At 44.9% G+C, this 57,671-nt stretch carries 49 protein-coding genes and 10 pseudogenes (1 of these 59 running past the window's edge); 26 read left to right on the forward strand and 33 right to left on the reverse strand.

From position 1 onward, the window contains the following. Positions 1-89: 89 nt before the first annotated feature. On the reverse strand, positions 90-539 hold the full coding sequence (gene fcrX, locus BLO31_RS02565; protein WP_070962749.1) for a ferric iron uptake transcriptional regulator FcrX: 450 nt from the start codon (positions 537-539) through the stop codon (positions 90-92). Positions 540-739: 200 nt separating this feature from the next. On the opposite strand from fcrX, the gene BLO31_RS02570 reads away from it, so the two are divergent. Beyond that, a complete protein-coding gene (locus tag BLO31_RS02570) occupies positions 740-1,228 on the forward strand; it encodes a DUF4442 domain-containing protein (RefSeq protein ID WP_070962750.1) in 489 nt (162 codons plus the stop codon). A 27-nt stretch (positions 1,229-1,255) separates the two neighbouring features. On the opposite strand, the gene fldA is transcribed toward BLO31_RS02570, so the two are convergent. The 3 genes from fldA to BLO31_RS02585 all read right to left on the reverse strand — a co-directional run bounded on the left by fldA (position 1,256) and on the right by BLO31_RS02585 (position 2,949). Next, entirely contained in the window at positions 1,256-1,789 is a 534-nt protein-coding gene (gene fldA / locus BLO31_RS02575; RefSeq protein WP_070962751.1) for a flavodoxin FldA, read from the reverse strand. 50 nt (positions 1,790-1,839) lie between these two features. Further along, the gene (locus BLO31_RS02580) at positions 1,840-2,055 is read right to left on the reverse strand and encodes a DUF2788 domain-containing protein (RefSeq protein ID WP_070962752.1); all 216 of its coding nucleotides are present in this window, start codon (positions 2,053-2,055) and stop codon (positions 1,840-1,842) included. Positions 2,056-2,187: 132 nt separating this feature from the next. Next, entirely contained in the window at positions 2,188-2,949 is a 762-nt protein-coding gene (locus BLO31_RS02585) for an alpha/beta fold hydrolase (RefSeq protein ID WP_070962753.1), read from the reverse strand. A gap of 92 nt (positions 2,950-3,041) precedes the next feature. On the opposite strand from BLO31_RS02585, the pseudogene seqA reads away from it, so the two are divergent. Both seqA and pgm read left to right on the forward strand, forming a co-directional pair. Further along, a pseudogene (gene seqA, locus BLO31_RS02590) lies at positions 3,042-3,574 on the forward strand (replication initiation negative regulator SeqA). Positions 3,575-3,665: 91 nt separating this feature from the next. Continuing rightward, positions 3,666-5,312: a phosphoglucomutase (alpha-D-glucose-1,6-bisphosphate-dependent) gene (pgm, locus tag BLO31_RS02595; RefSeq protein ID WP_070962754.1), complete on the forward strand. Its 1,647-nt coding sequence runs from the start codon at positions 3,666-3,668 to the stop codon at positions 5,310-5,312. A gap of 85 nt (positions 5,313-5,397) precedes the next feature. Here the strand turns inward: pgm and BLO31_RS02600 are convergent, their stop codons facing one another. Further along, positions 5,398-6,159, reverse strand: a complete 762-nt coding sequence (locus BLO31_RS02600) for a DUF1853 family protein (RefSeq protein ID WP_070962755.1) — start codon at positions 6,157-6,159, stop codon at positions 5,398-5,400. 86 nt (positions 6,160-6,245) lie between these two features. On the opposite strand from BLO31_RS02600, the gene BLO31_RS02605 reads away from it, so the two are divergent. After that, positions 6,246-7,004, forward strand: coding sequence for a Nif3-like dinuclear metal center hexameric protein (locus BLO31_RS02605; protein ID WP_070962756.1), 759 nt, complete (start codon positions 6,246-6,248; stop codon positions 7,002-7,004). A gap of 61 nt (positions 7,005-7,065) precedes the next feature. On the opposite strand, the gene BLO31_RS02610 is transcribed toward BLO31_RS02605, so the two are convergent. Continuing rightward, complete coding sequence (locus BLO31_RS02610; RefSeq protein ID WP_070962757.1) at positions 7,066-8,355, reverse strand: citrate synthase; 1,290 nt, start codon at positions 8,353-8,355, stop codon at positions 7,066-7,068. 398 nt (positions 8,356-8,753) lie between these two features. Between BLO31_RS02610 and sdhC the strand changes: the two genes are divergently transcribed. From sdhC to sucD, 8 genes and pseudogenes are all read left to right on the forward strand, one after another. After that, positions 8,754-9,146 (forward strand): succinate dehydrogenase cytochrome b556 subunit, encoded by a 393-nt coding sequence (gene sdhC, locus BLO31_RS02615; RefSeq protein WP_070962758.1) that lies wholly within the window; start codon positions 8,754-8,756, stop codon positions 9,144-9,146. Then, positions 9,140-9,484, forward strand: coding sequence for a succinate dehydrogenase, hydrophobic membrane anchor protein (gene sdhD / locus BLO31_RS02620; RefSeq protein WP_070962759.1), 345 nt, complete (start codon positions 9,140-9,142; stop codon positions 9,482-9,484). The genes sdhC and sdhD overlap by 7 nt, the downstream gene beginning before the upstream one ends. Further along, on the forward strand, positions 9,485-11,251 hold the full coding sequence (gene sdhA, locus BLO31_RS02625) for a succinate dehydrogenase flavoprotein subunit (protein ID WP_070962760.1): 1,767 nt from the start codon (positions 9,485-9,487) through the stop codon (positions 11,249-11,251). Between the two features lie 14 nt (positions 11,252-11,265). Further along, positions 11,266-11,975: pseudogene (locus tag BLO31_RS02630) on the forward strand (succinate dehydrogenase iron-sulfur subunit). Between the two features lie 105 nt (positions 11,976-12,080). Further along, positions 12,081-14,890, forward strand: a pseudogene (gene sucA / locus BLO31_RS02635) (2-oxoglutarate dehydrogenase E1 component). A gap of 28 nt (positions 14,891-14,918) precedes the next feature. Further along, on the forward strand, positions 14,919-16,130 hold the full coding sequence (odhB, locus tag BLO31_RS02640) for a 2-oxoglutarate dehydrogenase complex dihydrolipoyllysine-residue succinyltransferase (protein WP_070962761.1): 1,212 nt from the start codon (positions 14,919-14,921) through the stop codon (positions 16,128-16,130). Positions 16,131-16,334: 204 nt separating this feature from the next. After that, a pseudogene (gene sucC / locus BLO31_RS02645) lies at positions 16,335-17,500 on the forward strand (ADP-forming succinate--CoA ligase subunit beta). Next, positions 17,500-18,372: a succinate--CoA ligase subunit alpha gene (sucD, locus tag BLO31_RS02650; RefSeq protein WP_070962762.1), complete on the forward strand. Its 873-nt coding sequence runs from the start codon at positions 17,500-17,502 to the stop codon at positions 18,370-18,372. Before sucC ends, sucD begins: the two are co-directional and overlap by 1 nt. Positions 18,373-18,424: 52 nt before the next feature. Here the strand turns inward: sucD and BLO31_RS02655 are convergent, their stop codons facing one another. Then, entirely contained in the window at positions 18,425-18,706 is a 282-nt protein-coding gene (locus tag BLO31_RS02655) for a hypothetical protein (RefSeq protein ID WP_070962763.1), read from the reverse strand. An 827-nt stretch (positions 18,707-19,533) separates the two neighbouring features. On the opposite strand from BLO31_RS02655, the gene BLO31_RS02660 reads away from it, so the two are divergent. Then, complete coding sequence (locus tag BLO31_RS02660; protein WP_070962764.1) at positions 19,534-20,013, forward strand: GNAT family N-acetyltransferase; 480 nt, start codon at positions 19,534-19,536, stop codon at positions 20,011-20,013. Positions 20,014-20,035: 22 nt separating this feature from the next. Here the strand turns inward: BLO31_RS02660 and BLO31_RS02665 are convergent, their stop codons facing one another. Then, on the reverse strand, positions 20,036-20,335 hold the full coding sequence (locus BLO31_RS02665) for a DUF3301 domain-containing protein (RefSeq protein WP_070962765.1): 300 nt from the start codon (positions 20,333-20,335) through the stop codon (positions 20,036-20,038). A gap of 4 nt (positions 20,336-20,339) precedes the next feature. Continuing rightward, entirely contained in the window at positions 20,340-21,377 is a 1,038-nt protein-coding gene (locus BLO31_RS02670; protein WP_070962766.1) for a DUF3549 family protein, read from the reverse strand. A 118-nt stretch (positions 21,378-21,495) separates the two neighbouring features. Here BLO31_RS02670 and BLO31_RS02675 point away from each other — a divergent pair, with 118 nt between their 5' ends. Together BLO31_RS02675 and truC are read left to right on the forward strand one after the other, a co-directional pair. Next, positions 21,496-21,801 (forward strand): YqcC family protein, encoded by a 306-nt coding sequence (locus BLO31_RS02675; protein ID WP_070962767.1) that lies wholly within the window; start codon positions 21,496-21,498, stop codon positions 21,799-21,801. Continuing rightward, positions 21,792-22,520 carry a tRNA pseudouridine(65) synthase TruC gene (gene truC, locus BLO31_RS02680; RefSeq protein ID WP_070962768.1) on the forward strand — a complete coding sequence of 243 codons (729 nt, stop codon included), beginning with the start codon at positions 21,792-21,794 and terminating at the stop codon, positions 22,518-22,520. The genes BLO31_RS02675 and truC overlap by 10 nt, the downstream gene beginning before the upstream one ends. Before the next feature lie 17 nt (positions 22,521-22,537). Here truC and BLO31_RS02685 read toward each other — a convergent pair whose 3' ends face one another. The 5 genes and pseudogenes from BLO31_RS02685 to xseB form a co-directional block, all read right to left on the reverse strand. Further along, a complete protein-coding gene (locus BLO31_RS02685) occupies positions 22,538-24,460 on the reverse strand; it encodes an acyltransferase family protein (RefSeq protein WP_070962769.1) in 1,923 nt (640 codons plus the stop codon). Between the two features lie 189 nt (positions 24,461-24,649). Further along, entirely contained in the window at positions 24,650-25,138 is a 489-nt protein-coding gene (locus BLO31_RS25100) for a transketolase C-terminal domain-containing protein (protein ID WP_425425259.1), read from the reverse strand. After that, positions 25,139-26,513: pseudogene (gene dxs / locus BLO31_RS02690) on the reverse strand (1-deoxy-D-xylulose-5-phosphate synthase); the annotation flags it as partial. It abuts the gene before it with no gap. Positions 26,514-26,533: 20 nt separating this feature from the next. Further along, positions 26,534-27,417 (reverse strand): annotated as a pseudogene (gene ispA, locus BLO31_RS02695) ((2E,6E)-farnesyl diphosphate synthase). Between the two features lie 18 nt (positions 27,418-27,435). Next, a complete protein-coding gene (gene xseB / locus BLO31_RS02700; protein ID WP_070962770.1) occupies positions 27,436-27,681 on the reverse strand; it encodes an exodeoxyribonuclease VII small subunit in 246 nt (81 codons plus the stop codon). 252 nt (positions 27,682-27,933) lie between these two features. On the opposite strand from xseB, the gene pomA reads away from it, so the two are divergent. The 7 genes and pseudogenes from pomA (at position 27,934) to rlmM (ending at position 34,645) form a co-directional block, all read left to right on the forward strand. Next, positions 27,934-28,698 carry a flagellar motor protein PomA gene (pomA, locus tag BLO31_RS02705; RefSeq protein ID WP_070962771.1) on the forward strand — a complete coding sequence of 255 codons (765 nt, stop codon included), beginning with the start codon at positions 27,934-27,936 and terminating at the stop codon, positions 28,696-28,698. 10 nt (positions 28,699-28,708) lie between these two features. Beyond that, complete coding sequence (locus BLO31_RS02710) at positions 28,709-29,656, forward strand: flagellar motor protein MotB (RefSeq protein WP_070962772.1); 948 nt, start codon at positions 28,709-28,711, stop codon at positions 29,654-29,656. 175 nt (positions 29,657-29,831) lie between these two features. After that, the gene (gene thiI / locus BLO31_RS02715; RefSeq protein WP_070962773.1) at positions 29,832-31,280 is read left to right on the forward strand and encodes a tRNA uracil 4-sulfurtransferase ThiI; all 1,449 of its coding nucleotides are present in this window, start codon (positions 29,832-29,834) and stop codon (positions 31,278-31,280) included. 368 nt (positions 31,281-31,648) lie between these two features. Then, positions 31,649-32,557 carry a transcriptional regulator GcvA gene (locus BLO31_RS02720; protein ID WP_070962774.1) on the forward strand — a complete coding sequence of 303 codons (909 nt, stop codon included), beginning with the start codon at positions 31,649-31,651 and terminating at the stop codon, positions 32,555-32,557. Continuing rightward, positions 32,550-33,170: an alpha/beta family hydrolase gene (locus BLO31_RS02725; protein WP_070962775.1), complete on the forward strand. Its 621-nt coding sequence runs from the start codon at positions 32,550-32,552 to the stop codon at positions 33,168-33,170. Before BLO31_RS02720 ends, BLO31_RS02725 begins: the two co-directional genes overlap by 8 nt. Continuing rightward, positions 33,160-33,558 (forward strand): DUF423 domain-containing protein, encoded by a 399-nt coding sequence (locus BLO31_RS02730; protein WP_070962776.1) that lies wholly within the window; start codon positions 33,160-33,162, stop codon positions 33,556-33,558. Before BLO31_RS02725 ends, BLO31_RS02730 begins: the two co-directional genes overlap by 11 nt. Continuing rightward, positions 33,555-34,645: pseudogene (gene rlmM, locus BLO31_RS02735) on the forward strand (23S rRNA (cytidine(2498)-2'-O)-methyltransferase RlmM). Before BLO31_RS02730 ends, rlmM begins: the two are co-directional and overlap by 4 nt. 56 nt (positions 34,646-34,701) lie before the next feature. Here the strand turns inward: rlmM and BLO31_RS02740 are convergent. The 6 genes and pseudogenes from BLO31_RS02740 to queF all read right to left on the reverse strand — a co-directional run bounded on the left by BLO31_RS02740 (position 34,702) and on the right by queF (position 42,656). After that, complete coding sequence (locus BLO31_RS02740; protein WP_070962777.1) at positions 34,702-35,424, reverse strand: lipoate--protein ligase family protein; 723 nt, start codon at positions 35,422-35,424, stop codon at positions 34,702-34,704. Positions 35,425-35,476: 52 nt separating this feature from the next. Further along, positions 35,477-36,244, reverse strand: coding sequence for a flap endonuclease Xni (gene xni / locus BLO31_RS02745; RefSeq protein WP_070962778.1), 768 nt, complete (start codon positions 36,242-36,244; stop codon positions 35,477-35,479). Between the two features lie 53 nt (positions 36,245-36,297). Beyond that, positions 36,298-37,662: a nucleotide 5'-monophosphate nucleosidase PpnN gene (gene ppnN, locus BLO31_RS02750; protein ID WP_070962779.1), complete on the reverse strand. Its 1,365-nt coding sequence runs from the start codon at positions 37,660-37,662 to the stop codon at positions 36,298-36,300. Between the two features lie 185 nt (positions 37,663-37,847). After that, positions 37,848-39,413 (reverse strand): GGDEF domain-containing protein, encoded by a 1,566-nt coding sequence (locus tag BLO31_RS02755; RefSeq protein ID WP_070962780.1) that lies wholly within the window; start codon positions 39,411-39,413, stop codon positions 37,848-37,850. 110 nt (positions 39,414-39,523) lie between these two features. After that, the gene (locus BLO31_RS02760) at positions 39,524-41,797 is read right to left on the reverse strand and encodes a tetratricopeptide repeat protein (protein WP_070962781.1); all 2,274 of its coding nucleotides are present in this window, start codon (positions 41,795-41,797) and stop codon (positions 39,524-39,526) included. A gap of 14 nt (positions 41,798-41,811) precedes the next feature. Then, positions 41,812-42,656, reverse strand: a pseudogene (gene queF, locus BLO31_RS02765) (NADPH-dependent 7-cyano-7-deazaguanine reductase QueF). Positions 42,657-42,763: 107 nt separating this feature from the next. Between queF and syd the strand changes: the two are divergent. Next, on the forward strand, positions 42,764-43,309 hold the full coding sequence (gene syd, locus BLO31_RS02770) for a SecY-interacting protein (protein ID WP_070962782.1): 546 nt from the start codon (positions 42,764-42,766) through the stop codon (positions 43,307-43,309). Positions 43,310-43,311: 2 nt separating this feature from the next. Next, entirely contained in the window at positions 43,312-44,088 is a 777-nt protein-coding gene (locus BLO31_RS02775) for a Zn-ribbon-containing protein (RefSeq protein ID WP_070962783.1), read from the forward strand. Between the two features lie 38 nt (positions 44,089-44,126). On the opposite strand, the gene BLO31_RS02780 is transcribed toward BLO31_RS02775, so the two are convergent. From BLO31_RS02780 to BLO31_RS02825, 10 genes and pseudogenes are all read right to left on the reverse strand, one after another. Beyond that, positions 44,127-44,327 carry a DUF2897 family protein gene (locus BLO31_RS02780; RefSeq protein WP_070962784.1) on the reverse strand — a complete coding sequence of 67 codons (201 nt, stop codon included), beginning with the start codon at positions 44,325-44,327 and terminating at the stop codon, positions 44,127-44,129. A 2-nt stretch (positions 44,328-44,329) separates the two neighbouring features. Continuing rightward, positions 44,330-45,006, reverse strand: a pseudogene (locus BLO31_RS02785) (M15 family metallopeptidase). 2 nt (positions 45,007-45,008) lie between these two features. After that, positions 45,009-46,142 carry a succinyl-diaminopimelate desuccinylase gene (dapE, locus tag BLO31_RS02790; protein ID WP_070962785.1) on the reverse strand — a complete coding sequence of 378 codons (1,134 nt, stop codon included), beginning with the start codon at positions 46,140-46,142 and terminating at the stop codon, positions 45,009-45,011. A gap of 16 nt (positions 46,143-46,158) precedes the next feature. Continuing rightward, on the reverse strand, positions 46,159-46,506 hold the full coding sequence (locus tag BLO31_RS02795) for an ArsC family reductase (RefSeq protein WP_070962786.1): 348 nt from the start codon (positions 46,504-46,506) through the stop codon (positions 46,159-46,161). A gap of 389 nt (positions 46,507-46,895) precedes the next feature. Beyond that, positions 46,896-48,155 carry an RND transporter family protein gene (locus BLO31_RS02800; RefSeq protein ID WP_070962787.1) on the reverse strand — a complete coding sequence of 420 codons (1,260 nt, stop codon included), beginning with the start codon at positions 48,153-48,155 and terminating at the stop codon, positions 46,896-46,898. Positions 48,156-48,325: 170 nt separating this feature from the next. Then, complete coding sequence (locus tag BLO31_RS02805; protein WP_070962788.1) at positions 48,326-49,285, reverse strand: helix-turn-helix domain-containing protein; 960 nt, start codon at positions 49,283-49,285, stop codon at positions 48,326-48,328. A 231-nt stretch (positions 49,286-49,516) separates the two neighbouring features. After that, the gene (locus tag BLO31_RS02810) at positions 49,517-51,262 is read right to left on the reverse strand and encodes an ABC transporter ATP-binding protein (RefSeq protein ID WP_070962789.1); all 1,746 of its coding nucleotides are present in this window, start codon (positions 51,260-51,262) and stop codon (positions 49,517-49,519) included. Further along, entirely contained in the window at positions 51,255-53,072 is a 1,818-nt protein-coding gene (locus tag BLO31_RS02815) for an ABC transporter ATP-binding protein (protein WP_175443163.1), read from the reverse strand. The genes BLO31_RS02810 and BLO31_RS02815 overlap by 8 nt, the downstream gene beginning before the upstream one ends. A gap of 97 nt (positions 53,073-53,169) precedes the next feature. Beyond that, positions 53,170-54,330: a TonB-dependent receptor gene (locus BLO31_RS02820; RefSeq protein WP_070962790.1), complete on the reverse strand. Its 1,161-nt coding sequence runs from the start codon at positions 54,328-54,330 to the stop codon at positions 53,170-53,172. Continuing rightward, positions 54,330-55,259: a TonB-dependent receptor gene (locus BLO31_RS02825; RefSeq protein WP_070962791.1), complete on the reverse strand. Its 930-nt coding sequence runs from the start codon at positions 55,257-55,259 to the stop codon at positions 54,330-54,332. The genes BLO31_RS02820 and BLO31_RS02825 overlap by 1 nt, the downstream gene beginning before the upstream one ends. A 499-nt stretch (positions 55,260-55,758) precedes the next feature. Between BLO31_RS02825 and BLO31_RS02830 the strand changes: the two genes are divergently transcribed. Next, a complete protein-coding gene (locus BLO31_RS02830) occupies positions 55,759-56,040 on the forward strand; it encodes a winged helix-turn-helix domain-containing protein (protein ID WP_070962792.1) in 282 nt (93 codons plus the stop codon). 41 nt (positions 56,041-56,081) lie between these two features. On the opposite strand, the gene BLO31_RS02835 is transcribed toward BLO31_RS02830, so the two are convergent. Together BLO31_RS02835 and BLO31_RS02840 are read right to left on the reverse strand one after the other, a co-directional pair. Further along, a complete protein-coding gene (locus tag BLO31_RS02835; RefSeq protein ID WP_070962793.1) occupies positions 56,082-56,417 on the reverse strand; it encodes a DUF4156 domain-containing protein in 336 nt (111 codons plus the stop codon). 2 nt (positions 56,418-56,419) lie between these two features. Next, entirely contained in the window at positions 56,420-56,758 is a 339-nt protein-coding gene (locus tag BLO31_RS02840) for a DUF2956 domain-containing protein (RefSeq protein ID WP_070962794.1), read from the reverse strand. Positions 56,759-56,842: 84 nt separating this feature from the next. On the opposite strand from BLO31_RS02840, the gene BLO31_RS02845 reads away from it, so the two are divergent. Continuing rightward, positions 56,843-57,460: a tetratricopeptide repeat protein gene (locus BLO31_RS02845; RefSeq protein ID WP_070962795.1), complete on the forward strand. Its 618-nt coding sequence runs from the start codon at positions 56,843-56,845 to the stop codon at positions 57,458-57,460. A gap of 63 nt (positions 57,461-57,523) precedes the next feature. On the opposite strand, the pseudogene nrfA reads toward BLO31_RS02845, so the two are convergent. Then, positions 57,524-57,671, reverse strand: a pseudogene (gene nrfA / locus BLO31_RS02850) (ammonia-forming nitrite reductase cytochrome c552 subunit) (it continues 1,282 nt past the right edge of the window).

Raw genomic sequence — 57,671 nt, forward strand, 5'->3', positions numbered from 1 at the left:
ATTTAGATGAGCAAAAGCCAGTCGATAGACTGGCTTTTTTATGTCTACTGCTTTTAAGCAAAAAAAACGCTCCAGTGAGGAGCGTTTACTTACTTTTTCTTTTTGTGCGCGTCAGCGTCATCTTTACACGAGCTATCGCTGCATTTTCCATACAGGTACAAGCTGTGATTAGTTAGAGTGACATTGTATTGCGCAGCAATCTCTTTCTGACGCTCTTCGATGACTTCATCGGAGAACTCAATCACTTCGCCACAATCTAGACACACGAGGTGGTCGTGGTGATGTTGTGTAGAAAGTTCAAAAACTGATTTGCCACCTTCAAAATGGTGACGGGTAACAATACCAGCATCATCGAACTGGTTTAGAACTCGATATACGGTAGCAAGACCGATCTCTTCGCCAAGATCTATCAGTTTCTTATACAATTCTTCAGCACTGATGTGCTGGCATTCTGGGTGCTGTAGTACTTCCAAAATCTTAAGGCGCGGTAGGGTAACCTTAAGACCAGCATCCTTTAACGCTTGGTTGTTATCTGACATAGATTTTCCTGTGATGATCTTCAGCTATTAACAGGGTGTAGTAGTTAAAGATTATAGGCTACTATTAGGTAACAATAAACCACGAAGTTCAAAGGGTTACTAGTCTTTTTTGCAAAAACTGTGTGATATCACTGTACTAGCACGTCTGACCAGTTACAATTGCTTAACATTATTCCTGAAATATTGATGAGCTGCGCAAAATGAACCCAACCATAGCTAAATTTTATAAACCGTCTTGGGTAAAATTTGCCCTTAACATTTGGCCGCCTTTCTGGGGAGCGGGAATTTGCATTGAATCTATAAGCGACGACTTTCGAGAAGTAAAAGTAAAACTCAAGCTTAGGTGGTGGAATAAAAATGCGAACCGAACTCAATATGGGGGGAGTATTTTCTCTCTTACCGATCCCGTTTACGCTCTTATGTTAATGGGAATTCTTGGCGAGGAATATTACGTTTGGGATAAACAAGCCAGCATTAACTTTATTAAACCCGGTCAAACGGACTTGTATGCAGACTTTATCATTTCCCAAGATCAACTGGATACTATACTGCGAGACACCGCCACCGGAGAGAAACACTTTCCAGAGTTTATGACCTATGTAAAAGACGAAGAGGGAAATATAGTTTCAGAGGTTCAGCGTAAACTTTATGTTAGAAAGAAACCAAAATACCGCGAACAGGTGGCGTAAAAAAACCTCCGTGAGGAGGCTTTTTCATTAATCTTCAAGTTCAGCTAAGCACATTTCTTCGTGTACTTGCTTACACCATTTTTCAACGCGCTCATCAGTTAACTCTGGCTGGCGGTCTTCATCGATACACAAACCGACAAATTTGCTGTCGTCATCTTCAACAAGCGCTTTAGATGCTTCGAATTCGTAGCCTTCTGTCGGAGTATAACCTAGGATAGTGCCGCCTTTCGCCTCTACGATATCGCGAACAGTACCCATCGCATCACAGAAGTACTCTGCGTAATCCTCTTGGTCACCACAACCAAAAATAGCAACAAGCTTGGTAGAAAAATCAATCTGCTCTAATTCAGGGAAAAAGTCATCCCAGTCACATTGAGCTTCACCGTAATACCAAGTAGGGATACCTAACAGAAGCAGATCAAAGTTATCAATGTCTTCTTTGCTGCTTTTTGCAATATCTTGTACGTGAACCAGTTGTTTACCTAGTTGTTTTTGAATCATCTTTGCAATAGCTTCAGTGTTACCTGTGTCGCTACCGAAGAAGATACCTACACTTGCCATAGATTGATTACCTTTAATATATCTTTAGACGGCGGATCGGGGCAGTTAACCTAACCCAGTGCTTCCCAACTCATTTGGATAATGCCTTTAGCGATAAATCCAGCGCAGCCTAGGAATAGAACCAGCCATACAATGCGACGTCCGAATGGAGGAACATTCCCTGCTTTTAATACATCTTTAATCGCCATACCGATCAAAAAGAAAATAGATGCAAACAGTAAATCAAGTCCGATTGACTCGAGAATGTTCATGTAGTCGTAAAGCATGGTATCCCTATATGCCAATTTGCTTGCGCGAACTATACCATTGTTAACTTAAGAAGTTAATGCATCTAGCTCAAAGTCTGTTACACGCAAATGGCTCTGTCTCAGTTAAATGTCGATTTTAAGTAGTAATGATTATAAAAACTTACGGATGGCCCTAATGACTTCTTGCGGCTTTTCTGCGTGTAGCCAATGGCCCGTATTTGCAATGATGTGGGCTTTGGCTTGACTAAACTGCTGCTGAACCAGTGACTGATGATCCGAAGTGAGATAGTCAGAGTCCCCACCTTTTAAGAAGAGTGTTGGCACTGCAGTGGGACATATGGGGTCCCATCCTAATATTTCATCATAATTGCTAATTAATGCTTCAACGTTAAAGCGCCAAGCCAATATGTCCTCTTCTTTAAACAGGGATTTACTCAAAAACTGTCTAACGCCATCTATTTCAATATGCTTGGCCATTAATTGCATCGCTTGCGAACGAGAAGTAGGCCTGCCTTCTAGTACTGCTTTTAAACCTGCGAAGACGTTGTCATGTCGGCGAACGTGGTAAGTGACAGGTGCCATATCCATAACAATTAATTTTGTGATGCGTTCTTGTAGAGTTTCTGCCACCTTCATGGCGACTTTGCCACCCATAGAGTGACCGATAATAACGCACTGTTTGATATTAAGATGGTTAATCAAAGTAATGACATCATCCGCTTGCTGATAATAAGTATGGCTGTCGGAATGAAAAGAGTGACCGTGGTTGCGAAGATCAATACTTAGCACTTGATGATCATTTCTAAAATCTCTGGCGAGTAGGCCAAGGTTATCTAAATTGCCAAAGAGGCCGTGCAACAAGACGATAGTATCGCCTTTCCCTTCGAGCTTGTAGTTGAGCAGTTGTGACATTTTATCTTATTCGTGACTGGTTTATCGTAGAGTATCAGATGAGAACTCGTTATAATCTCCAAGAGTTTAAACATAGAGATTGTGAAAAGCGAATGAAAACAATTGAGGTTGATGAGGATCTTTACCGTTACATTGCCAGCCAAACCCAGCACATCGGTGAGAGTGCTTCGGACATTCTAAGGCGTTTGCTCAATGTAGACGGCCAGCCGGTAGAGACGGTGGACGTACCGCAAACAAAAGGAATTGTTGTTGCAAAGAGGCCGTTAAAGACGTTCAAGTCGATAGCGTGAAAGAGATGCGTGCTTTATTAATTTCCGACGAGTTCGCTAGCCTTAAGAAAGCCATTGACCGATTTATGATGGTTTTATCCACTCTACACCGTATCGACTCAAGTAGTTTTTCGGAAGCAACGCAAGTGAAGGGTAGAAAGCGCGTTTACTTTGCGGACAATGAGCAAACACTACTGGAAAGTGGTAATACTACCAAACCAAAATCAATTCCTGGTTCACCTTTCTGGGTAATAACCAATAACAATACCAGTAGGAAACGCCAAATGGTGGATCAATTGATGGCGAGAATGAATTTCCCGCTTGATTTAATTGAAAAAGTCACCAACGCGATATAGTGAAATCTAATAGAAGCCTCATAATGCGAGAATCAAATCAAGTATTATGGGGCTTTTTCTTTTACCATAATAATTTAGAAAGGATGTCAAAATGGCTATGCACCCAAGAGCGGGACAGAAGGCCCTGCAAGAGGACCTTCACAATATACCCGCACTGGTTTCCAACTATTTCTTGCTGCAACCTCAAGCAACTAATCCAGACCACAAAGTGGCATTCGGAACTTCTGGCCATCGCGGTACGGCGGATAAATCGACTTTTAACGAGCATCACATTTTAGCTATCGCGCAAGCTATCGCCGAGGTAAGAGCGGATAAAGGTATCAAAGGTCCGCTGTATGTTGGTAAAGATACCCATGCTTTATCTGAGCCTGCTTTTGCTACTGTTATTGAAGTTCTCGTCGCAAATGGTGTGAAAGTGATTGTTCAAGAAGAAAATGGCTACACTCCAACACCGGGCATCTCACACGCGATTCTCACTTATAACCTTAAACACGATGATAAAGCGGATGGGATTGTCATCACGCCTTCTCATAACCCGCCTCAAGATGGCGGTATCAAGTACAACCCAACTCACGGTGGTCCTGCGGAAGGGGAGCTTACACAAGCAATCGAAGATAGAGCGAATGTCCTAATCGCAGAAGGTCTGCAAGGTGTAAAACGTCTTCCTATCGATCAAGCTAAGAGTAGTGAGTTGTTTGTAGAGTTGGACTTGGTGAAGCCATATATCGATGATCTAGTGAATGTCATTGATATGCAGGCGATCCAAAAAGCGGGATTAAAAATCGGTGTTGATCCACTCGGTGGAAGCGGTATTGACTACTGGCGCCAGATTGGCAAAGCCTACCAACTTGATCTGACCTTGGTAAGCGAAAGCATAGATCCATCGTTCCAGTTTATGTCTTTAGATAAAGATGGTGTGGTTCGTATGGATTGCTCGTCTCCTTATGCGATGGCTGGCTTACTAGAACTTAAAGACGAATACGACCTCGCATTTGGTAATGATCCTGACTACGACCGTCACGGCATTGTTACGCCAAAAGGCCTGATGAACCCGAATCACTTCCTAGCTGTTTGTATCGATTATCTCTATCGTCACCGCGAGGGGTGGGGTAAAGACGTTGCCGTAGGGAAAACACTGGTTTCTAGTGCGCTTATCGATCGCGTTGTGGCCGATCTTGGTCGCGAACTGTGTGAAGTTCCCGTGGGCTTTAAATGGTTTGTCGATGGGCTTTATAGCGGTAAGTTTGGCTTCGGCGGCGAAGAGAGTGCTGGTGCGTCTTTTCTTCGTAAAGATGGCACGCCTTGGTCTACTGATAAAGATGGCATATTGCTTTGTCTTCTGGCGGCAGAAATTACAGCCGTAACGGGAAAGAATCCTCAAGAGTACTATGAAGAGTTGGCCGCCAAGCACGGTGAATCGCAATACAACCGTATACAAGCCGTTGCAAACGGTCCGCAGAAGGACGTTCTTAAGAAGATGTCCGCTGAAATGGTAAAAGCGGATACATTGGCTGGAGATAAGATAACGGCCCGATTAACTCACGCTCCAGGTAATGGTGCTGCTATTGGCGGACTAAAAGTGACAACCGAAAATGGTTGGTTTGCGGCGCGTCCGTCAGGTACGGAAGAAATCTATAAGATTTACTGTGAAAGTTTCAAAGGTGAGGCTCACCTTAAGCAACTAGAGCAAGAAGCACAAGAGATTGTAAACCAAGTATTTGCCGAAGCAGGATTGTAAATTCTCTTAATGGAATAATAAGCGACCGAAAGGTCGCTTTTTTTTCGCTTAAGTTTTTGTTTTGATTTTGCTCTGTTCTACTTGGTTAGGCGTTGGTGTCGTTTGGCCACTGGTCATTAACGACGAACCAAAACTTTCCAGACTCTGATATGGCGTGACAAAACCGCCCCGTTGGTTTGTCAATTAGTTGGCTAGTCTCTTTGGAACCCGCCGCCCAATCGACTTTTTCTAATTGATAAAGGGGCTCATCGATCTGCGCCCATTGACGGTGATAACACCAAAACCCTGATATTTGCGAAGGATTAATTTGATAGCCTTTACAATGGGTAGGCAGGGGGGATTTATCGAACGGATTAACATAGAGACGACCTTGTAGTAGGAGTCTTTTTTCATCTGGAATATAGTCGGAAAATTGTTCAACAAAAGGCTTAGAGTCCGACATGTTAAGTTGGTGGTTTAACATGCGTTCTAGCTTCTTATCTAACTGGTCGTGAGCGTTTGGCCCGTACCAAGTTCCTTGGTGAAGCAAATAAAATTTAATGGCGACTTCCCAGTGCTCTAGCTTATTGGTTATTTTATCTTTAACGATCATATCGATGGCGCCGAGAGTTCTGCCACTGTCGTTGAGCTGAATTTCTTCCAGCTCAATAGAGTACCGCTTTGAGTTGAGAAGAACTTGATTCACTAAGTGCTGGTAGACAAAGCCCAATCTTGGGTTGCCATTGTAGCGAACTGAGCTTTCGAGCGCTGGAACGGGCAAGTGTGCAAAGTCGGTGATTGGATAAGTGGTTTCCAACAGCGCGGGAGAGTTGGCTATCCAATGGTAAAAACGCTGGAGTGAGTTCACTAACGGCCTCTTTTTGCATCGTAGTTTTCGACATTGTAACGTGAAATTGCTATAACCGATCTCGAAAATTAGGATTGGAAGTCATAATGAACATCATTGAATTAGAAAATCGACTAAATGAAAAGTTATCCCCTCATCTGATTAAAGATTACTGCCCAAACGGGCTTCAGGTGGAAGGGAAGTCGGAAGTGAAAAAAGTGGTTACTGGCGTGACGGCTTCGCAAGCATTAATCGAAAAAGCGATTGAGCTGAATGCCGATGCAATCTTGGTCCATCACGGCTATTTCTGGAAGGGTGAACCTGAGCCAATTCGCGGTATGAAAGGCAAGCGAATTCGAAGCTTGATTCAAAACGACATCAACCTAATTGCTTACCATCTCCCTCTTGATATCCACCCAGAGCTTGGTAACAACGCTGAGTTGGCAAGGCTGTTAGATATTCAAGTCGAGGGTGGATTAGAAGGCCACGAGCAGTCAGTGGCGATTTACGGGCGTCTGAAGCAGCCAGTGTCAGGCAAGGTGTTTGCTGAAACTATCGCTGCCGTTCTAAATCGCGAGCCGCTGCATATCACGCCTGACAATCAAGATAAGCCAATTGAAACTGTTGGTTGGTGTACGGGAGGCGGTCAAGACTTTATTGAACTCGCTGCTAACCGTGGCTTAGATGCGTTTATTTCTGGTGAAATTTCAGAGAGAACCACTTACACCGCGCGCGAGAGAGATATTCACTACTTTAGTGCTGGCCACCATGCGACTGAGCGTTACGGTATTAAAGCGCTTGGTGAATGGTTAGCCAATGAACACGGTTTAGACGTCACCTTTATCGATATTGATAATCCTGTGTAAACTCAGGTGTACTAGAAATAAAAAAGCGAGCATTAAGCTCGCTTTTTGTGTTTTAAACGGTTTACTCGCGCTCGTGAAGAGGCTCAAATTCGCGTTGAACTTGGCCAGTGTATAACTGACGAGGACGACCGATACGGTTTGCTGGGTCACTGTGCATCTCGTTCCAGTGTGCAATCCAACCGATAGTACGAGACATAGCGAAGATAACGGTAAACATAGAAACAGGAATACCAATCGCTTTAAGAATAATGCCCGAGTAGAAATCGACGTTCGGGTACAGCTTCTTCTCTACAAAGTACTCATCAGAAAGGGCAATGCGTTCAAGCTCCATAGCAACGTCTAGCAGAGGATCTTGAATGTTTAGCTCACTTAGTACTTCGTGACACGCTTCGCGCATTACAGTTGCACGTGGGTCGTAGTTTTTGTAAACGCGATGGCCAAAGCCCATTAGACGGAATGGGTCATCTTTGTCTTTCGCTTTTGCTACGTACTCAGGGATGTTGTCTACGCTGCCAATTTCTTCAAGCATACGCAAACAAGCTTCATTGGCACCACCGTGTGCAGGACCCCAAAGAGAAGCGATACCAGCAGCGATACACGCAAATGGGTTGGCTCCAGAAGAACCCGCCAGACGCACTGTAGACGTTGAAGCGTTTTGTTCGTGATCCGCGTGAAGAGTAAAGATCTTGTCCATTGCACGAGCAACAACAGGATTAACTTCGTAATCTTCACATGGGTTTGCGAACATCATGTGCAAGAAGTTCTCAGCGTAGCTAAGGTCATTTCTTGGGTAGATGAACGGTTGTCCGATTGAGTACTTGTAACACATCGCTGCCAGAGTCGGCATTTTTGAAAGCAGGCGGTAAGCTGCGATTTCGCGGTGTGTATCATTATTGATGTCTAGTGAATCGTGGTAGAAGGCTGCAAGAGCGCCAACCACACCACACATAACTGCCATTGGGTGTGCGTCTCGACGGAAGCCGTGGAAAAAGCTCGCGATCTGCTCGTGTACCATAGTATGGCGTGTGACAGTAACTTTAAATTTCTCGTATTGCTCACGTGTTGGGGCTTCACCGTAAAGAAGGATGTAGCATACTTCTAAATAGTCAGCGTTATTTGCTAACTGATCGATTGGGTAACCGCGGTGCAGAAGAACACCTTTACCACCATCGATGTAGGTGATTTGAGATTCACAAGATGCAGTGGCAAGAAAACCAGGGTCAAAAGTAAAGTATCCATTTGCTCCTAGTTTACGAACGTCGACTACCTGTGGGCCTAGTGTCCCGTCCATAATCGGCAGTTCGATTGGCGCTTGACCTTCAATGTGAAGGGTCGCTTTCTTATCCGCCATAACAATCTCCTTTGTTTATTATTTAATCCATCCAGGATGTTTTGTGTGCCAATTTTTTACGTGTGTTCGGTCACAAAGTCAATTCTTCTCCTCTGATGTGTGCACTTGTTATGATTTTTTAAACGTATAAAGTTAAAAATCTGTTCTGTGTAGCAAAAATTGTTACATCAATTGTATTAGAATGTTGCCAGTCGTATAGTGGCGCTGTAAAATTTGTAAGAAACCTTATAAATTCAAGGCTTGAAACAAATATTAAGTGTCGTTTTTTTGCCTTATTGTTAACAAATGTTTTACAATTAAAGGGTCGATATCTGGCTGTATATTGTTAAATAAATGTTAACTTTTGTAGGTTAGCAGCCAAATTTACATTCATAACTATAAATGCTCAATGGAGCTGAGTGAGCAAGCCCGTGAAAGATAGAAAGTCAAGACCTGTTAATTTAGATTTACAGACCATAAGCTTTCCGATCACTGCAATCGTATCCATCCTACACCGTGTATCGGGGGTGATTACGCTTGTTGGCGTCGGAATTTTGCTGTGGTTATTGTCCATTTCCTTGTCCTCTCCAGCAGGCTTTATACAAGCAGCCGACATCGTCGATAGCTTCTTGGTGAAGTTTGTTATGTGGGGCATCCTGACCGCTTTGGCCTATCACATCGTCCTTGGCATTCGCCACTTGATGATGGACTTAGGTCATTTTGAAGAGCTTGAGTCAGGTGCTTCGAGTGCAAAAGTTGCCATTGCGGTGACAGCAGTATTCTCTGTACTGGCGGGGGTAATGGTATGGTAAAGCATATTTCTTCATTCGGCCGTAATGGGGTGCATGATTTCTTGTTGATTCGTGCCACGGCCATCATCATGACCCTATACACTGTTTATTTGGTGAGCTTTTGTGCGTTCACTGACATCTCTTACGTATCTTGGACCCAGTTCTTCGGTGGCAACTTTACCAAAGTCTTTACTATGCTTGCCTTAGCATCTGTGCTTATCCATGCATGGATCGGTATGTGGCAGGTATTTACTGACTACATTAAGCCCACCTTGTTGCGCGGAACTCTTCAGTTAGCTGCTATTGCACTTCTGTTGGGTTACTTCTTCTCTGGTCTGTTTATTTTGTGGGGTGCGTAAGTGTCTATTCCAGTTCGCGAATTTGATGCCGTAGTAATCGGCGCAGGTGGTGCAGGCATGCGTGCCGCACTGCAAATTTCTGAGCAAGGCTTATCTTGTGCTTTGCTTTCAAAAGTTTTTCCTACCCGTTCTCATACGGTTTCTGCTCAAGGGGGTATTACCGTAGCCTTGGGCAATTCTCATAAAGATAATTGGCAATGGCACATGTACGATACGGTCAAAGGTTCTGATTATATCGGTGACCAAAACGCGATCGAATACATGTGTAAAAATGGTCCTGAGTCAGTGATTGAACTTGAAAAAATGGGTCTGCCATTTTCTCGTTTCGACAATGGCACCATTTACCAGCGTCCATTTGGCGGTCAGTCTAAAGAGTTTGGTGGCGAGCAAGCGGCGCGTACCGCAGCTGCGGCTGACCGTACAGGGCACGCTCTGCTTCACACCCTTTATCAGCAAAACGTAAAGTACAAAACCACAATTTTCTCAGAGTGGTATGCCCTCGATATGGTGAAAAACCAAGATGGTGCCATCATGGGTTGTACTGCAATTTGCATGGAAACGGGTGAAATCTGTTACTTCAAGTCTAAAGCAACCATTCTGGCAACTGGCGGTGCTGGTCGTATTTACGCTTCGACGACTAACGCACACATCAACACTGGTGATGGTGTTGGTATGGCACTGCGCGCTGGAGTACCAATGCAAGATATGGAGATGTGGCAGTTCCACCCAACGGGTATTGCTGGCGCGGGTGTTCTGGTAACAGAGGGCTGTCGTGGTGAAGGTGGTTACCTTCTAAACAAAGACGGCGAGCGCTTTATGGAGCGTTATGCACCAAATGCTAAAGACCTTGCGGGTCGCGATGTTGTTGCGCGTTCAATGATGATTGAAATTCGCGAAGGTCGCGGTTGTGACGGTCCGTGGGGCCCACATATCAAGCTGAAAATGGATCATCTTGGCAAAGAAGTATTGGAATCTCGACTACCGGGCATTTGTGAACTGTCACGAACGTTTGCGCACGTCGATCCAGTGAAAGAGCCGATCCCAGTGATTCCAACTTGTCACTATATGATGGGTGGGGTTCCAACTCAGGTTTCAGGTCAGGCTATCAAACAGCTTGCCGACGGCACGGATCAAGAAGTACAAGGCCTATACGCATGTGGTGAAATTGCCTCTGTATCGGTACACGGCGCAAACCGTTTAGGTGGCAACTCCCTTCTTGACCTTGTTGTGTTTGGCCGTGCAACAGGCTTGCACCTTGGCGAAACGCTAGCGGCTCAAGCTGAAGCACGCCCTGCGACAGAATCGGATATCGAAGCTTCTCTAGCTCGAACCATGCGCTGGGAAAACAGCACGGGTGGTGAAGACCCTGTCCAAATCCGTAAAGATCTTCAAAGCTGTATGCAAAACAGCTTCTCGGTGTTCCGTGAAGGTGATGCAATGGCCACTGGTCTAGAGGAACTCAAGGTTATCCGTGAACGTCTGAAAGATGCACACCTTGCAGATAAGTCTACAGAGTTCAACACTCAACGCATTGAGTGTTTGGAGCTTGATAACCTAATGGAAACCGCATTCTCGACAGCAGTAGCGGCAAATTACCGCACTGAAAGCCGTGGTGCTCACGCGCGATTCGACTTCCCAGATCGCGATGATGAGAACTGGCTATGTCACTCTATCTACAATCCGGAAACTGAACAGATGACCAAGCGCGATGTAAACATGACGCCTGTTCATCGTGAAGCTTTCCCACCGAAAGTACGTACATACTAAGGGAGGATAGAAAAATGAAACTTAACTTCTCTTTGTACCGCTACAATCCAGATGTAGATAAAAAGCCTTACATGAAAGACTACATCCTTGAGGTGGACGAAGGTTCAGATATGATGGTGCTCGATGCTCTTATTCTTTTGAAAGAGCAAGACCCTTCTATCGCGTTCCGTCGTTCTTGCCGCGAAGGTGTATGTGGTTCTGACGGTCTAAATATGAACGGCAAAAACGGTTTGGCGTGTATCACTCCTTTGTCTGCGCTGAAAGGCGACCAAATTGTGATACGTCCTCTTCCGGCTTGCCAGTTGTTCGTGACCTGATTGTTGACATGACTCAGTTCTACGACAACTACGCCAAGGTGAAACCGTTCTTAATCGACGATGATGCCCTACCTCCATCGCGTGAGAACCTGCAATCACCAGACGAGCGTGCTCATCTGGACGGTTTGTACGAATGTATCATGTGTGCATGTTGTACAACGTCTTGTCCTTCATTCTGGTGGAATCCAGATAAATTCATTGGTCCTGCAGGCCTTCTTGCTGCTTATCGCTGGCTGATTGACAGCCGAGATACGGCAACAGATGAACGTTTATCAGATTTAGACGATGCATTTAGCGTTTTTCGTTGCCATGGCATCATGAATTGTGTAAGTGTTTGTCCTAAGGGATTAAACCCGACGAAAGCCATTGGTCATATCAAGACTATGTTGGTAAATCGCTCGGTTTAACATTGAATAAAAATTGCCGGCGAATCCAATATGGGGGAGCCGGTTTCAAGCAAGAGCTCGGCATAAGACCGAAGCAAACGTGAAAACTACTGGTTAAGGGAAAATATGCACAACGGCGTGATGAAGGCATGGCTCGAGTCTTCACACTTGCTGGCGCCAATGCAACTTACGTAGAAGAACTCTACGAACTGTATCTAAGTGATCCCGATCTGGTAAGTGAGGAGTGGAAACGTGTATTTGATGAGTTGCCTAGGCACTCTGATACTGCGGCTGAACAACCGCATTCGCGCGTCCGCGACTACTTCCGACGACTCGCTCAAGAAACTAAGCATTACAATGTCCAAGTTAGTGATCCAGATGTCGATGCTAAGCAAGTAAAAGTTCTACAGCTAATCAACGCGTACCGCTTCCGCGGTCACGAAGCTGCCGAACTTGATCCTTTAGGATTATGGGTTCGTCCACCTGTGGCAGAACTCGACCCCGCATTCCACAATCTTACCGAAGATGATTTCGAAGAAACCTTCAACGTAGGTTCTCTGGCGGTTGGCCAAGAGACCATGCAACTGAAAGATATCTACACTGCTCTGAAGAAAACGTACTGTGGTTCAATCGGTGCTGAATACATGCACATGACGGACACAGAACAAAAACGTTGGATCCAGCAGCGCCTTGAATCTGTTAGCGGTACTCCATCATTCAACAAAGAAGAGAAGCGTGCTTTTCTAGAGGAGCTAACGGCTGCCGAAGGCCTTGAGCGTTACTTAGGGGCTAAATTCCCGGGCGCTAAGCGTTTCTCCCTAGAAGGTGGTGATGCACTAATCCCAATGACCAAAGAGCTTATTCGCCACGCGGGTGCGAGCGGTATGCGTGAAGTGGTGGTTGGAATGGCTCACCGTGGCCGACTGAACATGTTGGTTAACGTTCTGGGTAAAAAACCTCAAGATCTGTTTGACGAGTTTGCCGGAAAACACGATGAAACTTGGGGTACAGGCGATGTTAAGTATCACCAAGGTTTTTCTGCTGACTTCGCCACACCAGGTGGTGATGTTCACTTGGCATTGGCATTTAACCCGTCTCACCTAGAAATCGTTAATCCAGTGGTTATCGGTTCTGTACGTGCTCGCCAAGACCGACTTGGCGATGAAAATGGAGACAAGGTTCTACCAATTACCATTCACGGGGACTCTGCGATTGCAGGTCAAGGTGTGGTAGCAGAAACCTTTAACATGTCTCTTGCGCGTGGATTCTGTGTCGGTGGTACAGTTCGAATTGTTGTTAACAACCAAGTCGGATTTACTACCTCTAACCCGACCGATACCCGCTCTACAATGTACTGTACCGATATTGCTAAGATGGTACAGGCACCAATTTTCCACGTGAATGCTGACGATCCAGAAGCCGTGGCTTTTGTTACTCGTATTGCTTTGGATTATCGCAACGAGTTTAAACGCGATGTTGTTATTGATTTGGTGTGCTACCGCCGCCACGGTCACAACGAAGCTGATGAGCCAAATGCAACTCAGCCGTTGATGTATCAAAAGATCAAGAAACACCCAACACCGCGTAAGCTATACGCTGATGTACTAATTGACCGCAACGAGTGCGATATTGAACTGGCCACACAACTAGTCAATGAATATCGCGATGCGCTCGATCACGGTGAAGTGGTAGTTAAAGAGTGGCGTCCAATGGCTCTACATTCGGTCGATTGGTCCCCATACTTGGGCCATGATTGGGATACTGAATGGGATTCGACCTTTGATACCAAACGCTTGGTTGAATTGGGTCAGCGTCTCGGGCAATACCCAGATAGCCACAAGTTGCAAAGTCGAGTAAACAAACTCTATAACGACCGTGCCGCTATGATGACTGGCGAAAAAGCGGTTGATTGGGGTATGGCTGAAACCTTGGCATATGCGACTTTGCTAGATGACGGTAAACGCATTCGTATTTCTGGTCAGGATTCTGGACGTGGTACCTTCTTTCACCGTCACTCAGTACTGCACAATCAGACCGATGCGAGTACGTATATTCCATTGGCAAATATTCACGATAAGCAAGGTCCTTTTGAAGTCTTTGATTCAGTGTTGTCTGAAGAGGCGGTACTGGCGTTCGAATACGGTTACGCGACAGCTGAACCAAGTGGCTTAACGATCTGGGAAGCCCAGTTTGGTGATTTTGCCAACGGAGCACAGGTGGTTATTGACCAATTTATCTCGTCTGGTGAGCAAAAATGGGCGCGTTTATGTGGTCTGACTATGCTTTTACCACACGGTTATGAAGGTCAGGGGCCAGAGCACTCATCGGCTCGTTTAGAACGTTATCTACAGTTGTGTGCTGAGCAAAATATGCAGGTAGTCGTCCCGTCTACTCCAGCGCAGGTTTATCACATGATTCGCCGTCAGGTTGTGCGTCCGATGCGTCGCCCACTGATTGTGATGTCTCCTAAGTCATTGTTACGTCACCCGTTGTGTACGTCTACTTTAGAAGAGTTGTCGGAAGGTACGTTCCAGCCAGCGATTCCGGAAGTCGACAGCCTAGACCCAGCGAAAGTGAAACGCGTTGTGTTCTGTTCAGGTAAGGTTTACTTCGATCTGCTAGAGCAACGCCGCAACAATGAGCAAGAAGATGTGGCAATAGTGCGTATAGAGCAGTTGTACCCATTCCCGCTGGAAGAAGTCAAAGCCGCTATTGCGCAATACACTAATGTGGTTGATTTTGCTTGGTGTCAGGAAGAGCCCCAGAATCAGGGTGCTTGGTACAGCAGTCAACACAATTTCCGCGCAGCTATCCCTGCCGGTGCTGATCTTAAATATACAGGCCGCCCGGCCTCTGCTTCACCGGCAGTAGGTTACATGTCTGTACACTTGAAACAACAGAAAGCGTTAATTGAAGACGCTCTGACCCTAGATTAAGAACTAGAAGTAAAAGGAAGAAACAGATATGACAATTGAAATTCTGGTTCCAGATTTACCTGAATCCGTTGCGGACGCTACTGTCGCGACATGGCACAAGCAACCGGGCGACGCTGTAGAGCGCGACGAAGTTCTGGTTGATATTGAAACTGACAAAGTTGTATTGGAAGTCCCAGCGCCAGAAGCAGGTGTTTTGGAAGCAATCGTAGAGGAAGAAGGGGCGACCGTTCTTTCTAAGCAGCTTATTGCACGTCTAAAGCCTGGTGCTGTTGCTGGTGAGCCAACCAAAGATGCGCCTGCGGAAAGCGAAGCATCGCCAGATAAGCGCCACAAAGCGGCGCTTACTGAAGAAACGAATGATGCGTTAAGTCCAGCGGTTCGTCGCCTTCTAGGTGAACACGGCCTTGAAGCTTCACAAGTGAAAGGCACTGGTGTTGGTGGCCGTATCACGCGTGAAGATATTGAAGCTCACATCGCTAATGCGAAAGCTGAACCTAAAGCAGAAGCTCCGGCACCTGTTGCAGAAGCACCAGCGGCTGCGCGCAGCCAAAAACGCGTACCTATGACACGTCTGCGTAAAACCGTTGCTAATCGCCTGCTTGAAGCGAAGAACAACACGGCTATGTTGACGACCTTCAACGAAGTTAACATGAAGCCAATTATGGATCTTCGCAAGCAGTACAAAGACCAGTTCGAAGAGCGTCACGGTATTCGTCTAGGCTTTATGTCTTTCTACGTAAAAGCAGTGACAGAAGCACTAAAACGTTACCCTGAAGTCAACGCTTCTATTGATGGTGATGATATTGTTTACCACAACTACTTTGATATCAGCATGGCGGTATCTACGCCACGCGGTTTGGTGACTCCAGTACTTAAGGACTGCGATACACTAGGAATGGCTGATATCGAAAAAGGTATTAAAGAATTGGCCATTAAAGGTCGTGACGGCAAACTGACTGTTGACGAACTGATGGGCGGTAACTTCACTATCACTAACGGTGGTGTATTTGGTTCTTTGATGTCTACTCCAATCATCAACCCACCACAATCGGCCATTCTTGGAATGCACAAAATTCAAGAACGTCCAATGGCTGTGGATGGTAAGGTAGAAATTCTACCTATGATGTATCTTGCTCTTTCTTATGACCACCGTTTGATCGATGGTCGCGAGTCGGTAGGTTTCCTAGTGACAATTAAAGAGCTATTGGAAGATCCTGCTCGTCTATTGTTGGACGTTTAATAAGCACTTCCGAAGACGTCTGCACGGAAGTGTAGACGTCTATAAATTCAGAGGCTAGACTGGCTCAGCGTCTGGCCTTCATTTAGACTACTATTTTGCTAGTTTAATTTGAGAAGCACCCTACAGACGTATCGCTCGACACCTAGTGTCGTCGCTTTATGGAAATAATAAATCCCCAAAGGGATAAACATACGGAATAAAACAATGAATTTGCATGAATACCAAGCCAAACAGCTGTTTGCCGAATTCGGTTTGCCGGTGCCGGAAGGCTACGCATGTGATACACCTCAAGAGGCTTTCGAAGCCGCCGGTCGTATCAGCACTGAAAAGAAAGTTGTAAAATGTCAGGTTCACGCAGGTGGACGTGGTAAAGCGGGCGGTGTAGAACTACACGACACTAAAGACGGTGTTAAAGAGTTCGCTCAGAAGTGGTTAGGTAAGAATCTGGTAACTTACCAGACTGACGCAAATGGTCAGCCAGTTACTAAAATTCTCGTTGAAGAAGCTTCAAACATTGCTAACGAATTGTACCTAGGTGCGGTGGTAGATCGCGCAACGCGCAAAATCGTATTTATGGCTTCAACGGAAGGTGGTGTTGAAATCGAAAAGGTGGCAGAAGAGACACCTGAGCTTATCCATAAAGCAGCGATTGATCCACTCGTTGGTCCTCAGTCATACCAAGGCCGCGAGCTCGCGTTTAAGCTTGGTCTTGAAGGTGACCAAATCAAACAATTTGTTAAGATCTTTATGGGTCTTGGCAACATGTTCTCTCAGTATGACCTTGCTCTACTAGAAATTAACCCACTAGTCATTACTGGTGAAGGTAACCTTCTATGTCTTGATGGCAAGATCAACATCGATTCCAATGCTCTATACCGCCAGCCTAAGCTGCGCGAAATGCACGATCCATCTCAAGAAGATGAGCGTGAAGCACACGCTGCTCAGTGGGAGCTAAACTACGTTGCACTTGATGGAAACGTAGGCTGTATGGTTAACGGTGCGGGTCTAGCAATGGGTACGATGGACATTGTTAACTTGCACGGCGGCAAGCAGCTAACTTCCTCGATGTAGGTGGCGGCGCTACGAAAGAGCGCGTTGCTGAAGCATTTAAGATCATCCTATCGGACGACAATGTGAAAGCAGTACTGGTTAACATCTTTGGTGGTATCGTGCGTTGTGACATGATCGCTGAAGGTATCATCGGTGCGGTTAAAGAAGTTGGTGTAAACGTACCAGTGGTTGTACGTCTTGAAGGTACCAATGCTGACGTAGGTCGTGAAGTACTTGCTAATTCTGATGTTGATATCATTGCAGCTGAGTCATTAACTGACGCAGCTCAGAAAGTCGTTGCTGCTGCGGAGGGCAAATAATGTCTGTACTAATTAATAAAGACACCAAAGTAATTTGTCAGGGCTTCACTGGTGGACAGGGTACTTTCCACTCAGAGCAGGCGATTGCATACGGAACGCAAATGGTTGGTGGCGTATCACCGGGTAAAGGTGGTCAAACCCACCTTGGTCTTCCTGTATTTAACACGGTACGCGAAGCTGTTGAAGCAACTGGCGCAACGGCGACGGTTATCTACGTTCCAGCACCTTTCTGTAAAGATGCTATCCTGGAAGCCATTGACGCGGGTATCGAACTTATCGTAACCATCACTGAAGGTATCCCAACAACGGATATGATCGATGTAAAAGTCAAACTGGAAGAAACGGGCGCTCGTATGATCGGTCCAAACTGTCCAGGTCTAATCACTCCAGACGAGTGTAAGATCGGTATCATGCCGGGTCATATCCACAAGAAAGGTAAAGTAGGTATTGTATCTCGTTCTGGTACACTAACTTACGAAGCGGTTAAGCAAACCACTGACGAAGGGTTTGGACAATCAACGTGTGTTGGTATCGGTGGTGACCCAATTCCAGGTTCAAACTTTATCGATATCCTAAAACTGTTCCAAGATGATCCAGAGACAGAAGCCATTGTCATGATTGGTGAAATTGGTGGTACAGCGGAAGAAGAAGCAGCGGCGTTTATCAAAGAGAACGTGACTAAGCCTGTTGTCTCTTACATTGCTGGTGTTACTGCTCCTCCAGGCAAGCGTATGGGTCATGCTGGCGCGATTATCTCTGGTGGTAAAGGTACAGCAGAAGACAAGTTCGCAGCTCTAGAAGCGGCAGGTGTTAAAACAGTGAAAAGCCTAGCAGATATCGGTAAAGGTCTGCGCGAAGTAACGGGTTGGTAATAACACCATTTAAGTCAGCGAAAGGATGGCCATTGGCCATCCTTTTTTTGTTTCAAGACTTATTAAGTTGCCTTTCAAGCTGCTCTACGCGCAAGGTTAGGGCATCTATTTGCTTTTGTAGAGTTTCAACGGTTTGCTCCTCACTAGCTTGTGCTATTTCAACCCTCGGTACTTTTTTGGTGCTTTTCCAGCGCTTTAAAGACGCGATGATTGCTGGCATTGGGATAGGTGAACTCAATCGAGCTCTAACGAGTGCGACTGTTGGCTCTTTTCCTTGGTTTGTCAGCTCTTGGAACACGCGTTCTAGTTCTTGGGTGACATCCTGAGTAAGCATAATATGACTTCCAATGTTCAAAATTAAATAGAGATAAACTGAAAATAGCAAAAACGGGTGTGTGACGTAAGAGATCTCTCACATTTGATGTGAGAAAACGTGTAGCCTATAGGCAAAACCAATTTACTTTGTGGAGTTATCTTTCTGATTTTTAATAAAAAACTATTTTGTGTGTATTGCTTGCCTAAAACTGATTTATCGTACGCTGGTTGTGACATTAAAAAGATAGGAGTAGATTAAATCTGTCGGAAGGATACTGACACGGAACAGGAAAGCATCAAGGATGTGAAGTCAGGAAGACTGAGATAAACGGGATGTTTATCCAAAGGATTACAGGACAAGCTTGGACGGCTTTTTACCAACAGGACGTTTGGTAAACAAGGAGAGTATGGGAACCCCTTATGGACAGGCTGGATTTGTACAGGATGTACCAAGGACACCGCTCAGGGAACAAGTGAAGTGTGCTAACTGGGAAGGTTAGCAGTCAGGATGATGTGGACACCGCTAGGATAGCGATGGACGGGAAAGGCTGAAGGATTTGGCAACTGTTATGGACGATGCATGGAGCACGAATCTGTAGCTGGATTGCTGCGAGTAAGACCAGAGCCCCGGTACTAAGTATCGGGGCTTTTCTTATCCCGATATGTCTTGTGGTCCAAGTTTGAAGGTAAAGCTGGCGGCGTGTCTTCCTTGGCTCCGTGTAACAAATCTCATTAATAATTTCCTCTATACCTATAAAAATATACTTGGATCAATAACTCGATTGTTGGCTTAGTTTACTTTCTCGGCTTGTTTTATCTGCGATGGATTTATCGCAAGGACGTGATGTGACCATTGTTACTCAAAGAACCATATTGGTTCCTTACCATGACTCTTTACAGTCAGATTTTCTAATGCTCAACTGCTGCGTAAAAAACCGCGCAGAAATGAACGGGCCTCATACGGTGGCGTCTGCAAAACAGCTTTTTCAAAGAGTGTTGCACGACGTTGATCTTCATTGCATGGCGGTTCTCGATGGCCGAACGAGGGATTACATGGGGCATGTGTTTATTTGTAATCTCTCTACCGAGCCGGAGTTGGGCTATATCTTTGATAAAGCGTATTGGGGACAGGGATTTGCCAAAGAAGCTCTAAAGGCCTATTTCCCCAAAGCCGTGAAAGACCTAAAGTTGAATAAGGTCGTTGCTACGTCCAATACGCATCACCAAGCTTCTATACGCCTGTTGAAGGCCTTAGCGTTTGAGCAAGTAGGAGAAAGCTCTGACAGCTTTGGACCATTTTATAAGTTTCAATTCGATGTCGTTTAAAGGGTAGGCGACTTGTCTACCACTACATGCGATGTGGTGGAATATCAAACTGACCGGATACAAAGCCGTACATAATCAGTTCTCCTTGGTAGCAATCGTCGCCGAGTGAAGAAAACTCAAACTGATAGCGAGTATGCCAGCGCCACTTTCCGTCAGGCAGCCGAAAACGATGACCCTTTAAGGCCACGCTGACCAACTGTAACTCCAAATGTTCACACTTTCTTAAGATAGTGCGCTTGGCGATTTCAGATTGCCGTCTCTGCTGCCAAAAAAGCGCGCAGAAAAGCGTTAAACCGAGGATGGCAAACAAATCTCCGATCATGGTTTTATCCCTTGGCTGCTTTTTGCAAACCAATGAGAGCGCTGCTCAGTTCACTTGAAGCATCTGAGTGCAGTAAAGGCAGCAATACCATTCTAAGTTCAGGAAGCATAACCAAGTCCGCGAACAACTGATTGAAAAGAGTTTGATTACCTGTTTGAGCGAGTCGGATTAGAAATTGTTCCGCCAATTTAGGCTCTGCCAGTGTTGTCCAAACACGGCCGGCAATACCAATCAGTACCTCTTGGTGGCTCAACCTTGGGCTTTTCAGAATTTGGCTGACGAGGTGATGGCTGACACTTATTTCACTGCCGCCCAAGCTGCGAATTAAGGCGGACAGCAAAAAGAGATCTGGGTCTTTGCTGTCGACCTCCTGTTGCACTAATTCGGCGATACGGTGTGCCAGCTTTTCTGGTAGACGAGCGTGCTCTAGGCAACCTAAAAGTGCATATAGTGGTTCATTAGGCAAGTTTGTAATAGCTTTGCGAAGTAGAATACCGTTTTGATCAATGCTGAGTCTAGCGACAATATCACTGATCCCCTGCAAGCCAACAGTCTGCCAGTTTTGCCAACCTAAGCCACCTTGAAAGTAGTGTTGAGCGTGTTCGTAGTACTGGCTGGTGGGTAAATCCAATTGTGCTCGTATTTGACTGTTAAAGACCGCCAACTTATCTTCGGCAGGTTTGTAGGTATATGGATTGTTGGCTAGCTTTTGCTGAGTATCTTCATCCATGTCATCGCTCAGGCGAGTACCCATGGCTTCGATAACATACTTTAAAAATTGACCAATATCGGCTGGTTTTAACAGGCCTCTCTCATCAAGATCGAATTTTAGGAACCAGATCCAAGGTTGCTTCTCTTGGTTCCAGTAGGCGATCCCCATATGAGCCTTGCGTTGAACAGGGTAGGGATACGGCTTTTTCCCAGCTTCTATATCCGCAAATGATGCGGTAGAAATGGGTACAATTCTTCTACCTAAATCGACGATCTGAAAATCACAGCCGCTGTTTTTAAGAAGCTGAGTTAGGGTATGAATGGTGTCCATAAAGCGCGTATCCTGCAGGTTTGAATTTTTACAGAGCGAGGCGAGCACGTAGTTTTCGCCAATCTCGCTATATAAATGGTATCCTAGCGGCCAATTTCAAGGGGCAACGACCAGAATCATGACCAAACTAAGTGACTTGTTGAGAAAACTGTCTATTCAACTTCAAGAAAACGGATTATGGGAAAGCAAAGAACCCACTGAAGAGCAACTTAACAGTCCAGAACCTTTTTCCTTAGACCGCTTGTCTCCGGAGCAATGGTTACAGTGGATTTTTATTCCTAAGATGCAAGTATTAACGGAGGAAAAGGGCCAAATACCGAACGGTTTTTCTATCGCCCCATACTTTGAAGAATGCTGGAAAGAGTTACCGAATTTGAGTGATGTTATCGCCACGATAAAAGAGATAGATAAGTTATGTCAGTAGAGCTGGAAATCCTTTATCGAGACGACTATTTTGTTGCCGTCAATAAACCTGCAGGTATGCTAGTGCATCGAAGCTGGCTGGATAAGCATGAAACTCAGTTTGTTATGCAAACACTCCGAGACCAAATAGGGCAACACGTTTTCCCTCTTCACCGATTAGATCGCCCGACATCGGGAGTACTGCTTTTTGCCTTATCCTCAGAGGTAGCCTCAGAGGTAATGCCGATGTTTGCGGGTAAAACCATAAACAAAACCTACCATGCTATCGTCCGTGGTTGGATAGAAGAGGCTGGTCGACTGGATTACGCGTTAAAAGTTGAGTTGGACAAAGTCGCCGATAAGTTTGCCAGCGAAGACAAAGAGCCACAGGAAGCAGTGACAGATTATCGTCCTCTGGCAAAAGTAGAAGTGCCACATTCAACAGGCCGCTTTCCAACAAGCCGCTACTGCTTAATGGAGCTTAAGCCACTGACAGGTCGAAAACATCAACTACGGCGCCATATGGCGCATTTGAGGCACCCTATCGTCGGTGATACCACTCATGGTGATGGTAAACATAACCGTCTGTTCAGAGAGCATTACGATGCGAGAAGACTATTGCTGCACGCCAGCGAACTGACACTTGTTCACCCATATACTGAGCAACCTTTGACGATCAAAGCGGGCTTTGACGAGATTTGGCAAAGTTTGCTGACTGAGTTTGCCTGGCCAAACTCTTAAGGTATTTGGCACACTTTCTATTCTGCCAATATCTGCTTAAACGAAGGAATAAGGAACGAGGCTCCGAACTCACTCAGGTGATCATCGTCAAAAAACATGGGTCTGCCTTTATGGTCACCATAGCAATACAACTCATCGCAATACTTGTCTTGAACAGACACGATAGTGACGCCACATTGTTTTTGAAGGCTATTCATGATTTTTGAAAAAGCTTCATTTCTTTTGTTGTAGGTTGCTTTATCGATTTTGACCCTATAACTGGCGTTGCCTTTTATGTACTCTCTTGCCATCGTTTGAGGGACATTTAGGGCTAGCTCAGGAGTTTGCTCCAAAAGGTAAATAGGGTTTGTTTTTGAAAAACGGCACAAGGTATCGATAAAGGCTGTTGACATCGATTTTGTGTAAGCTTCGCCAAATTTCGCTTCAAGATTATTACTTGAGATAAGTTCTGTGACTCGATTAGAGCTCTTTTCGTTCACACCAAATAATAGAGCATTAAATCGATTTGAGATGATTACTGGGACATTAGGGTAGTTTTTTACCTCAGTTAGTGCAAACTCAATGAAGTCGCCACAAGAAGTATCTTTACTTCCACTTCTTATGTTGTATATCCCCTGAACTGTCCGGCATCCAGACATTGTCCAGTCCAGCACGGATGACTCCTTTGACAGGGATTTTTCAACACTTCGAACGATACCTTGAGCATGGCTATCGCCTAAGACAATCGCTTTAACTTCTCCCGAGCCGTACTTACACTGCGGGACTGTCCCCTCGCTGACATGGCACTCTTGTCTTCTGGGATTTATGTTTTCAGATTCATTTAAAATGGTTAAAACTTCTTCAGAGTAACGGCTGCTTTGGACATTGACGATTTTGGTCAACACTGTACTGATTACTAGGACTAAAACGGCAGCGATCAAGGGCTTAATGACTAATGCTTTTTTCCAGTTAAGTGTATTTTCCCATTTGATTGTTTCTACGTATTTATGGCTAGCAAAACCTAAAAGCAAGGAAATTAGCATTCCTAAAGCTACTGAACTTTGTACGTTCAAGTAATGAAAAAGAACGACCACTGGCCAGTGCCACAAATAGATAGAATACGACCAAAGTCCCACATACTGGGATAGTTGGTTGTTTGTCAAAAAGCTATCTTGCCTATTGGCGATGATCACTAAAAAGGTACCAGCGACAGGTAAAATGGCTAAATACCCTGGCCAAGGTGTATCGCTAGACACAACAAAATAGGCTGCCAATATTAATAGCAAACCTAAGGCTTCGGCGATTTGGCTTTTTCTTCGGTTGAAATTGAGTGGGTAGAGGTAAGCTATTCCCCCCATCATCATTTCCCAGGCTCTTGTTGGGAGAAGGTAGTAGGACTCATCGCTCCATTTGAATGTAGCGAAGGCACTGACCGAAAAAAGCAGTATCGTAAATGCGACAATCAGTTTTTTTGTCGTGTGAAGACCAAATAATCGACTTAGAGCAAGCAAAATGAGAGGGTACAATATGTAGAATTGCCACTCTACTGATAATGACCAAGTGTGTAGAAGCCACTTACTATAGGCAGATGTATCGAAATAACCAGACTCTTTTAAGTAGATTACGTTAGAGAAGAAACCGAGACTTCCAGTAATGTGTTTCCCGAGAATTTTGTAGTCTATCGGTGTTAAATAGAACCAACCAAATACGAGAAGGGCTAGACATAGAACGGCGAGTGCAGGGATTATTCGATTGGCTCTAGCTACGTAAAACTTGATCAGAGAAAGCTCATTATTTTCTAATCCCCTGACGATGATGGCTGTCATCAAATAGCCCGAAATGACGAAAAAAACGTCAACTCCAGCAAAACCTCCGGGAAGGACTTCGGGACTGAAGTGGAACAGAGCAACTGCAATCACAGCAATGGCTCTTAAACCATTAATATCATGCCTAAATTTCATAAATACACGCCAGAAAAGTTTGCTGGTATTGTAAAGTTTATTTTTGGTAAGACAAGATCTTAGTTAAGTCGAGAAACCGTGTTGCTAAAGGTGAGTCGCGATAGAAAAATTCTCATTGTGATCTGTCTAAAAAGAAACTTTTAGAAGGAAGGGGTCCCTCTGTAAAGAGGGACGTTGAATCTTGGTGTGTTACTTTGCTAAATAGCTCAGGATAGAGCGTTCAATGCCTGCGGCATCAAGCCCTAACTCTTGATGCATCTCATCTTGAGTGCCTTGAGCGATAAACTTGTCTGGTAGGCCAAGATTAAGCACTGGTTTGATCTGCTTAGTCTTCATAAGGTGTTCGATAACACCAGCACCTGCGCCACCTGCAATGGCATTTTCTTCCAGAGTGACTAGCGTATCGTGAGACGATGCAAGTTCAGCGAGCAACTCCGTATCGAGTGGTTTAACAAAGCGCATATCTGCTACCGTTGCGTTGAGCTTCTCTGCGGCTTCTAAAGCATTCGGCAGCAAGGTACCAAAGTTTAAAATAGCGACGTTTTCACCTTGGCGTAAAATGCGTCCTTTACCTATCGCGAGTTCGGTAAATGCCGATTCAATCTCAGTGCCCATACCACTGCCTCTCGGATATCGAACAGCACTAGGACCTTGGTGTTGGTGACCAGTATAGAGCATCTGACGACACTCATTCTCATCACTCGGCGCCATGATTACCATGTTTGGTATACAGCGCATAAAGCTGAGGTCAAAGGCGCTTGGTGAGTTTGACCATCTGCGCCCACAATTCCGGCACGGTCAATAGCGAACATAACAGGGAGGTCCATGATTGCTACGTCGTGAATAAGCTGGTCATAGCCACGCTGCAAGAAAGTGGAATAAATGGCGACGATAGGATGATCACCACTGATTGCCATTCCGGTCGCCAGTGTGACAGCGTGTTGCTCGGCGATTGCCACGTCAAAATATTGAGAGGGGTACTCTTTCGAGAAACGCACCATGCCAGAGCCTTCACGCATAGCTGGCGTAATCGCCATCAGTTTGGGATCTTGCGCTGCCATATCGCAAAGGAAGTCACCAAAAATTTTAGAAAACGTAGGCTTAGAGCTTGCGCTTTTTGGTAATGAACTGTGGTTTGGGTCGAACTTAGGTACGCCGTGATAGCCGATGGGGTCTTTTTCGGCAGGTTCATAACCTTTGCCTTTTTTGGTCATAATGTGCAAGAACTGCGGACCTTTCAGCTCGCGCATGTTCTTCAGTGTTTTGACCAGTTCGTTGACATCGTGACCGTCGATAGGGCCAATGTAGTTAAAGCCCAGCTCTTCAAACAGCGTTCCGGGAACCACCATGCCTTTTAAATGTTCTTCAGTACGGCGAACCAACTCTTTGATCGGCGGTACGCCAGAGAGCACTTTTTTTCCACCTTCGCGAATGGATGTATACAAGCTGCCAGACAGTACTTGGGCAAGGTGGTTGTTCAGCGCACCGACGTTTTCCGAAATGGACATTTCATTGTCGTTAAGTATGACAAGCATGTCAGGGTGAACATCACCAGCGTGGTTCATGGCTTCGAACGCCATTCCTGCAGTAATGGCGCCATCGCCAATTACACTGATAATTTTTCGGTCTTTCCCTTCTTTTTCGGCACTTATTGCCATACCAAGAGCGGCACTGATGGAAGTCGATGAGTGACCGACAGACAAAGTGTCGTACTCGCTCTCCTCACGCCAAGGGAAGGGGTGCAAACCGTCTTTCTGTCGAATGGTAGACATTTGCTCGCGGCGGCCCGTCAGTATCTTGTGTGGATAGCTTGATGGCCCACATCCCAAATCAGTTGATCGAAAGGCGTGTTAAAGACGTAGTGCAGAGCGACTGTCAATTCAACGGTACCCAAACCAGAGGCAAGGTGTCCACTTGATTGGCTTACTGAGTTAAGTAGGTAAGTACGTAATTCATCACATAGCTTGATGAGCGCTTCTTTTGGAAGGCTACGAAGGTCCTCCGGCGTATCTGCCAGAGCCAGTGTTGGATATTTAGCAATATCAAGAGTCATATATATGCGCGCTTATAGTGTTAGTTCTTGCGCTCGATGACATATCGGGCGAACTCTTCTAAAGTTTGTGTATTGTAAGGGATTGCTTCTAAGGCGTGAAGTGCCTCTTGCAATAGAGTATTGGCTTTATCTATCGCTCCGTCCAGCCCCAGTAGAGCGGGATAGGTGCTTTTGTTCAACTCTTGATCAGAGCCTTGTGGTTTACCTAGGGTTTCGGTGTCACTAATGATATCTAAAATGTCATCTTGCACTTGAAAAGCAAGGCCGACCGCATCTGCATACTGTTCTAGCTGGAAAAGGTATTTCACTCCTTTTTCGCCAGCAGCCAATGCCCCCAAAACCACCGCACATTTTATTAGGGCTCCCGTTTTATTACGGTGAATTTGCTCTAACTCTGTTAATGAAACGTTACGATTCTCTGCGGCTAAATCCAATGCTTGTCCCATACACATGCCCTGTGCCCCCGAGGCAGAAGCAAGTACCTGTACCATTTTTATACGATACTTTTCTGCATCTGGATTTAGAGTGCCTTCGGCAAGTATGGAAAATGCGAGAGTTTGCAAGGCATCGCCCGTCAAAATAGCGGTGGCTTCATCAAACTCAATATGACAAGTGGCCTGTCCTCGTCTTAGCTCATCGTCATCCATGCTGGAAGATCATCGTGAATAAGAGAGTAGGCGTGAATACACTCGACAGCACTTGCTGGAGTATCCAGATGCTCTTCACTGACGCCAAACAGGGTACCCGTCGCATAAACTAAAAATGGTCTTGCTCTTTTCCCGCCTAATAAAAGGCCATAACGCATGGCGTGAACGAGTGGCTGTTGTTGATGAGGCAACTGACTTAACCAGTGCTCTAATTGCTCACTATTACGCTGTTGATAAGAGGTTAATGCCTCACGCATAAAAGGAAATTCTCGTCGTTATTGTTCAGAAGATGCATCAAAGTTACTAAGAGGAGACTCATCGTCATTGTTCAGTAAAATCGCTACACGTTGCTCAGCATCTGTTAACTTGGTCTGGCCGGATCTAGCCAAGGCAATGCCTCGCTCAAACTTTTTCAAAGCATCGTCTAAAGCCAGATCTCCGTGTTCTAACTGTTCCACCAAGGTATCAAGCTCTTCGATGGTGGCTTCAAACGTCATATTTTCAGGTTTTTTGGTGGCCATAAGCAGTCTGTATAGAGAAAGATGCACGAAAGTTACCCCAGCAACCGATGATGGTCAAATTTATGGGGGTAAAATTGTTATAAAAATTGAGTTAACGCGGTCATGTCAATAATTGAATCTAGTGCACTCAAGCTTGCGTTATTTTAGTCTAGTATGAAGAAGGGTCACTATTGAGTTAATAAATCATTAAAGATCTTAGCAAGTTGCCGATATAATTCGGTAGAAGCTTATTAATGGCATGAGGAGTGCTTTGTGGATTTAGCAACGCTGTTAGGACTGATTGGTGGTTTCGCGTTCGTCATCATGGCGATGGTACTTGGCGGAAGCATTATGATGTTCATCGACGTCACGTCGATATTGATTGTTGTAGGTGGTTCCACCTTCGTGGTGTTGATGAAATTCACCATGGGACAATTTTTCGGAGCGGCGAAAATTGCTGGTAAAGCATTTATGTTTAAAGCCGATGATCCAGAAGACCTCATAGCGAAGATTGTTGAGATGGCGGATGCGGCGCGTAAAGGTGGTTTCCTCGCTTTAGAAGAGATGGAAATAACCAACAGTTTTATGCAAAAAGGTATCGATCTTCTCGTCGATGGACACGATGCAGATGTCGTTCGCGCAGCCCTTCAAAAAGACATCTCGCTTACTGATGAAAGACACGAACACGGCTCTGGTGTATTTAGAGCTTATGGTGACGTGGCACCGGCAATGGGAATGATTGGTACCCTTGTTGGTCTGGTAGCCATGCTTTCCAATATGGACGACCCGAAAGCCATCGGTCCTGCAATGGCGGTAGCCCTTCTTACAACGCTATACGGTGCGATTCTAGCGAACATGGTGTTCTTCCCTATCGCGGATAAGCTTTCTCTTCGTCGTGAACAAGAAACATTAAACCGCAGGTTAATTATGGATGGGGTTCTCGCTATTCAAGACGGTCAAAATCCACGTGTTATTGATAGCTACCTGAAAAACTATCTCAACGAGGGTAAACGTGCTCTGGACGTAGATAACGAGTAAGGAAGCGGCTATGGATGATGATAACAAGTGTAAATGTCCACCTCCCGGCCTTCCCGCTTGGATGGGTACTTTTGCAGACTTGATGGCGCTTCTAATGTGTTTCTTTGTACTTCTGTTGTCGTTCTCAGAGATGGATGTACTGAAGTTTAAACAGATCGCGGGTTCAATGAAGTTCGCGTTTGGTGTTCAAAATCGTTTAGAAGTGAAGGATATCCCCAAGGGGACGAGTATTATTGCTCAGGAGTTTCGTCCGGGGCGACCTGAGCCGACACCGATTGACGTTATCATGCAGCAAACCATTGATATTACACAGCAGACTCTAGAGTTCCACGAAGGGGAGTCTGATCGAGCGGGTGGTACTCGACGAGATCAAGGTCAAATGACTGGTGGACAATCACCGGAAACCTCGACTCAGAATAACCAAAATGCAGAATCAGACAAAAATCAGCAGCAGTCTGAATCTATGTCTGAAGAGTTAGAAACAGTTCTAGAAACGATTAAAAAAGCGCTAGAGCGCGAAATTGACCAAGGCGCAATTGAGGTTGAAAATCTCGGTCAACAAATTGTTATTCGGATTAGAGAGAAAGGTGCTTTCCCAGAAGGTTCCGCCTTCCTACAGCCTAAGTTTAGGCCACTCGTCCGTCAGATTGCCGATTTGGTCAAAGACGTTCCCGGTATTGTAAGGGTATCTGGTCATACAGATAATCAGCGCATCGACTCTGAACTGTATCGTTCAAACTGGGATCTCTCTGCGCAACGAGCGGTATCGGTTGCTCAAGAGATGGAACGAGTTCGCGGCTTTGATCATCAGAGATTAAGAGTGCGAGGTATGGCGGATACCGATCCAATTGGACCGAACGACACGGAAACACAACGCTCTAGAAACCGTCGCGTGGAAATCAGTATCATGCAAGGTGAGCCATTGTACAGTGAAGAAATACCTTCAGCTCAGCAATAACAAGATCATTAGCAAAAAGGCGAGCGTAAAAGCTCGCCTTTTTTATATGGTTATCATCATGTATAATCTTGCGCCCTTAGACGGTGCCTGTTGTAGTAACGATCTTTGACCGTAGGATTAGTCGTTATAATTAAAGGCAAGTGCAGTAACAGCCATTTAAATTGTGAAGTTAAGTATGAAATTTATTGTAAAGCCACATCCAGAAATTTTTGTTAAAAGCGAGTCGGTGCGTAAGCGCTTTACTAGAATACTTGAATGCAATATTCGCAATATCGTCAAGCGTCGCACACAGTCAGTAGCGGTGTTTAACCGCCGTGACCACATCGAAGTGACAGCGCCAACGGATGCGTATTATCAAGAGACGTTAGAAATCTTGACTCAGACACCGGGTATACATCACGTACTGGAAGTCGAGCAGTCTGAGTTTACCGATCTACACGATATTTTCGAACAGGTGCTTAAACGCAGTGGTCCGCTTATTGAAGGCAAAACTTTTGTTGTGCGTGCTAAGCGTCGTGGCAAACACGACTTCACTTCTATTGAGCTAGAGCGTTACGTTGGCGGTGGTCTTAATCAAGCGGTTGAAAGCGCGAGTGTCAAACTGCAAAAACCTGATGTAACCGTAAAGGTTGAAGTGGTCGGCGAAATACTAAACCAAGTAATTGCCCGTCACAAAGGTTTGGGCGGTTTCCCGCTTGGAACCCAAGAAGATGTACTTAGCCTTATTTCTGGTGGGTTTGACTCCGGTGTTTCTAGTTACCTGCATATTAAGCGCGGTTCAAAGGTGCACTACTGTTTCTTTAACTTAGGTGGCCCAGCGCACGAAATCGGTGTTAAGCAAGTATCCCACTACCTTTGGAACAAATATGGTTCGTCGGCTAAAGTTCGCTTTATCTCCGTCGACTTTGAACCGGTCGTCGCAGAGATCTTAGAAAAGGTAGATGACGGTCAAATGGGCGTGATTCTCAAGCGTATGTTTATGCGTGCAGCGGGTATGATCGCAGAAAAATTTGGTATTCAAGCATTGGTCACCGGTGAGGCATTAGGTCAGGTCTCTAGCCAAACCCTGACTAACTTGCGTCACATCGACAACGTGACCGATACCCTTATCCTGCGCCCTCTCATTAACTGGGATAAAGAAGACATTATCAATCTGGCTCGTGATATTGGTACGGAAGACTTTGCCAAGACAATGCCTGAGTACTGTGGAGTTATCTCTAAGAAACCAACTGTCAAAGCGATAAAAGGCAAGCTAGACGCAGAAGAAGAGAAGTTTGATTTTGATATCCTAGAGCAGGTCATTCGCGACGCCCGTTTAATGGATATTCGAGATATAGCTAAAGAGTCTGAAGAAGCCGCGCCTGAAGTTGAGCAAGTACAAGCCGTTGCTGAGCACGCGGTAGTGTTGGATATACGCAGCCCAGAAGAAGAGGAAGACAACCCGTTAGAAATCGACGGTGTTGATGTGAAACACATTCCTTTTTACAAGTTAGGCACTCAGTTTGGCGATTTGGATCAAGGTAAGGAATACTTACTTTACTGTGACCGTGGTGTGATGAGCCGCTTACAAGCGCTCTATCTACAAGAACAAGGGTTCAGTAACGTCAAGGTATACAGACCATAGAAAAAACGCTCCTTCGGGAGCGTTTTTTATTGCCGGAAGAGACTCGTTTGTAGGGTTTTAGACATAAAAAAACACCGCCCAAAGGCGGTGTTAAACAATTTGACAGACAGGTCAAAAAAATAAATACAGGAAGTATGAGTTTTGCTGCTGGATAAGAGAAACAAAACCTTGGTAGAAACCTACCTTACTCGAATTACGAGTATGCAAACACAACATCGCAACAACTAAGCCAATTGATTCGTAAAGGAACCAAGCCGTTCAGGCTAGCGTTGCGGGAAGAAATATAGAATTTCTCTGGCCGAGAGGCAATCGACATTTTATAATGTTTCAGATTAAAAAAACTAATCTATTATTTTTTGAGGGCTGACATGTCCAGAAGATTGCCTCCGTTAAATTCATTAAAAGTATTCGAAGCTGCTGCACGTCACTTGAGCTTTACTCGGGCAGCGGAAGAGCTGTTCGTTACCCAAGCGGCAGTAAGTCACCAGATCAAAGCGTTGGAAGAGTTTTTGGGTTTAAAGCTTTTTCGACGTAGAAATCGTTCTCTGTTACTTACCGAAGAAGGCCAGAGCTACTTCCTTGATATAAAAGATATTTTCACTTCACTAGCAGAAGCTACCGACAAAGTATTAGAACGCAGTGAGAAAGGTGCTTTGACGATTAGTTTACCGCCAAGCTTTGCTATTCAATGGCTGGTGCCTCGGTTAGCTGATTTTAATCAACAAGAGCCGGACATCGACGTAAGAATCAAAGCGGTGGACATGGACGAAGGCTCTTTGACCGATGATGTCGATGTTGCCATTTACTATGGCCGAGGAAACTGGGCAGGGCTTAGAGCCGACAAACTGTATCAAGAATATTTAGTCCCTTTGTGTGCGCCGTCGCTTTTGCTCGGAAATAAACCATTAGAATCTTTAACTGATTTGGCACACCATACGTTACTTCATGACACTTCCAGAAAAGATTGGAAACAGTTTTCCAAGCAGCATGAGGTTAGTGGAGTCAATGTCAATCACGGCCCTATCTTTAGTCACTCAACAATGGTCCTTCAAGCCGCCGCTCATGGACAAGGTGTCGCCTTGGGTAACAATGTGTTAGCACAACCCGAAATCGAAGCGGGTCGTCTTATTGCTCCTTTTGATGAAGTGTTAGTGTCAAAGAACGCGTTTTACGTTGTGTGTCATGACAAACAAGCCGATATGGGCCGGATTGCGACTTTCAGAGATTGGATGCTAGCGAAAGCACAAAGTGAGCAAGAGGAGCTACTCGATGACTAATCGTTTAATCAATGGTCCCGACAACGGACCAATATTTGTTTTTGCTCACGGTGCTGGTGCCGGAATGGACCATGCGTTTATGGAGGCGGTTGCGCTGGGGTTAGCGGCTAATGGTATTAAAGTGATTCGATTCAACTTTCCCTACATGGTGCAAAGAGCAATCGATGGGAAAAAGCGTCCACCAGATCGCGCTCCTAAGTTGTTAGAGGCCTATTCGCAACTGATTGAAGAATTTGACGGCCAAATAATTATAGGCGGTAAATCGATGGGTGGTCGTATGGCAAGTCTTCTTAGTCAACACACGCAAGTGAATGGAGTTGCCTGTTTGGGTTTTCCTTTCCACCCACCGGGAAAACCAGAAAAATACAAAGGCGAGCACCTTGCCGAAATTTCAAAGCCGTGTCTGATCTTACAAGGTGAACGGGATACTTTTGGCAAGAGAGAAGAGTTTGACGATTTTTCTTTTTCTGAGCAGGTTCGAACGGTGTTTATCCCCGATGGAGACCATAGCTTCAAACCGAGAAAAAGCTCTGGATACACCGAAGAGGACAATATTGCTCTCGCGGTAGAGAAACTCACCGCGTTTATATTCGAGGTCTATCGTGAAGAGTAAGTATTTACTATCTATAGGTGCCTTACTTTTAGGGACAGGTGTCGGGCTGGGTGCCTTTGCAGCGCACGGTTTAAAAAAGGTGTTGTCCCCTTATTTGCTCGATGTCTTTAACACTGGTGTCCACTACCAGTTTATTCATGGCATTGGTTTGATAATTTGTGCCGTTTTGCTGATGCACACGCAAAGTTACAAAGCACAAAAGTATTTCTTCTTTAGTGCTATTTGCTTTATCATCGGCGTCTTTTGTTTTAGTGGCAGCCTATACGCGCTCGCACTAACTGGGATCAAGTGGTTTGGACCAATTACGCCATTAGGTGGTCTAAGCTTTATGTTGGGCTGGGGGCTATTTGCTTTCGCAGCACTGCAAATTAACGAGGTAGATAAGTGAAACAAGTCATGCTCTATTGTCGCTCTGGTTTTGAAAAAGAGTGTGCAGGAGAAATTCAAGATCGCGCAAACGAGCTGGAAATCTTCGGTTTCCCACGCCTTAAAAATAACACCGGATTTGTTCTGTTCGAATGTTATCAAGAGGGAGATGCTCAATCACTTATCGAGAAGATTGATTTTAAGTCGCTGATTTTCGCACGACAGATGTTCGCTATCTCGAATGAGTTAGAAGATTTACCGCGTGAAGATCGGATCTCTCCCATTTTAGATGCGTTAAGCGAGCAAGAAAACTTCCCAGTGTGTGGTGATATTCGCATCGAAACACCGGATACAAACGAAGCGAAAGAGCTGCTTAAGTTTTGCCGAAAGTTTACGGTTCCTATGCGCCAAGCGCTTAGGGGTAAGGGTGTGTTACTGAAGAAAGAGCACGCGAAAAAACCAGTGCTCCACATCTGTTTTACCGCCCCAGGCCACTGTTTTGTTGGCTACTCCTTGCCTAAGAACAACTCTCCATTTTTATGGGGATCCCCAGACTGAAGTTTCCGTCCGATGCGCCGAGTCGCTCTACTCTTAAGCTTGAAGAAGCGTTTCACGTGTTTATACCACGAGAAGAGTGGGATGAACGCCTTGCTGCAGGTATGTGGGGTGTGGATTTGGGTGCGTGTCCGGGAGGTTGGACCTATCAGCTTGTCAAACGCTCTATGTTTGTCCACGCGGTTGACAATGGCATGATGGCGGATAGCTTGATGGAAACCGGTCAGGTAAAACATCATCAAGAAGACGGTTTTAAGTTTGAACCAGCGCGTAAGAATGTCACATGGCTTATCTGCGATATGGTAGAGAAACCATCGCGAGTTGCTCAGCTTATGGGTGAGTGGATCATCAGCGGCTGGGCGAAAGAGGCGATCTTTAACCTTAAGTTGCCGATGAAAGGTCGCTACGACGAAGTGTTGGAAGACATAGAAAACCTGAAAATTTTCTTGAAAGAGAACAAGGTAAAATATCGCCTTCAAGCCAAACACCTATATCATGACCGCGAGGAGATCACGGTACATATTCAGTGCCTGTCCAATATCTCTCCCCATTAATAATAAAGGCTCCAAATTAGGAGCCTTTGTTTTTTTGTGCAGTAGCAGTGTGACTTTTACTGATCACTTGCTTGCTTTTGTGCGTCGACAAAGCAGTTAAACAGCACTTGAAAGAGTTGCGAGACAGTTGGTCGACTGGCTGTATGGTCAAACAAGTTTGTATGTACCTGAGCGACAACTTTGTCAGGCATTTGGAGGTTTTGATAGCAGAGGTTGACAGGAGAAACTAGCTGTTCTGGGTTGGTGTCAACCAGTATACAAGCCTGAGCCAAAACCACTTTACCCCCACCTTTTCTCAATACGACCCGCTGAGCAGTCCCTACCACTTTTTTCTGGTTGATGTTTAAGTTGTATTTACCATCACAATAGCTTCCCGGTGTTTCGTGCGTTTTTACCTCAATGCCATAGTATTGGAAAAACGCACTTAAAATATCGCAAAAATGTTCGTATGCTTCGGACACAGAATACTCTTTTTGCTCGGGTAGGGCGTACATATAGGAAACATTGATAACACCTCTGGTTTGTGGAACGGGTGCGCCTCCAGTTTTTCTGGTGTAGAGGTTCCAACCAATATCACGTAGCGATCTTTTTAAAGATTTTGATTGTTGCCATTTACTTCCTGAAGGTAATACCAGCGTCTCTTCACTGCTTTGCCAAAGCAATAAGGCTTGATCGAGTTGTCCCGATTGAATGTTTTCTAATAACTGGTGTTCAGTATCAAAAACGGTGGCAACCTCTACCGAATCATAACGAAGTACTTTTGCTCTGCTTTTCGCCATAGCGAATCGTTCCTAGTGAAGGATTTTAAAAGGGACGCGAACCGATGAGCGGCTAGTTACCAAATCTCAAATCCTGTAAGTTAAATCCTAGTTCGATGTCGGTTTTTAATGCCGAAACTCGTTTGCAAACACGCGCTGACTCGATGTGCTCGTCCAGTTTTTTGCGATACTTCTCTGCTAAATCTTGCGAGACAAACGCGGATTCTATGTCTTTAAATTGGGTGAGTATTTCTTTGGCTGCTTTAGGGCCAATTCCCGGAACTCCCGGCACTTGACTGCTACTTACCCCAGTTAAGCCCCAATAGTCGGCAAGTTGATCGGGTTTCACACCAAACTCTTTTTCAATGAAGGGTTCATCTAGCCAACGATGTTGGAAATAGTCTCGAATTTGCAAAGTGGGGGAAAGCAGTTGGCAATAACCTTTATCGGTGGAAATGATAGTGACTTTCTCTTGGTGCTGAGCCACTTTAACCGCCAATGTTGCCACTAGATCATCTGCCTCATCCCCTTCTGATAACAGTGAATCAATGCCAAGTTCCCACCACGCATCTTGAATACTCTCTAAGCCGTTAAGCAAAGGCTCTGGCATTGGTTTTCGGTTTTGCTTGTACTCGGGTAATATTTCCGCCCGCCATCCGCGCTCTTGCAGATGGTGGTCAAATACGGCAACGATATGGGTGGGTTTGGCCTCGTTAATGATCTTATTTAGTGTGCGAGATGTGGTCTCTATCGTTCTTTGAATGTCGTTCGCATCGGGTTGGACAGAGTGAACTCTGCGAATGAGATTGAGCGCATCGATAATGACCAGATGTATAGACATAATAGAATCAATAAAATAGGGGGCTGAGCCCCCTATTGTAATGGATGTGGATATTAGTCTCTAGACGCAATTTTGTAGCAGGGAACATATGCACTTCCACCCGGTAGTTTCATTCTGTCTTGGGCAACAAAATCAGCGAGAAGCTTGTCCATTTTTTTCATTAACTCGACATCACCATCGAGAATAAATGGCCCGTTTCGCTCAATTTCTAGTATGCCTTCTGCTTTGACATTACCGGCAACAATTCCAGAGAAGGCTTGTCTTAACGACGCTGCTAAGTTCTCAGCTCTTTGATTCATATGCAGATCAAGGCTCGCCATATTTTCATGGGTGGGGTCGAACGGAAGCTGGAATTCGGGCTCGATTTTAAGCGACCAGTTAAAGCTATAGGCGTCCCCCGTGTCTTTGCGGTGTTGACGCACGTCCGCCATGCTGCGCTTCATAATTTGTGCAACTTTTGCTGGGTTGTCGATCACGATTTCATACAGGTTTTGCGCTTTTTCGCCCAGTGTATCTGCAATAAAGGTGTCGATAGAACGGAAGTATGCCTCGCTTTCTTTAGGGCCAGTAAGCACAATTGGCAATGGCTGGTCTGCGTTGTCTGGATGCATCATGATACCGAGAATGTAGAGCAGCTCTTCTGCAGTACCAGGGCCACCTGGGAATATCACAATACCATGTGCCATGCGAACAAACGCTTCCAAGCGCTTTTCGATATCGGGCATGATCACCAGTTCATTCACAATTGGGTTGGGTGGCTCTGCCGCAATAATTGATGGCTCAGTAAGACCTAGATACCTTTGCTCAAAATAACGCTGTTTCGCATGACCAATTGCCGCCCCTTTCATTGGGCCTTCCATTGCACCGGGTCCACAGCCAGTGCAGATATTGAGCTCTCGTAGGCCAAGTTCATTACCCACTTCACGGGTGTACTGATACTCGGTAGGGTTTATGGAGTGTCCTCCCCAACAAACGACGAGGTTTGGCTCAATACCGGGTGTCAATGTTCCTGCATTTCTCAAGATACCAAATACGAGGTTGGTAATGTGCACGGCATTGGTCAAGTTCAACCTCTGGTTGTCTGCAAGGTGCATGTTTACGTACACAATGTCGCGTAGCACTGAGAATAAATGCTCTTGAATACCTTTAATGATTTGCCCATCGACGAAGGCGTGCTCTGGCGGATTACTCAGTTCGAGTTTGATACCGCGTTCGCGCCTGACGACATTCACATCAAATGATTTGTACTTGTCGAGTAACTCTTTGGAGTTATCGGTATGGCTACCAGAGTTGAGTACCGCTAATGTACAGTTTCGGTACAACTGATAGAGATCACTGGTTGCCGTTTTTTTAAGGCGTTCAACTTCTAGTTGAGAAAGCAGATCCATACTGCCAGCAGGACTAATGTGAGTGATCATGCAGACCTCCTTATCCTGTGAGGGATGATTATAGTTATTCTTAGCAATAGGGTAGGCAGACTAATACTCTAGTGTGGCCACTTTTGTTAAGACGCATGTTTAAGACTAGCAGATCTAGTCGAATAGACAAACATAACTGATTGATATTATTGAATCAATTTTAACGGAACTAGAAGGGAAGGGGACTATTTCCAGATAAGCTGGTTGGGACCCATGGATTTGGCTTCTCTTAACATCAGGTTTAAACGTTCTAACACTTCTTCCGGCGTGTCGGACTCTTTAAATTCGGTGCTTGACGCTGACAGCGTAATAGTGAGTTGCTTATCTCGGAACTTAAAAGGCAGTTTTGACACTTGTCTTTGAACCGTCTGAATCAGTTCAAAACAAGCCGTATCGGAGTGCTCTGGCAGCAAGAGAACAAACTCTTCTCCAGAGAAACGAGCGAGTGTATCGGTTTCAGTGATCTGCTTTTTGATGGTTCTGGCGATAATTTTTAGGGCTTTATCACCAGCGGTATAGCCAAAGCTATCATTGATCTTTTTAAACCCATCAATATCTAGCATTACAACGCGTAAGTTGTTTTGCGAACGTATCCAGCGACGATACTCCAACTCCAAACGATCGTTAAATGCGGTGCGGTTGTAAACCTTGGTCAACGGGTCAAGCAACATGCGTTGCGCTTGGTCTTCTAGTCGACGTCGATAGTCTTGTGTCACCTCAAACAAGGCTTCAAGCTGATCGTTGCCGTAAGCCATTCGCTCAATCAGCGCTTGTTCTCGCTGCTCTGCGTGGTGCAGCCGTTCACTTAATGAAGAAAGCTTTTCAAGGATAGGTTCCATACTTTCCTGAACCCCTTCCAAAGTAACCGCGTGCTCAATGGTTTGTCGGCTACCTGTAACAAGCGTGCTCAGCTCGTGGTTGATTTCGCGTCGGTGTTCAAAATAGGTCTGGCTCTGGTCGGTATTTTGAACCGAGCCTTTTAAGCTGGTGGAGAGTGATGAGTTCAATTGTTCTAAAAATTGCTCAGAGGTTTTGCGTTCAAACTGAGTGCCATCGATCACCAACTTGAGCGTCTGTAGGGTCAGCTCTAAGAGTACTTGAGTACTGACGCCGAGCAGCAGTTTTGCTCTGATATCACTGAGTAAATCTCCAGATTCTCCTTCGAAGTCGAGTTCGGTTATCAGGTGCTGCAGTTCGTCACTTAAGCGCGAAAGAAGCTCTTTATCTGCACTGCTGTTAATTTCATCGAGATCGGTGTCGGGATTGGAGGTGATAATTTTGATAGAGCGTTCGTAGATAGCGAGTAAACGCATGGCTTGCTCTGTAATCGGGGACTCAAGGTTACCCGAATAGCTAAGTAGATCTCTCAGATCCCGCTTTATCTTCGCGGGCAGGCCAGTGATACGCAGGAGCGTTTCACCGCTGTGCTTGATCTGAGAATCAAGATGCAGCGTTTGATTTTCCATAGCCATACTCTGTTGTTTTAGTAGACGTTCTAACACCGCTATTTGTGGAATGAGCGCGCTGACATCTATCTGTTGTTCTACTGCTTTACGAAGCTCTAATAAGCCTGCTTCTAAACGAGGATCGTCACTAACACAGGCGTTGCTCAAAGAGGCAATTAATCGCTTCAGAACTTTTTGCTCTCGTTTAAACTTGAACGAGGAGTCTCTTTGTGTCAAACGAAGTTGTTCTAATTGAGACTTTAGATTGTGCAGCTGAGACTGAATATCTTGCTCGAGAACGCCCATGGGAAATAACTATACAACTCTGGGATCAAATAGGATCCTATCTACTAATCACTCGATAATATCAAATAAAATGACAACGTCACGTTATACTCGACCTGAACGGCGTTCTTTTAGTCATCTTTTAATAGTTTTTTGATGCTCTCCTCATTCTTATAAGAAGAATGAACTTTTATTAGACCTTGACTTATTGAGTGCTTACACGCTTTGCGAATGTTTCCAGTGGCCAAACTCGCTGCAGGAGCGTTCTCTATGGCTTTTAAGTATACCCATTGGCTTGCGTGTTCTTTCATACTTAAGGTTCGAGCGGCACTGGTGGACATCAACAAAATATCGACCAGCTCTTTGTCGTTGATTGCCGTATACGCTCTTGGCAGGAACGGGTAATCGGCCATGCCAATACGAACAATTCGATTGAGTCGGCGATCGGGTTCGAACTCCATCAACCACTGCTGTACTTTTTCGTAGAGATACTCAGGCGAGGCATTTTGCTCGTTACTCGCCTCTATATAGAGCAGGTTGGCATCAGAAAAGTGATAAATACGGGCTGGAGCTTGGATCTTGCTTTGCAAAAAATCACCAAACGCTTTTTCAAGTTTTAACCCTTCTGCATAGCCATATTGCAGGTACATATTGCGCAAAAAGGGTACGTCGATCATCACAAAGCGCAAACGATCATTCAGTGGTTCGTGAATAAGTTCGCCAACGTGCCACTTTTCAAACTTGTGGCTGCTCTCTTCTAAAGAGGCGGGCAACTTGGCGTTTAACATGCGCAGGTTCTTTAACCCTGATCGAGAATGGGTGTATAAGTCGTCGTTCAGCTCATCTATTTCTTCTTTTTGAAGGCGGACAACATGGCCTCGTCGCAAGAGAAACATAAATAGCAGAGTACAGACCAAAAATAGTGTAAAGGCTATTTTTTGAAACTTGTGGAACTCACTTTCAATGTTGTCCAGTTGCTGTTTTTGGCCAACTAAGTGAAGTGTTTGTTCGACAAACTCTTTTTGCTGGCGAAAGGCGTCTTCACTAATTGAATCGAGCTGCTGTTGCTCTATGTTCGCCATGGCATTGTATTGCTTGAGGTAGCCAAGCGCTTTTTTGTATTGTTTGTCTAACTCGTAGCCAAGATACAAAAGCTGATACGCTCTTTTTTGAACCGTCAGTGAGTTGACTTGTTGCGAAAGCTCTAGAGCCTGTAGTGCGAGGTCGATGACCTGTTGTGGTGACTCTTGATAGTAAGCCAAACCACTTTCCAATAGTAGAGTTCGAGCTTTTAGCTCTGGGATATCTGTATATTCCAGTAGCTCTTTGGCTTTGTCCAAGTACTGCTGAGCAAGTGGAAAGTTCACTAGCTGTAAGTAAGTAGAGGCTAGAGCAACTCTTAGTTCAATAATATGACTTAAGTTGTTTTGAATTCGTTCGTGATCAATGGCGTTAAAATAGTGTACGAGCGCGAGATTATATTTGCCCTGATAGTAGTAAATATCGCCCATGCGTTTGAGAATCGTGGGTAAAACCGGAGACTTTTCGTAGTTGTCGTAAAAGTCTGCCGCTTGCGATAAGTGGTCATTGGCTTTATCCAAAACGCGTCGTTCGTAAAAGAGTTGGCCCAGCAAACTATTGATTTTGGCCAGTTGAGCGCCGGAGTTATCCTCAATTGCCATCCAATAAGCGGTCAATAGTTCAGATAGTGAGAGGTTGTAGCTCTTGTTGTTTAGCAGATGTGTTCCCACTGAAATATGGTAGTCAATGGTGTTTTTAACCGCATTAACAGTAAAAACGTATTTGCCTTGCTCGGCATAAATTTCGTCGGCGAGCGCTCGGTTCCCCTCTTTTGATGCAATGTCTGCTCTGAGCATTTCAATCTCGTATCTCAATTGAGGTGCAAGCTGCTCTTGGTTTCGGTACTCGCTGAGGCTGTGTTCTAGGCGCAGTAGCTTTTGCTTTGCCTGTTCATGTCGGTTGTCCATTTGCCATAACAGTCTAATCGCAAGCAACTGAACTTCCATTTTCAAATAAGGAAGTTGGTGTTTTTCTGCTAATTGCGCTGCGTTTTCCAATTGCGTAAGCGCAATGATCTGATTGCCAAGGTTGAATTCTGCTTGGGCAAGGATTCGCATTGCATCGATTGTTCCCCCCGGAGTGCGAATTCGAGCATCGGCTTCATCTCTGGAAATAGAAGATGGACTTTTCTCGGTTTGCTCACTTAACCTGCGCTGGGTAAGAAAGTTGGTCGCCAATTGGCGAGATTGCTGAGGCACAATATCGACTAGGTTGTTGGCTTCATTCAGTATGGGGGATGAATAGACCTTGTGATCCGCCAGAGCCGATTGACAAATCAATATCAAACAAGCCGCAATCCATTTATCCCAACGCAAGTTAAGCATTCTTATCTTATTCCTTATTGGCGAGCCATTCGATGATTGTGCTTGGAGACGCCTGTTGATTTGAGCGATAAGGGTTGATATCTAGTCCACCGCGACGGGTATAACGCGCGTAAACTGTCAATTCTTCCGGTGCACAGAACTTGGTAATATCGGTAAAAATTCGCTCTACGCACTGTTCGTGAAATTCATTATGCTCGCGAAATGATACCAGATAGCGTAACAGAGCTTCGCGGTTAATTTGTTGACCTTTATAGTGAATTTCGACGCTGCCCCAATCAGGTTGATTGGTGATTAAGCAGTTAGACTTTAACAAATGGCTATGCAATGACTCTTCTACTCGCTCTTCGCCAACGGCATCTTCAAGTAAACTTGCATCGAAATCATAGCTATCAATTTCAATATCTTGATCGTCGATACACTCACCAGCCATGGTTACTATCGGTTGATTTGTATAGGCAGTAACGGGTTTGATTACCACTTCGACCTGTTCACCTGCGCAATGAGACAAATCTTGGATCAGAGTCTTTTCCACCTCTTGCCAGTTTTCAAAGCGTGTCTGATTATAGCTATTGAGGTAGAGTTTAAATGATTTCGACTCAATCAAGTTAGGGCTGGTGGCGGGTATAGATACTTCCCCAACAGCAACCTGTGGAAGTCCTTTACTATTGAGCCATGAAAGTTCGTAAAGCGTCCAAATATCGCAACCTTGAAAAGGAAGCGTTTTACCAAGTTCAAGATCGTCGCGGTTTAAACTGCGCGGAACAGGTTGCAGCAACTCAGGCTGATATTGGTTGGCGTACTCAGTTTTTTTACCCAGTGTCAGGCCCGCAAGCTCTTTAGCGTCAGAATATTTGCTCATACTTTGTGGTAATTTCGATTAGAATAACGAGAATTTTACGCAATCCCTCACGGGCTGTCATTAAGAGATACGCCCTTTAAGAGAATCATTCAACTGGAGAATCCCCCATGTCTGATAGTGTCCGACAGGCACTCGCCCATTTTAGCCAAAGATTTGTCGACGCCCACAAAGAGACCAAGGGCTCTTTACCCATCAGTGAAGAGCTGATGGACCTGGTTTCACCGTGTGTAGAAAACAAGAGTGAGCAAGGTGTTGAGTGGCAAGCGTACACCAGAGAGCAGATGGCAGATTTTGAAAATGTCGAAACCGCTATCGAACTAACGCTTCACCAAGATATAAAATCTTTTTATGGCTGTCAGTACAGCGCTGATATGGATGCGACTTGGGATGGTAATGAACTTACCTTACTCCAAGTGTGGAGTGATGATGACTACGCTCGTCTGCAAGAGAACATTTTGGGCCACTTAGTGACACAGCGCCGATTGAAACTCAAACCTACGGTTTTTATCGCCGCAACAGACGCTGAAATGGATGTGATCTCCATTTGCAACCTTACCGGCAATGTGATTCTCGAACGCTTAGGTACAGATAAAAGAGATATATTAGCCGAAGATGTCGTGGAGTTTTTGAACAAGTTAGAGCCAGTGGTGTAGTCATGTTTGTTGTAGAGCTGCAGTTTGAGTGCTTTGATAACACGACCGTGAGCGCAGTCGACAAAGCCATTAATGGCCTTATGGATGCTTTGAGATATAACGGTCAAGTATTAGGACGAGAGTTTCCCATTGTCATGGGCGATGGTGAGTTTTTTGTTCGCGCGGTTTGTCCCGAAGAAGACAGCTTGCATCCTAACTATCACTCAGATTTTGTGAAGGTCTGTATTCATCGCCTTGCCGATGCGAGTCTGCTTACACCGAAAGTACGTTTACTTGGTCGCGACTTAAACTCGGAACAAGCAGCAGAAGAAGAAACGCCTAGCTGGCAAGTTCTTTACACCACTTATGTGCATACATGTTCGCCACTGAGAAGCGGTGAAACCTTGTTGCCGATCCCTCTTTACCGAAATGAACCCACTTTAAATGGTGACCACAAAGCGGTTGTTAAGTGGCAAACAGAATGGCAAGCGTGTGATGAACTGCAAATGGCAGGAGCTTGTCGAGCAGAGCATGCCGCGTTGCACGAGATCTGTGATACAGACAGTGTGTTGTTTCGCCGCGGTTGGGATTTGAGAGGCAGAATCGAATATCTGAGCAAAATACCGACCTACTATTACTTGTATCGTGTTGGAGGAGAAAGTTTGCAATCAGAGCGCGATAGGAAGTGTCCTAAATGCGGTGGAGAATGGTTGTTAGATGAACCGCTTCACGATGTTTTCCACTTTCGTTGTGATAGCTGTCGATTGGTATCAAATTTGTCGTGGGACCACATTAAGTAGCAAGTGTAAAAGCAAATAAGGACAAGTGGTACTTGTCCTTATTTTTTCCAGTCGTCTTTGTCCCAGTCGTCATCCCAATCGTCCTTTCCCTGTTCTTTCTTTTTCTTTTGGGCTTCAATGGCTTTTTTCATCGCTTTTGATCTCATATTGATCACGTATTTCAGCGCGCTAAGATTACCAATCATCACGCTTATTACGATCACGATGACGACCCAAGGGTTAGTTAAGAAATCAGCCATCACTACTCCGAAGTAATATTGGTAATGTATTGATTGTAGATCGACTCTAGGTTAGCCATCACTGGCCCTTGTCCCAAAATCGGATTTTTACTGAGCTCTTGTTCAAGGTAGGTGAGCGAAAGTTGCGTCAAGCACTCATTGGCGACTTGCCTATGGCTGATATGCCAAGGTTCTGGGGCGACTCCACCCTTGTCGATAGAGTAGGGGAAGAAGAATCCATAATCGGCTAAGTTTGCCTTTAACCACTGATAAAAAGAGGCTTGATGCCAGATAAATATTCCCATGGCTCAAGTTGCAGTGTTTCACCTTGTGCAATGGCATCTCTATCGTAGATGTCAAAGTCAGTTCCCCAATGGTGCCTACTGCCTCCCGGCAAGGCTGACCAACGAAGAATTGCGTTAACTTTTTCTATTTCGGACAATGAGTCGGGATCTAGCGGCTGGCTCTCTTTGCTTAAAATTGGACTAATACCGCGAAACTTGTTGTTCCAGATGGTCTTTTGCCGTTCAAAACTGCGAAAACCACTGGCAATGTGAAAGTTGAACCCTGCCTCACAAGCCGCGCTATACAGCGCGAGCAGATCGCGCTGTATATCTGAATGGATTAAAAAATGTTTCTGTCCAATCAAAACATTGGACAGATGACTTTCCGTTAATCCAGTTAACGCTTCAGAGCTCATGATCACGTTAGTGCGTTCTCTAGCGTTTTTTCATACATGTCAGTGAGCTTCTCTAAGTCTGCAACGCTGACACACTCGTTGACTTTGTGAATGGTGGCATTGATAGGACCGAGTTCTACTACTTGCGCGCCCATACGAGCGATAAATCGACCGTCAGATGTCCCGCCAGTAGTCAGTAACTCAGGTTCTTTGTGGTTAACATCACTTACGGCTTTAACGACGGCATCAAGTAGGTCCCCCTTGTCGGTCAAAAACGGATGGCCACTTAGCGTCCACTTAAGATCGTAATCCAATCCGTGAGCATCTAATGTTGAGTGAACTCGACGTTTGATTTCAGTGTCAGTCAGCTCGGTGCTGAATCGGAAGTTAAACTGCACGTCGAACTCACCCGGAATAACATTGGATGCACCAGTGCCAGAACTAAGGTTCGGGATTTGGAAACTGGTAGGCGGGAAGTACTCATTTCCTTCATCCCATTTTGTTGCCGCTAGTTCTGCCAAGGCGGGCAAGGCCTGATGGACAGGATTGTTTGCCAAGTGAGGGTAGGCCACGTGACCTTGAGTTCCATTTACCCTTAAATCACCAGTGATGGAGCCTCGACGGCCATTTTTAATCACATCACCTACAGCATGTGTGCTGGATGGTTCACCAACAATACACATGTCGATGATCTCATTGCGATCCATTAAGGTGTCGACCACACGAGTGGTACCATTGATAAAAGGACCTTCTTCATCTGAAGTAATAAGGAAAGCGATGGAGCCTTTGTGGTCAGGGTGATTAGCGATAAAGCGCTCTACAGCAACGACCATGCACGCCAAAGAACCTTTCATATCAGCCGCACCGCGGCCGTGAAGGTGGCCGTCAATAACGGTGGGTTCGAACGGAGGCGTATGCCATTGCTCTATTGGGCCAGCCGGTACCACATCAGTGTGACCTGCTAAAGCAAACAGGGGGGCTTGTGTGCCTCGGCGTGCCCAAAAGTTTGTGGTGTCTTCAAAAACCATGACTTCCACCTCAAAGCCAAGTGCTTTGAGTCGATTAATCATTACTTCCTGACATCCAGCATCTTCTGGTGTGACCGATTGGCGACTGATTAAGTCTTTTGCGAGAGCCAGAACTGGGCTATCTGTCATCCTTGATTTCCTTTATTTAACTAAAAATTTCTTGGTACTGTTCGGCTTTAAATCCGATGAAATATTGATCGTTGACCACTAAGATTGGACGTTTAATCATAGCCGGATTTTCGACCAATAACGTCACTGCATTAGACGCATTTAAACCGTCTTTTTGCTCTTGAGTCAGTTGTCTGTATGTAGTGCCGCGTTTGTTTAACACCGCCTCCCAACCCAAGTGTTGGCAAAAAGTGCTTACCATCTCTTGGTTGATACCTTGCTTGCGATAATCGTGGAATTCGAAGCTGATACCGGCATTTTCAAGCCATTTTCTCGCTTTTTTTATGGTATCGCAGTTTGGTATGCCATACATGATAGTGGTCATAGTAATAAATCCATGAATATAGGTGTTCTGAGAAGAAAACAGCTTACCGTTACATTCGCTTTAGCTCAAGGAGACAAGGCGCTATGTTCACTATTTAAACCTAGAATAATCACATCATTTGCTCAGCCATAATTAATGACACTGACCCATCACGCGCTAGTTCAATCCCAAATCAGGTCAACTTAGGCATTTCGTAGGATGAGGGTATCTGAAATAGCGAAAACAGCCTAAAAGTGTTTAATTAACACTCGACTTTAAGTTGTAGGGCAGGAGTTAGGTCAGGCAGACACTTATTCTGACGTAGAATAAGCCGCGCCTGTTCCGGTAAGGAAACGTTGAAATTCCTTACCGTAGACTGTCTTTAACCGACTAGGATGACTCCATTCTACCTACTCAACAGGCAAATAAATAGCGGGCAATAAAATCAATACCGACATAATAGACCAAGAAATAGCAGTACCAATTAACAAGCCGAAAGTGAGTAGATCCCCATGATTAGCCATTACAAGCAAAGAAAATGCGCTGGCAACAATGGTATTTGATATAACTAATGATCTAGATGTAGACACAAATTTTTTCGAAATTTCGGTGATGCGATCTTTGTTAGTATTGGATGAGGAAAATTGATGGCTCAGCTTTATTGGATGCAAAATTTGTATCACCGCATCAACGATTAGGTAAATCAGCACAGGTGCAAACCCGATTAAACCTGCGGTAAACGGCATCATCGCCATGGCTAGCGACCCTAAAGTCGCACCAAGTGTCATCGTCAACACAAGCAAAATCCACATTAACGAAGAGATAAACCCTTTACCTTGCCCCTTAATCAAACCACATAATAAAACACCAGCGAACAGCAATGATGGCCAAGATACTGGGGCAGAGTTCATGGCATCATGAGTGAAGGTCAACATAATCAATCCACCGACCATCAGCAATGTAACGACAATAAACCCTATTGAATATAACTTAGGTCTCGCTAGTATGCGTTGTATCGTTTTGCTCAATCCTTTGTCGAGCCAATCACGCCCAGCCTCTTTTGGGGTGAAAGAAGGAGCAAAGGCCAGCAGCAGCAACAACAATAACCCCTGAGTGAAAAAGATTACCGCCACACTTGCTATCGCAAAGCTGGAACCAATGAATTGCCCAATCAGCAAAATTAGCGCAGCCGTCCAAATGGTCACTAACACGATTGAACCCAAGTTAGATCTGAGGATGTTCGCTGAAGGGCTCACGATCAGCAGTGACGTTTGGCTAACAGAAAAATGAACTGCACTGGTCACCGATACTGCGATAGCTAACAACACAATTTGCAATGCACTAAACAGTGGCATTCCAAGTTGACTGAACACAATTAAAGTTGAAAACATACCGACGGCGCAAACTAACATAGTAATTAACGTGATCAACAAGCTACGACACAGCCACCACATTAATAGCATTATGGTTGCTATCACTGCCCCCCACATGTATAGCGGTTCCTGCAATAGCCAACTAGTGATTTCATCTTTCTGAGAAACTAAATACAAACTAGCCGCCAAATTCACCAATACGCATGCAAGTAACCAATATCGGCAACCAGCGACGAAACAGAAAAAGGCAGAATTTGAGGTTTGATTTGACGAAGTAGATGTCCATTCAGCGTGCATGAACCGTATCCTTATTTCATTACTTTGAGCAAATAAAGAGACTCATATTACGTATTAATAAAACCCTGACGACACAGCTGAGGGAGAGTTTTAGTCACTTGACGTAGCTTTATTTCAACTTAGAGAGTTACTCAAGCCAAGTAGCATATATCCTGCGACAAAGAATATTGTTACCCCATAGCAACTGACTTGCGACGATAGTCTTTTGGGCTGCAAGCGTACTGCTCTTTGAATTTCTTAGAGAAATGACCAACGTGTTTGAAACCAACCTTATTGGCAACCTCTTGTACTGATAGCTCCCCTTCCGCCAACAGTTCGCTGGCTTTGGCCATGCGTTTGCTATACAAAAAGCCATATACGGTATCGCCAAACACCAATTTAAAGTTACGCTTTAGCTTGTTGTCATTGATGCCTACTTGGCGAGCTAGGTCTTGCAGTGAAGGCGGCTCTTGCATATGTTCTTCAATGATTCGAGCAGCATCTTGAATACAATCCATATCACGAGATGTCATGCCGTCACACTGTTTCACTGGGTGAGTCAGGTTGTGGTAGAGAATGGCTAATAGCTCCATAACCTTACCTTGTAGGTAAAAGTTATTGGCAGATTTACTCAACTTAGAGCGGAAAATATCATCTACCACTTTCACCATAGGCGCAGTTACAGATACAAGATCGTATTTATTACATACATTATCAGGGTCGACATTTGCGCCAATCAAAGATTCATACAAGGCTTTCGGCACGCAAAAATTTAAGAACTTGGTGCGATTATCATTATAGTGAAACTCAAACTCTCCACTCTGACACACAAAGAACAAGGCTTTTTCTCGGGTAATGGTGATCGCCTTCGTTTGCTCTGGAACCACTAAGTCCATTTCACCTTGTAAGATTAAGCAAGCACCATAGAAGTCTTGTGCTTGCTCTTTGAAACGAGTAGGTGCTTTGAACGTCACGTCACTCAAAGTAACCGACATCCCCTCAGCTAAATCAAAAATATAACCAGCGCCCTCGCATACACTTTCTTCTAAGGTGACTTTAGAGGTAGCAAACTGAGCCAATTGATCATCTTGGGCGCAATCGAGAATGTCGTACATACGAAACGGTGTAGTATCAATGTCAACAAGCTCCATAGTCAGCTCTCCATGCCTGATAGTTAAATCAATAGATGAGCTGAAAACTATAATAAATGAGAATAATTATCAATTAATTTCAAGCAATATCACGCACTACCCATAAGAATTGTCATCTTTACGGTACGTATAGATAGATTTGAAGCCAAATGGCTATGCTTCATAAACGGCTTATCGCACGGCTAATCTCCAATAATGAGCCCTTCGCTTAACTCAATAACGAACCCTGAATTACAAACACCAACTGGTCGAAGACTGATGATCACGCCACAGTGTTTGGTATGTTTCGCAGCCAGATAATAGCGCCTCGTGTTGACCTACCGCTTCAACCTTCCCGTTGTTCATCACAACAATTTGATCCACATGAGTGATACTCGATAAGTTATGCGCCACCATTATCACGGTCTTGTTTTCAACCAAATGACCAACTGCTTGCTTCACTTTGAGTTCGTTCTCCGCATCCAACGCTGCGGTCGCTTCATCCAGCAGTATTAATGGCGATTGTTTTAACAATGCGCGAGCGATGGAAATTCGCTGCTTTTCGCCACCAGAAAGCTTAGTCCCACCTTCGCCAACTTGGGTATGCAAGCCCTGCGGTAAAGATTGAATAAACTCCCAGCACGATGCCATCTGACAGCAGCGCTCAATCTCATCAGTGGAAATAGATTGATTCCCCATCGTCAGATTATTCAATATGCTGTCATCAAATAAGTACACTTGCTGAAATACTACACTGACCAACTGAGCTATCTGAGTTTGGTTTAAGCTATTAATTGGTTGCCCTGATAGCAATATTTGCCCTGATTGCACATCCCAAAATCTTGCGAGTAGATGAATCAAGGTTGATTTACCCGAGCCTGATGCCCCAACAATCGCAGTAACCGTATTCGGCTTAACCGCAAAACTGACTTGGCTGAGTACTTGTTGCTGCTGATATGCAAAACTGACGTTGGTTAGCTCTACTCCCGAGAATAGCGTTGAACCATTGTTCAAGCTCTGCTTAGAGGAAGTATCAGTAATGTAATCAAGGTTAGGCTCAGCTAAGACACCTGCGATACGATCCATCGCTGACTGGAAGAACTGCCACTGAGAAATCAAAATTCCCGCCTGCATGATTGGACGATAAAACTGTGTTGAAAGCAGTAAAAACAACAACAGAACGGACACGGTAACTTGCCCATCAAGTACCCAGTAAATGCCCAAACTGATCAGCAAAGCAAAGCCTGATTCAGCTAACACAATGAATGCGGCAGGGGCTAATGTTGCACGTTTTTCAAAGGCGAGATGCGCATCTCGTGCGGATTTTGACTTCTCATCTAGCGATAAAATCTCTCCACCAGCGCAGCCATGAGCTCGCAAAACTTTAATACCTGAGATGTAATCAAAAATAGTGTCCGTTAACTCATCTCCTGCTTGGTACAACTGCGCTTTACTGGTTAAAGACGCTTTGTTTAACCAACCGAATGCGCCACATGCCAATGGAATGCCTGCCGCCATGCTAAGCGCTAGACGCCAATCAAAATAGGCTAAACCGAGAAGAATCACGCTTAAAGTGCTAAGTACGGCCATCAAATGACTCACGACATGGGAAAAAGCGTGCTCGACATTATCAACATCTTTAAGCAATGTGTTGTTCAATGTACCAAGGTCGATGCTTAGTAAGCGGCCCATCGGAATGTTAGTTAACTTGCTCAACAAACCATTTCGGGTCTTTTCCCCAACGAGCGTCGCTAAGTAACTTTGTTTGAGGTTAGCGATACGAATCATCACCATGCGTGCCAGCACACAAACCGCAATGGCTAAACAATAATTAGGCCAAGTTTCGGGCAGTTGGTTGTCAGCAATGAGTACCGATAACAACTGAAAAACCAATAGATAAGGCACAAGCGCAAACAATGCATCCAATGCGACCCAAAGGGTATTGACCACTATTGGGCGCAGCGAAACCCCCGTTAACTGTTGATAACGTTTAAGCATGTTGCGCCTCCGGTTGTTGCTCTACCATTTGCGACGGCTTTATTTTCCATTGCTTAGCGATTTGTTGCGTGTTCCATAACTGGGCGTATTGTCCCTGTTGCTCTAACAATTGCTGGTGCGATCCACACTCAACCAATAACCCATCGTTAAGCACTAAAATTTGATCGGCATTGACCACTGTAGAAAGCTGGTGCGCAATCACGACGACTGTTTTACCTTGTGCTAACTCGCGAATAGCGGATTGAATCAGTTTTTGATTGGTCGCATCTGCATGCGCCGTCGGCTCATCCAACACTAGAATCGGCGCATCTTTTAGCATTGCCCTTGCAATTGCGATACGCTGTTTTTGCCCGCCGCTCAGTGAGACACCATTACTCAATTGCGTGTCATAGCCTTGGGGCAATTGTTCAATAAACTGATGAGCGTTGGCCGCTTTCGATGCCGCTTCTATTTGCTGAAATGAGTACGGGTTACCCATAGTGATGTTGTCTCGGATGGTCAGCTTAAAAAGATGCGAATCTTGAAAAACCAACGACATATAATCCATCAACTGCGCCTCTGTATAATCACTTAATGGCTGATCATCAAGATAAATTTGACCACTACTTGGGTGCAACATTCTGGCTAATAGATGAATCAAGGTCGACTTACCCGCCCCTGAACCACCGACAATCGCAGTCACGGTATGGGGCTTGAGTTCAAAACTAATTTTTTTCAGTGCTGGTTCGTTTGTTTCTGGATAATGAAAACTGACTTGTTCGAACCGTACCTGATGATGACTTACCTTAGGCTTAGAAGCCGAGTGATTAGAATCATTAGCTTGTGTGACCACTGATTCTTGCGGCAATTGCTCAATCTTGATTAATCGCCCGACGCCTTCAAAAACTTGCCCCAGATAGGTACTCAGTAAGGTTAGATTAAACAGCGGCTCCAACATTCCTACACCAAGCAACAAACAGATAATGAACTGGGCAATGGTCAACGAACCTTCGTGCCAAAAATAGAGACCAATCGGAACTAACACCGCTAAGCCACTGTTAAGAAAAGCTTTGAACGAAGCCATTGGCCAAGCCGCCTCTTTTATCCATTTAGCTAAATCTTGTCGATGCTGAGCTAAGCCTTTCTCCAACTTAGCATGGCGAGTTTGCTGCATGGCAAATAAACGAATCACGGGCATCGCTCGGGCGAACTCCGTCACCGCAATGTTGAGCTGCTCCAGATTATGGTGGTATTGCTGGGCTTTCTCTTTGTAACCACGAAACATCATCGCTTGGCTAATGGCAGCAAGAGGAATTGGAATTAGCGCAAATAGCGCCATGCGATAATCTATAAAACAGAGCAATACAAAAGTGGTTAAAGGCACAAACAGCGCTGTCACAAGATCCGCTAACTGATGAGCAATAAACACTTCCACTCTGTCGATATCTTCTGCCAACACCTTCTTTATCTCGCCGCTGCTGGTTTGATTAAAATAACCTAGCGGAATGCGGCTCATGTGCCGAAACAAGCGCGTCCTAATCTGATACTGAACATGAAAGGCGCTGGAATGGGCTAAATAGGTAGATAAGAGTAAACAGCCATAACGCAATAACATCGCTGCTAAGGCTAAGCTGGTAAACCACCAAATAGCTTGTTGGTCAGTCACTTGAGTAAGAAGGCTGTCAGCAATCAAATAGACAAAATAGTAGGGCGCAAGAGAAAGCGTCGCTGCAATCGCTGCCAAGCAGACGGAACAAATCAAAATCCATCGATGTTGATAACAAAATTGCAGTAGCCAAGGCAACGCCGAGGGGGAAGATGACGAAGACATCCTTTCCTCCAAATAGAAATAAAAACAGCAGTGATAAGCCATGCTTACCACTGGAAAGAAATCGGGCTTTCAAATCGAATGATGAAAGCCCTTATGATTAGAAGTTAGCGCTTAAATCGACACCAAATCGCATTGGGTCACCATAATTGCTCAAGCCCATTCCACCCCAATTAACGGAAAAGGTTTTATATCGCTCGTCGGTTACATTGACGCCCCAGAGTCGAATTTCAAAGTCGTCTCGATAATTGAATCGAACATTGGCATCAACCACAAAGTAAGAGTCTTGGAAGTTGTTACCTTGCTTATCTAGTGCCATTTCACCATAGAAGCCAACACCGAGGTTTGGAGTAAACCTCCAGTTATCACTAATTTCACCGTAATAAGTGGCTTCAACATTGACGGTATGCTCCGGTGCAAATGGAATGCGTGCGCCTTCAGAGTAGCTCGCTCCCGTATAACCATCCACTTGGGTGACCTTGGCATCATTGAAACCAAATCTCAGCGCCGCTTCCCACACATCATTAATGAGTGCGCTGATTGAGCCTTCAATACCACGTGAGCGTACCTCTTTAATTGGTGCAATCATATTCGCCCCTGTAGTCGGGTCTTGATAAGCGTATTGCAGGTTATTCACACGCATATCGAACACGTTAATACCGGCGACGATAGTACGATCATTCCAATAGCTCTTATAACCTAGCTCGTACACTTCACTGGTCTCTGGGTCATAAGGTAAGCCATGCCCTAAGTAGCCCGAGCTGTCACTCGCTTCCGCAATCCATGTACCTCCACCACTTAACATGCCCTCACCATAGCTAGCATATACGGTGTGATCTTTGCCAAAATCTTTACTGATTGCGAAGTTAGGTAAGAACTCAGAATAGTCTTTCTGGTAGCTGCCCTGTGTTTCAAATGGTAAACGTTGCATGTTGTAGAACTGAGAGTCGATATGGAAATCTTCTTTGGTGTAACGTGCGCCTGCTTTTAGTGTCCATGTCGGCGCAAAACGCCAACTGGCATCCATATAAGCAGTGTAAGTATCTCGTGTATACTTACCAGCGGCCTTGTTGACCTGCATTTTGTTTGCCGCCATCTCAATGAAGTTATTGTTATCTTCTTGAGAGCGATAAAACGCTGCACCAAATGTCCAATCAACAGGTAACGCACCTAAGTTCGAATTTAAACGCAGTTCTTGGAAGGTATCTTTTTCACGAATATAGTTATCATAATAAGCAGAACCAGCGGGAGGTGTTACCACTAAGTCGCATCAAAACGGCCAAAAGTATCGATTTTACGAATCCCCGTGACTGAGCTAAGTCGCCAATTTTCTAACCCTGTCCATGTAACATTCAACGCGGCACCTTTTGAGGTTTGATCGAACAAGCCTTCGATATCGGTCGCCGATTTCAGATCATCTCCACGCTCGGTTTTTGGATCATCTTTCACATAAGGATATACGCCACTTTCTATTGTGGTATGGTCAAGGTAGAGATTCGCTGTCCAGTCACTGCTTGGAGTCCAATGCAGACTTAACATGGCCGAACGTTGCTCTTTAGGATCGACCGATTTGTTAAGGTGAGTATTTTCAACAAAACCATCTCTAGTTAAGTAATCTAGCGTCATTTTCGCAGTCAACACGTCTTCAATTAGCGCTGTACCCGCAGCAACCGTTCCGCTTTGTTGATCGTAGTTAGCAACACCTAACTCAAAAGATGCAGAGGGGTCATTACCCTGCTTTTTGGTGGTTATAACAATGATACCGTCACGAGCATTACTGCCATAAGTGTTACCTTGGGGTCCACGCAAAAACTCAATCGATTCAACGTCTTTCAACAGTAAGTTGAGGCCATATAAGCTGGTCTGCGGTACACCATCAACGTAAATTGGCACGTTAGTTTGCTCTAAGTGACGTGGCAATCCACGCACTTGAATGTAACTGTAATCTCCCGGTAGCTCTGGTAACACAATGTTTGCGACAGACTTAATCGCATCCGCTACGGTCTTGTAACGGTGCTTTTCAATATCCTCAGCAGAGAGATAGTCCATGCTTTGCGGAATATCTTTCATGTCTTTTTCTACACGAGCAGCTTGCACAATAACCGTTTCGACCGCGTGCGGTGCGGCGGCGGTTTGTCCATAAGCAAGTGTTCCTAAAATAGCGGCTGCTAGTATTGCTTTATTGTTCACCTAGAGTCCCCCCTAATGACTGGATGATGTGAGATGGCAGTAATGTAAATGAAAACCATTTGCGACTAAATGGAGAAACTAGCAGTAGCGGGAGACAAAACAGCACTAGAGGAATTTTAGTGATATTTGATATTCAATCAGGTGTATTAATACAAGCTAAGACGCCTGAATAGATAAGTATAAAGGCCTTAGTTTCAAGCAAATATGTCCATTTGTGAGTGATGGTAATAGTTAGGTCGATTGTGCGATTTAGTCGTGACTCACCACGGATGTGTGAGATCGAGTATGAGTTACTACATTTAATGCGATCGCGACATTAATACCTAGGTTTTTAGATCCTCTCGGGAGCGACCTGAGAGACAAAAAACGACCCCGTGAATATTTCGAACTGAGAAAAAAATACCTTTTCCGTACGCAGGAATGGCGAGTTATTGATCAAACGCAACAAATTTCACGTCAAAAAAGAAATAATGGTTTCAGTAGAATATAGGAGGTATCAATGGAATTGAGTCCTGTTTTTGCGAGACGATTGTATCTAGCCTTATTGGTGGAAAGTCTCGAAAGGCCTAATGTCCCTAAACTGATCGAAAAAACGGGTTGGCCACGTCGTACCATTCAAGACGTGATCAAAGCATTACCAGGTATCGGTATAGAACTGATGTTTGTCCAAGATGGCCGTAGACACAATGACGGTTATTATCAGCTTTCTGACTGGGGACCTTTTGACAGCAGTTGGGTTCTTGAGCGCGAATCAGATATTGCCGCTACACTCGGATTCTAAAAAAAGCCAGCTTTGCTGGCTTCTTTCATTTTACAACTCTACTATCGGCACTTATAAGCCACGCCAAATAAGCTCATCGACGTAGCAAAATCTTGCATGGACTTGGCGTAAACCGTGTCTGCCCCAAGGGTTGCCGCATTGTTTCTCAAGTCGTTTATCGCGCCGCGAATCATGACATCGTTGGGATAAAACAGGTAGTTGTACCAATGGCCAACGCTTCCTGTGACATCGCCCATCCATTGGCACGAATCGGGATCAAACTGTTGGTCGATTCTAATTTCAATCTGGTTAGAAGATGGTTTAAGTACCACTTCTGGACTGGTGCAACCGGCCAAAAGTCCGATGGATGAGAATAAAACTAGTGCCGACTTGTTCATATTTATCCCTGTATTAAATAGACCGCAAAACCTATCCAGCTTGCAATCAATAGCCCCCAAGGCAACAGTGAACGTTTGTGGTTAACGATTTCTACTGGCTCAGACACCGTGTCATTGACCACTGGCGCATTACTTTGCTTGGCTTTTTGCGCTCTCTTTTTCGCTTTATCTGCATCTCTGGATTTTTGTTTCTGTTGCTTTTTGTATAAAGCGATGCCCTTTTCTATACCTTGGGCAATCAGCTTGGTCTGCTCTTTTGTTTGGCCTGGCTTTTGGGTGGCCTTAGCTATTTTCATTGCCTCTTGTTGAGTCTGAGGAGAGGGCGTTGATTTATTCTTCATCAAAATTACGCTGCTTGGATCAATAATAGCTATAGCGTACCACGATATACTGGCAAAAAATGTAAGTGTGACCAAGGAATTGCGATGAGTGACATTTTGGGATTGGCCTTGTTTGTCTGTTTGGCCGTCACTGTCTGCTTGTGGAAGATGAAAGTGCCACTAAAGCATCTAGTGATATTGATGGGTTTTACTTTTGTCGCCCTGATCCCTTTGGCTTATCTTACTATCGACTTACCACCAGAAAAACTCAATAACGATGTGAGTGCCCAGAACATAGACACGTCGATGCAAGATCTGCAACAGCTAATCAAAGACGACCCAAATCAATGGGATCTTTGGTATGAGTTGGGCCAAGGTTATTTGGCGTCACAAGAGTTTTCTTCGGCATCGACGTGTTTTGAGTATGCGTTGAGATTGAGTGACCGACCAACTGCCAACTTGTACGCGTCTAAAGCGACAGCACTCTATTACGACAGCGGGCAATCGATGAATCGAGAGGTTCAGCGCCTTCTCTCGAATGCTCTAGAACTAGACAGCACTCACCCCGCGAGTTTAAATCTTATCGCAAGCGATCACTACGTGAGTTTGCGCTTTGAAAAAGCCGCACAAGTTTGGTTTCAGATCTTAGATTCAGGGCGAACCGATTTCGATAGAGCGAACATTATAAAAAGGCTAGCACAAGCCAAAAGTATGTCTGGTTAGATGTGATCAGAAATATTGAGCCCCTCGAAAGGAGAGGCTCAAATTGGCAACTAAGGGTAGCAACTAAGGGTAAGTCGCCTCTCTTTTTTCAGCCGCTTTGTCCCAGTCTGGAACGACGGTCTCTAAGAAATGTTTTTTATCCTTGTTCATTGTCTCCATATCCATACCAAGTGCCTGCTGTGCTTTTGCTTTGGTTGAAATGTCGGGAATG

Source organism: Vibrio sonorensis (assembly GCF_001854765.1).
Classification (GTDB): Bacteria; Pseudomonadota; Gammaproteobacteria; order Enterobacterales; family Vibrionaceae; genus Vibrio; species Vibrio sonorensis.

What these genes read in the sequence shown, in the direction of transcription:
- fcrX (WP_070962749.1), bottom strand. Translation starts at nt 539, where the DNA reads ATGTCAGATAACAACCAAGCGTTAAAGGATGCTGGTCTTAAGGTTACC.
- BLO31_RS02570 (WP_070962750.1), top strand. Translation starts at nt 740, where the DNA reads ATGAACCCAACCATAGCTAAATTTTATAAACCGTCTTGGGTAAAATTT.
- fldA (WP_070962751.1), bottom strand. Translation starts at nt 1,789, where the DNA reads ATGGCAAGTGTAGGTATCTTCTTCGGTAGCGACACAGGTAACACTGAA.
- BLO31_RS02580 (WP_070962752.1), bottom strand. Translation starts at nt 2,055, where the DNA reads ATGCTTTACGACTACATGAACATTCTCGAGTCAATCGGACTTGATTTA.
- BLO31_RS02585 (WP_070962753.1), bottom strand. Translation starts at nt 2,949, where the DNA reads ATGTCACAACTGCTCAACTACAAGCTCGAAGGGAAAGGCGATACTATC.
- pgm (WP_070962754.1), top strand. Translation starts at nt 3,666, where the DNA reads ATGGCTATGCACCCAAGAGCGGGACAGAAGGCCCTGCAAGAGGACCTT.
- BLO31_RS02605 (WP_070962756.1), top strand. Translation starts at nt 6,246, where the DNA reads ATGAACATCATTGAATTAGAAAATCGACTAAATGAAAAGTTATCCCCT.
- BLO31_RS02610 (WP_070962757.1), bottom strand. Translation starts at nt 8,355, where the DNA reads ATGGCGGATAAGAAAGCGACCCTTCACATTGAAGGTCAAGCGCCAATC.
- sdhD (WP_070962759.1), top strand. Translation starts at nt 9,140, where the DNA reads ATGGTAAAGCATATTTCTTCATTCGGCCGTAATGGGGTGCATGATTTC.
- odhB (WP_070962761.1), top strand. Translation starts at nt 14,919, where the DNA reads ATGACAATTGAAATTCTGGTTCCAGATTTACCTGAATCCGTTGCGGAC.
- sucD (WP_070962762.1), top strand. Translation starts at nt 17,500, where the DNA reads ATGTCTGTACTAATTAATAAAGACACCAAAGTAATTTGTCAGGGCTTC.
- BLO31_RS02655 (WP_070962763.1), bottom strand. Translation starts at nt 18,706, where the DNA reads ATGCTTACTCAGGATGTCACCCAAGAACTAGAACGCGTGTTCCAAGAG.
- BLO31_RS02665 (WP_070962765.1), bottom strand. Translation starts at nt 20,335, where the DNA reads ATGATCGGAGATTTGTTTGCCATCCTCGGTTTAACGCTTTTCTGCGCG.
- BLO31_RS02670 (WP_070962766.1), bottom strand. Translation starts at nt 21,377, where the DNA reads ATGGACACCATTCATACCCTAACTCAGCTTCTTAAAAACAGCGGCTGT.
- BLO31_RS02675 (WP_070962767.1), top strand. Translation starts at nt 21,496, where the DNA reads ATGACCAAACTAAGTGACTTGTTGAGAAAACTGTCTATTCAACTTCAA.
- truC (WP_070962768.1), top strand. Translation starts at nt 21,792, where the DNA reads ATGTCAGTAGAGCTGGAAATCCTTTATCGAGACGACTATTTTGTTGCC.
- BLO31_RS02685 (WP_070962769.1), bottom strand. Translation starts at nt 24,460, where the DNA reads ATGAAATTTAGGCATGATATTAATGGTTTAAGAGCCATTGCTGTGATT.
- BLO31_RS25100 (WP_425425259.1), bottom strand. Translation starts at nt 25,138, where the DNA reads ATGCTCTATACTGGTCACCAACACCAAGGTCCTAGTGCTGTTCGATAT.
- xseB (WP_070962770.1), bottom strand. Translation starts at nt 27,681, where the DNA reads ATGGCCACCAAAAAACCTGAAAATATGACGTTTGAAGCCACCATCGAA.
- BLO31_RS02710 (WP_070962772.1), top strand. Translation starts at nt 28,709, where the DNA reads ATGGATGATGATAACAAGTGTAAATGTCCACCTCCCGGCCTTCCCGCT.
- thiI (WP_070962773.1), top strand. Translation starts at nt 29,832, where the DNA reads ATGAAATTTATTGTAAAGCCACATCCAGAAATTTTTGTTAAAAGCGAG.
- BLO31_RS02720 (WP_070962774.1), top strand. Translation starts at nt 31,649, where the DNA reads ATGTCCAGAAGATTGCCTCCGTTAAATTCATTAAAAGTATTCGAAGCT.
- BLO31_RS02725 (WP_070962775.1), top strand. Translation starts at nt 32,550, where the DNA reads ATGACTAATCGTTTAATCAATGGTCCCGACAACGGACCAATATTTGTT.
- BLO31_RS02740 (WP_070962777.1), bottom strand. Translation starts at nt 35,424, where the DNA reads ATGGCGAAAAGCAGAGCAAAAGTACTTCGTTATGATTCGGTAGAGGTT.
- xni (WP_070962778.1), bottom strand. Translation starts at nt 36,244, where the DNA reads ATGTCTATACATCTGGTCATTATCGATGCGCTCAATCTCATTCGCAGA.
- ppnN (WP_070962779.1), bottom strand. Translation starts at nt 37,662, where the DNA reads ATGATCACTCACATTAGTCCTGCTGGCAGTATGGATCTGCTTTCTCAA.
- BLO31_RS02755 (WP_070962780.1), bottom strand. Translation starts at nt 39,413, where the DNA reads ATGGGCGTTCTCGAGCAAGATATTCAGTCTCAGCTGCACAATCTAAAG.
- BLO31_RS02760 (WP_070962781.1), bottom strand. Translation starts at nt 41,797, where the DNA reads ATGCTTAACTTGCGTTGGGATAAATGGATTGCGGCTTGTTTGATATTG.
- syd (WP_070962782.1), top strand. Translation starts at nt 42,764, where the DNA reads ATGTCTGATAGTGTCCGACAGGCACTCGCCCATTTTAGCCAAAGATTT.
- BLO31_RS02775 (WP_070962783.1), top strand. Translation starts at nt 43,312, where the DNA reads ATGTTTGTTGTAGAGCTGCAGTTTGAGTGCTTTGATAACACGACCGTG.
- BLO31_RS02780 (WP_070962784.1), bottom strand. Translation starts at nt 44,327, where the DNA reads ATGGCTGATTTCTTAACTAACCCTTGGGTCGTCATCGTGATCGTAATA.
- dapE (WP_070962785.1), bottom strand. Translation starts at nt 46,142, where the DNA reads ATGACAGATAGCCCAGTTCTGGCTCTCGCAAAAGACTTAATCAGTCGC.
- BLO31_RS02795 (WP_070962786.1), bottom strand. Translation starts at nt 46,506, where the DNA reads ATGACCACTATCATGTATGGCATACCAAACTGCGATACCATAAAAAAA.
- BLO31_RS02800 (WP_070962787.1), bottom strand. Translation starts at nt 48,155, where the DNA reads ATGCACGCTGAATGGACATCTACTTCGTCAAATCAAACCTCAAATTCT.
- BLO31_RS02805 (WP_070962788.1), bottom strand. Translation starts at nt 49,285, where the DNA reads ATGGAGCTTGTTGACATTGATACTACACCGTTTCGTATGTACGACATT.
- BLO31_RS02810 (WP_070962789.1), bottom strand. Translation starts at nt 51,262, where the DNA reads ATGCTTAAACGTTATCAACAGTTAACGGGGGTTTCGCTGCGCCCAATA.
- BLO31_RS02815 (WP_175443163.1), bottom strand. Translation starts at nt 53,072, where the DNA reads ATGTCTTCGTCATCTTCCCCCTCGGCGTTGCCTTGGCTACTGCAATTT.
- BLO31_RS02830 (WP_070962792.1), top strand. Translation starts at nt 55,759, where the DNA reads ATGGAATTGAGTCCTGTTTTTGCGAGACGATTGTATCTAGCCTTATTG.
- BLO31_RS02835 (WP_070962793.1), bottom strand. Translation starts at nt 56,417, where the DNA reads ATGAACAAGTCGGCACTAGTTTTATTCTCATCCATCGGACTTTTGGCC.
- BLO31_RS02840 (WP_070962794.1), bottom strand. Translation starts at nt 56,758, where the DNA reads ATGAAGAATAAATCAACGCCCTCTCCTCAGACTCAACAAGAGGCAATG.
- BLO31_RS02845 (WP_070962795.1), top strand. Translation starts at nt 56,843, where the DNA reads ATGAGTGACATTTTGGGATTGGCCTTGTTTGTCTGTTTGGCCGTCACT.